57 protein-coding genes, 1 tRNA gene and 1 pseudogene (2 of these 59 running past the window's edge) are annotated in these 56,555 nt (G+C 65.3%); 52 read left to right on the top strand and 7 right to left on the bottom strand.

Going from position 1 to position 56,555, the window contains the following annotated elements; all coding sequences use genetic code 11:
- Together lysA and K307_RS21280 are read right to left on the bottom strand one after the other, a co-directional pair.
- Nucleotides 1-1,141 carry the 5' portion of a diaminopimelate decarboxylase gene (gene lysA / locus K307_RS21275; protein ID WP_042882558.1) on the bottom strand. Its footprint begins 119 nt before the window's first position, so only the first 1,141 of its 1,260 coding nucleotides appear in the window; its start codon is at nt 1,139-1,141; its stop codon lies beyond the left edge, outside the window.
- Nucleotides 1,142-1,143: 2 nt separating this feature from the next.
- The gene (locus K307_RS21280) at nt 1,144-1,371 is read right to left on the bottom strand and encodes a hypothetical protein (protein WP_042882560.1); all 228 of its coding nucleotides are present in this window, start codon (nt 1,369-1,371) and stop codon (nt 1,144-1,146) included.
- Nucleotides 1,372-1,530: 159 nt separating this feature from the next.
- Here K307_RS21280 and cyaY point away from each other — a divergent pair, with 159 nt between their 5' ends.
- Nucleotides 1,531-1,866: an iron donor protein CyaY gene (gene cyaY, locus K307_RS21285; protein ID WP_042882562.1), complete on the top strand. Its 336-nt coding sequence runs from the start codon at nt 1,531-1,533 to the stop codon at nt 1,864-1,866.
- Between the two features lie 62 nt (nt 1,867-1,928).
- Here the strand turns inward: cyaY and K307_RS21290 are convergent, their stop codons facing one another.
- Nucleotides 1,929-4,304 (bottom strand): penicillin-binding protein 1A, encoded by a 2,376-nt coding sequence (locus K307_RS21290; RefSeq protein ID WP_080745150.1) that lies wholly within the window; start codon nt 4,302-4,304, stop codon nt 1,929-1,931.
- 379 nt (nt 4,305-4,683) lie between these two features.
- On the opposite strand from K307_RS21290, the gene pilM reads away from it, so the two are divergent.
- From pilM to K307_RS21345, 11 genes are all read left to right on the top strand, one after another.
- On the top strand, nt 4,684-5,754 hold the full coding sequence (gene pilM / locus K307_RS21295) for a type IV pilus assembly protein PilM (RefSeq protein ID WP_196251605.1): 1,071 nt from the start codon (nt 4,684-4,686) through the stop codon (nt 5,752-5,754).
- A gap of 18 nt (nt 5,755-5,772) precedes the next feature.
- The gene (locus tag K307_RS21300; protein ID WP_042882567.1) at nt 5,773-6,447 is read left to right on the top strand and encodes a PilN domain-containing protein; all 675 of its coding nucleotides are present in this window, start codon (nt 5,773-5,775) and stop codon (nt 6,445-6,447) included.
- Nucleotides 6,448-6,449: 2 nt separating this feature from the next.
- Nucleotides 6,450-7,121: a type 4a pilus biogenesis protein PilO gene (locus K307_RS21305; RefSeq protein WP_042882569.1), complete on the top strand. Its 672-nt coding sequence runs from the start codon at nt 6,450-6,452 to the stop codon at nt 7,119-7,121.
- Complete coding sequence (locus tag K307_RS21310) at nt 7,118-7,669, top strand: pilus assembly protein PilP (protein ID WP_042882571.1); 552 nt, start codon at nt 7,118-7,120, stop codon at nt 7,667-7,669. Before K307_RS21305 ends, K307_RS21310 begins: the two co-directional genes overlap by 4 nt.
- Nucleotides 7,666-9,792, top strand: a complete 2,127-nt coding sequence (gene pilQ, locus K307_RS21315; protein ID WP_042882573.1) for a type IV pilus secretin PilQ — start codon at nt 7,666-7,668, stop codon at nt 9,790-9,792. Before K307_RS21310 ends, pilQ begins: the two co-directional genes overlap by 4 nt.
- A gap of 369 nt (nt 9,793-10,161) precedes the next feature.
- On the top strand, nt 10,162-10,722 hold the full coding sequence (locus tag K307_RS21320) for a shikimate kinase (protein WP_042882575.1): 561 nt from the start codon (nt 10,162-10,164) through the stop codon (nt 10,720-10,722).
- A complete protein-coding gene (aroB, locus tag K307_RS21325; RefSeq protein WP_042882577.1) occupies nt 10,719-11,825 on the top strand; it encodes a 3-dehydroquinate synthase in 1,107 nt (368 codons plus the stop codon). The genes K307_RS21320 and aroB overlap by 4 nt, the downstream gene beginning before the upstream one ends.
- 48 nt (nt 11,826-11,873) lie before the next feature.
- On the top strand, nt 11,874-13,010 hold the full coding sequence (locus K307_RS21330; protein ID WP_042882579.1) for a deoxyguanosinetriphosphate triphosphohydrolase: 1,137 nt from the start codon (nt 11,874-11,876) through the stop codon (nt 13,008-13,010).
- Between the two features lie 77 nt (nt 13,011-13,087).
- Nucleotides 13,088-13,813 carry a transposase gene (locus K307_RS21335; RefSeq protein ID WP_042882581.1) on the top strand — a complete coding sequence of 242 codons (726 nt, stop codon included), beginning with the start codon at nt 13,088-13,090 and terminating at the stop codon, nt 13,811-13,813.
- A 274-nt stretch (nt 13,814-14,087) separates the two neighbouring features.
- The gene (locus tag K307_RS21340; RefSeq protein WP_042882583.1) at nt 14,088-18,893 is read left to right on the top strand and encodes a glutamate synthase subunit alpha; all 4,806 of its coding nucleotides are present in this window, start codon (nt 14,088-14,090) and stop codon (nt 18,891-18,893) included.
- A gap of 115 nt (nt 18,894-19,008) precedes the next feature.
- A complete protein-coding gene (locus K307_RS21345; RefSeq protein ID WP_042882585.1) occupies nt 19,009-20,472 on the top strand; it encodes a glutamate synthase subunit beta in 1,464 nt (487 codons plus the stop codon).
- Between the two features lie 77 nt (nt 20,473-20,549).
- On the opposite strand, the gene K307_RS21350 is transcribed toward K307_RS21345, so the two are convergent.
- Nucleotides 20,550-21,089, bottom strand: coding sequence for a GNAT family N-acetyltransferase (locus K307_RS21350; protein WP_042882587.1), 540 nt, complete (start codon nt 21,087-21,089; stop codon nt 20,550-20,552).
- 234 nt (nt 21,090-21,323) lie between these two features.
- Between K307_RS21350 and K307_RS21355 the strand changes: the two genes are divergently transcribed.
- From K307_RS21355 to K307_RS21485, 27 genes are all read left to right on the top strand, one after another.
- Nucleotides 21,324-22,412 (top strand): Bug family tripartite tricarboxylate transporter substrate binding protein, encoded by a 1,089-nt coding sequence (locus K307_RS21355; RefSeq protein WP_042882590.1) that lies wholly within the window; start codon nt 21,324-21,326, stop codon nt 22,410-22,412.
- Between the two features lie 162 nt (nt 22,413-22,574).
- Nucleotides 22,575-23,393: an ABC transporter ATP-binding protein gene (locus K307_RS21360; protein ID WP_042882592.1), complete on the top strand. Its 819-nt coding sequence runs from the start codon at nt 22,575-22,577 to the stop codon at nt 23,391-23,393.
- Nucleotides 23,390-24,169: a lipid asymmetry maintenance ABC transporter permease subunit MlaE gene (gene mlaE, locus K307_RS21365; RefSeq protein WP_042882594.1), complete on the top strand. Its 780-nt coding sequence runs from the start codon at nt 23,390-23,392 to the stop codon at nt 24,167-24,169. The genes K307_RS21360 and mlaE overlap by 4 nt, the downstream gene beginning before the upstream one ends.
- A 64-nt stretch (nt 24,170-24,233) precedes the next feature.
- Nucleotides 24,234-24,755, top strand: coding sequence for an outer membrane lipid asymmetry maintenance protein MlaD (gene mlaD, locus K307_RS21370; protein WP_042882595.1), 522 nt, complete (start codon nt 24,234-24,236; stop codon nt 24,753-24,755).
- Nucleotides 24,752-25,777, top strand: a complete 1,026-nt coding sequence (locus tag K307_RS21375) for a VacJ family lipoprotein (protein ID WP_230625982.1) — start codon at nt 24,752-24,754, stop codon at nt 25,775-25,777. Before mlaD ends, K307_RS21375 begins: the two co-directional genes overlap by 4 nt.
- Nucleotides 25,778-25,993: 216 nt before the next feature.
- Nucleotides 25,994-26,620, top strand: coding sequence for an MlaC/ttg2D family ABC transporter substrate-binding protein (locus tag K307_RS21380; RefSeq protein ID WP_042882597.1), 627 nt, complete (start codon nt 25,994-25,996; stop codon nt 26,618-26,620).
- A gap of 156 nt (nt 26,621-26,776) precedes the next feature.
- Complete coding sequence (locus tag K307_RS21385) at nt 26,777-27,121, top strand: STAS domain-containing protein (RefSeq protein WP_051975086.1); 345 nt, start codon at nt 26,777-26,779, stop codon at nt 27,119-27,121.
- A 272-nt stretch (nt 27,122-27,393) separates the two neighbouring features.
- Nucleotides 27,394-28,344 carry an ABC transporter ATP-binding protein gene (locus K307_RS21390; RefSeq protein WP_022536818.1) on the top strand — a complete coding sequence of 317 codons (951 nt, stop codon included), beginning with the start codon at nt 27,394-27,396 and terminating at the stop codon, nt 28,342-28,344.
- Entirely contained in the window at nt 28,341-29,162 is an 822-nt protein-coding gene (locus tag K307_RS21395) for an ABC transporter permease (protein ID WP_042882600.1), read from the top strand. Before K307_RS21390 ends, K307_RS21395 begins: the two co-directional genes overlap by 4 nt.
- A 39-nt stretch (nt 29,163-29,201) precedes the next feature.
- On the top strand, nt 29,202-29,450 hold the full coding sequence (locus K307_RS21400) for a BolA family protein (protein ID WP_042882602.1): 249 nt from the start codon (nt 29,202-29,204) through the stop codon (nt 29,448-29,450).
- A gap of 85 nt (nt 29,451-29,535) precedes the next feature.
- Entirely contained in the window at nt 29,536-30,786 is a 1,251-nt protein-coding gene (murA, locus tag K307_RS21405) for a UDP-N-acetylglucosamine 1-carboxyvinyltransferase (protein ID WP_042882773.1), read from the top strand.
- A 20-nt stretch (nt 30,787-30,806) separates the two neighbouring features.
- Nucleotides 30,807-31,481, top strand: a complete 675-nt coding sequence (gene hisG / locus K307_RS21410) for an ATP phosphoribosyltransferase (RefSeq protein WP_022536815.1) — start codon at nt 30,807-30,809, stop codon at nt 31,479-31,481.
- 29 nt (nt 31,482-31,510) lie between these two features.
- The gene (gene hisD / locus K307_RS21415; RefSeq protein WP_042882604.1) at nt 31,511-32,851 is read left to right on the top strand and encodes a histidinol dehydrogenase; all 1,341 of its coding nucleotides are present in this window, start codon (nt 31,511-31,513) and stop codon (nt 32,849-32,851) included.
- 47 nt (nt 32,852-32,898) lie between these two features.
- A complete protein-coding gene (hisC, locus tag K307_RS21420; protein WP_042882607.1) occupies nt 32,899-33,999 on the top strand; it encodes a histidinol-phosphate transaminase in 1,101 nt (366 codons plus the stop codon).
- A gap of 4 nt (nt 34,000-34,003) precedes the next feature.
- Complete coding sequence (gene hisB / locus K307_RS21425) at nt 34,004-34,591, top strand: imidazoleglycerol-phosphate dehydratase HisB (RefSeq protein ID WP_042882609.1); 588 nt, start codon at nt 34,004-34,006, stop codon at nt 34,589-34,591.
- Nucleotides 34,592-34,712: 121 nt separating this feature from the next.
- A complete protein-coding gene (locus K307_RS21430) occupies nt 34,713-35,336 on the top strand; it encodes a YchE family NAAT transporter (RefSeq protein ID WP_042882611.1) in 624 nt (207 codons plus the stop codon).
- A complete protein-coding gene (gene hisH, locus K307_RS21435) occupies nt 35,333-35,986 on the top strand; it encodes an imidazole glycerol phosphate synthase subunit HisH (protein WP_042882613.1) in 654 nt (217 codons plus the stop codon). The genes K307_RS21430 and hisH overlap by 4 nt, the downstream gene beginning before the upstream one ends.
- A gap of 186 nt (nt 35,987-36,172) precedes the next feature.
- The gene (hisA, locus tag K307_RS21440; protein ID WP_042882614.1) at nt 36,173-36,919 is read left to right on the top strand and encodes a 1-(5-phosphoribosyl)-5-[(5-phosphoribosylamino)methylideneamino]imidazole-4-carboxamide isomerase; all 747 of its coding nucleotides are present in this window, start codon (nt 36,173-36,175) and stop codon (nt 36,917-36,919) included.
- Nucleotides 36,920-37,000: 81 nt separating this feature from the next.
- Nucleotides 37,001-37,771, top strand: coding sequence for an imidazole glycerol phosphate synthase subunit HisF (gene hisF / locus K307_RS21445; protein ID WP_013958201.1), 771 nt, complete (start codon nt 37,001-37,003; stop codon nt 37,769-37,771).
- Between the two features lie 2 nt (nt 37,772-37,773).
- The gene (gene hisI / locus K307_RS21450) at nt 37,774-38,178 is read left to right on the top strand and encodes a phosphoribosyl-AMP cyclohydrolase (RefSeq protein ID WP_022536808.1); all 405 of its coding nucleotides are present in this window, start codon (nt 37,774-37,776) and stop codon (nt 38,176-38,178) included.
- Nucleotides 38,175-38,552 (top strand): phosphoribosyl-ATP diphosphatase, encoded by a 378-nt coding sequence (locus K307_RS21455; RefSeq protein WP_042882615.1) that lies wholly within the window; start codon nt 38,175-38,177, stop codon nt 38,550-38,552. The genes hisI and K307_RS21455 overlap by 4 nt, the downstream gene beginning before the upstream one ends.
- 97 nt (nt 38,553-38,649) lie before the next feature.
- On the top strand, nt 38,650-39,042 hold the full coding sequence (locus K307_RS21460; protein ID WP_042882616.1) for a DUF4870 family protein: 393 nt from the start codon (nt 38,650-38,652) through the stop codon (nt 39,040-39,042).
- 64 nt (nt 39,043-39,106) lie between these two features.
- Entirely contained in the window at nt 39,107-39,463 is a 357-nt protein-coding gene (locus K307_RS21465) for a histidine triad nucleotide-binding protein (RefSeq protein WP_042882618.1), read from the top strand.
- 146 nt (nt 39,464-39,609) lie between these two features.
- The gene (gene tatA / locus K307_RS21470; protein WP_042882620.1) at nt 39,610-39,852 is read left to right on the top strand and encodes a Sec-independent protein translocase subunit TatA; all 243 of its coding nucleotides are present in this window, start codon (nt 39,610-39,612) and stop codon (nt 39,850-39,852) included.
- A 93-nt stretch (nt 39,853-39,945) separates the two neighbouring features.
- Nucleotides 39,946-40,464 (top strand): Sec-independent protein translocase protein TatB, encoded by a 519-nt coding sequence (tatB, locus tag K307_RS21475; RefSeq protein ID WP_042882622.1) that lies wholly within the window; start codon nt 39,946-39,948, stop codon nt 40,462-40,464.
- Between the two features lie 127 nt (nt 40,465-40,591).
- Nucleotides 40,592-41,380: a twin-arginine translocase subunit TatC gene (tatC, locus tag K307_RS21480; RefSeq protein WP_042882624.1), complete on the top strand. Its 789-nt coding sequence runs from the start codon at nt 40,592-40,594 to the stop codon at nt 41,378-41,380.
- 243 nt (nt 41,381-41,623) lie between these two features.
- On the top strand, nt 41,624-42,733 hold the full coding sequence (locus K307_RS21485) for a porin (protein WP_042882626.1): 1,110 nt from the start codon (nt 41,624-41,626) through the stop codon (nt 42,731-42,733).
- 506 nt (nt 42,734-43,239) lie between these two features.
- On the opposite strand, the gene K307_RS21490 is transcribed toward K307_RS21485, so the two are convergent.
- The gene (locus K307_RS21490) at nt 43,240-44,433 is read right to left on the bottom strand and encodes a Do family serine endopeptidase (RefSeq protein ID WP_042882628.1); all 1,194 of its coding nucleotides are present in this window, start codon (nt 44,431-44,433) and stop codon (nt 43,240-43,242) included.
- Between the two features lie 20 nt (nt 44,434-44,453).
- Here K307_RS21490 and K307_RS21495 point away from each other — a divergent pair, with 20 nt between their 5' ends.
- Nucleotides 44,454-45,200 carry a Nif3-like dinuclear metal center hexameric protein gene (locus K307_RS21495; RefSeq protein ID WP_042882629.1) on the top strand — a complete coding sequence of 249 codons (747 nt, stop codon included), beginning with the start codon at nt 44,454-44,456 and terminating at the stop codon, nt 45,198-45,200.
- Nucleotides 45,201-45,278: 78 nt separating this feature from the next.
- On the opposite strand, the gene mscL is transcribed toward K307_RS21495, so the two are convergent.
- On the bottom strand, nt 45,279-45,704 hold the full coding sequence (gene mscL, locus K307_RS21500) for a large conductance mechanosensitive channel protein MscL (protein WP_042882630.1): 426 nt from the start codon (nt 45,702-45,704) through the stop codon (nt 45,279-45,281).
- A 212-nt stretch (nt 45,705-45,916) separates the two neighbouring features.
- On the opposite strand from mscL, the gene petA reads away from it, so the two are divergent.
- The 8 genes and pseudogenes from petA (at nt 45,917) to K307_RS21540 (ending at nt 52,111) form a co-directional block, all read left to right on the top strand.
- Nucleotides 45,917-46,534, top strand: coding sequence for a ubiquinol-cytochrome c reductase iron-sulfur subunit (gene petA, locus K307_RS21505; protein ID WP_042882632.1), 618 nt, complete (start codon nt 45,917-45,919; stop codon nt 46,532-46,534).
- A gap of 2 nt (nt 46,535-46,536) precedes the next feature.
- Nucleotides 46,537-47,940, top strand: coding sequence for a cytochrome b (locus tag K307_RS21510; protein ID WP_042882634.1), 1,404 nt, complete (start codon nt 46,537-46,539; stop codon nt 47,938-47,940).
- 36 nt (nt 47,941-47,976) lie between these two features.
- The gene (locus K307_RS21515; protein ID WP_042882635.1) at nt 47,977-48,720 is read left to right on the top strand and encodes a cytochrome c1; all 744 of its coding nucleotides are present in this window, start codon (nt 47,977-47,979) and stop codon (nt 48,718-48,720) included.
- Nucleotides 48,721-48,925: 205 nt separating this feature from the next.
- On the top strand, nt 48,926-49,537 hold the full coding sequence (locus tag K307_RS21520; RefSeq protein ID WP_008643086.1) for a glutathione S-transferase N-terminal domain-containing protein: 612 nt from the start codon (nt 48,926-48,928) through the stop codon (nt 49,535-49,537).
- Nucleotides 49,538-49,594: 57 nt separating this feature from the next.
- Nucleotides 49,595-50,083: a ClpXP protease specificity-enhancing factor gene (locus K307_RS21525; RefSeq protein ID WP_042882636.1), complete on the top strand. Its 489-nt coding sequence runs from the start codon at nt 49,595-49,597 to the stop codon at nt 50,081-50,083.
- Nucleotides 50,084-50,137: 54 nt separating this feature from the next.
- Nucleotides 50,138-50,213, top strand: a tRNA-Thr gene (locus tag K307_RS21530).
- A 207-nt stretch (nt 50,214-50,420) separates the two neighbouring features.
- The gene (locus tag K307_RS21535) at nt 50,421-51,353 is read left to right on the top strand and encodes a sensor histidine kinase (RefSeq protein ID WP_155301241.1); all 933 of its coding nucleotides are present in this window, start codon (nt 50,421-50,423) and stop codon (nt 51,351-51,353) included.
- Nucleotides 51,350-52,111 (top strand): annotated as a pseudogene (locus K307_RS21540) (LytR/AlgR family response regulator transcription factor). Before K307_RS21535 ends, K307_RS21540 begins: the two are co-directional and overlap by 4 nt.
- 15 nt (nt 52,112-52,126) lie before the next feature.
- Here the strand turns inward: K307_RS21540 and K307_RS21545 are convergent.
- Nucleotides 52,127-52,459: a 2TM domain-containing protein gene (locus K307_RS21545; protein WP_042882639.1), complete on the bottom strand. Its 333-nt coding sequence runs from the start codon at nt 52,457-52,459 to the stop codon at nt 52,127-52,129.
- 335 nt (nt 52,460-52,794) lie between these two features.
- Between K307_RS21545 and K307_RS21550 the strand changes: the two genes are divergently transcribed.
- From K307_RS21550 to K307_RS21565, 4 genes are all read left to right on the top strand, one after another.
- Nucleotides 52,795-53,511 (top strand): FadR/GntR family transcriptional regulator, encoded by a 717-nt coding sequence (locus K307_RS21550; protein ID WP_230625984.1) that lies wholly within the window; start codon nt 52,795-52,797, stop codon nt 53,509-53,511.
- A 104-nt stretch (nt 53,512-53,615) separates the two neighbouring features.
- The gene (locus K307_RS21555; protein WP_042882642.1) at nt 53,616-55,037 is read left to right on the top strand and encodes an amidase family protein; all 1,422 of its coding nucleotides are present in this window, start codon (nt 53,616-53,618) and stop codon (nt 55,035-55,037) included.
- A gap of 15 nt (nt 55,038-55,052) precedes the next feature.
- On the top strand, nt 55,053-56,057 hold the full coding sequence (locus K307_RS21560; RefSeq protein ID WP_042882643.1) for a Bug family tripartite tricarboxylate transporter substrate binding protein: 1,005 nt from the start codon (nt 55,053-55,055) through the stop codon (nt 56,055-56,057).
- Between the two features lie 377 nt (nt 56,058-56,434).
- Nucleotides 56,435-56,555 carry the 5' portion of an endo alpha-1,4 polygalactosaminidase gene (locus tag K307_RS21565; protein ID WP_042882645.1) on the top strand. It continues 764 nt past the right edge of the window, so only the first 121 of its 885 coding nucleotides appear in the window; the start codon lies at nt 56,435-56,437; its stop codon lies beyond the right edge, outside the window.

Consider the following 56,555-nt stretch of genomic DNA (forward strand, 5'->3'; position numbering starts at 1 on the left):
TCGAGCTCATGGTAAAGCCGTAGGCGCCGGCCGACATCACCGCCAGCAGGTCGCCCGGCTCCAGCGCCAGCGCGCGGTCGCGGCCGAGCCAGTCGCCTGACTCGCACACCGGGCCGACGATGTCGTAGGTCACCGGCTGCGCGTCGCGCAGCGCCACCGGCTCGATGCGGTGATAGGCCTCGTACATGGCCGGACGCGCCAGGTCGTTCATGGCGGCATCGACGATGCAGAAATTCTTGGCCGCGCCGGGCTTCAGGAATTCCACCTGCGTCAGCAGCACGCCAGCGTTGCCCACCAGCGAGCGGCCCGGCTCGAACAGCACCTCGCGGTGGCCATGGCCGCGCGCGGCCACGCGCTCCAGCAGCGTGGTGGCAAAGCCGGTGATGTCCGGCGGGGTTTCATCGGTATAGGTGATGCCCAGGCCGCCACCCACGTCGATGTGCTCCAGGCGGATGCCTTCGCGCTCAAGCGCCTCGACCACGTCCAGCACCTTGTCCAGCGCTTCCAGGTAGGGCTCGACCTCAGTGATCTGAGAGCCGATATGGCAGTCGATGCCGGTCACTTCCAGGTGCGGCAGCGCGGCCGCGGCGCGGTAGGTCGGCAGCACGTCCTCGAAGGCGATGCCGAACTTGTTGCCCTTCAGGCCGGTGGAGATATACGGATGGGTCTTGGCGTCGACGTCCGGGTTGACGCGCAGCGATACGCGCGCGCGCTTGCCCACGCGGCCGGCCACTTCGTTCAGGCGGTCCAGCTCGGGGATTGACTCCACATTAAAGCAGCGCACGTCGTGCGACAGTGCCAGTTCCATCTCCGCCGCGCTCTTGCCCACGCCGGAGAACACCACCTTGCGCGCGTCGCCGCCGGCGGCCAGCACGCGCTTGAGTTCGCCGCCCGAGACAATGTCGAAGCCCGCGCCCAGCTTGGCGAACACCTGCAGCACGGCCAGGTTGGAGTTCGCCTTCATGGCGTACTGCACCTGCGCGTTGCGGCCCTTGCAAGCGGCGGCGTAGGCCTGGTAGGCGGCGGTCAGCGCGGCACGCGAATACACGTAGGTGGGCGTACCGAATTCAGCGGCGATACGCGCCAGCGGCACCTGCTCGACGGCAAGCGCGCCGTCCTGGCGATGGAAAAAAGCGGTCATGGTTATCGGGTGGTGGGGGCGGCGGGGGACGATGCGGGCTGCGCGGCAGGCGTGGCCGGTGCAGCCGGCATGGCGTCGGCACGGCCCAGGCCAGGATCGGGCGCGGTCGGCGGGGTCGGTTCGGGCGGCACCTTGGGGTAGGTCAGCGGCCCGCGGATGCCGCATCCGCCCAGCAGGGGCATCGCAAGGGTGGCGGCAAACGCCGATACAATCGCAACACGACGCAGCATCGGGTCGTCCTTTAGGCTGTTGGCAAGGCGTTGGAGCCCGACGCGTAGCGGCCGAGGCATCCGAAGAATTCTCTACAAGTACTTCTCAACAAAAAACGCCGTTCGCGCCACGTACGCCCGGTCCGGGCAGCGGCGGCAACGGCGGTCTCGGAGTTTAGCATGCCCCCCTTGAGCGAAAGCGAGTTCCTGGCCCTGGCGACGCAGGCACTGGACCGCATCGAAGCCGCGGTCGAGGCCGCTGCCGATGCGGCCGATGCCGATATCGAAATCAGCCGCACCGGCAACGTGATGGAGCTGGAGTTCGAGAACGGCACCAAGATCATCATCAACAGCCAGGCGCCGATGCAGGAGCTGTGGGTGGCGGCGCGCGCCGGCGGCTTCCACTTCCGCCGCGACGGCGAGCGCTGGGTCGATACGCGCAATGGTGGCGAGCTCTATGCGGCGCTGTCGGGCTACCTGAGCGAGCAGGCAGGTACGCCCCTCAAGCTGGGCTGAACCGCAGCGCGGGCAAAAAAAAGCCGGCCACGTGGCCGGCTTTCTGCTGTCTGGCGCAGTCATCACGCCCCGCCAAACATCTCCAGTATCTTCCGCTTCTCCTGCTCCGTATCGGCCTGCGGGGTGGTCGACTCCTCCGGCTTGCCCGGCCACGGATCGCCCAGGCCCACCGAAGCCACCCCGGCGCCGCCGGCGTTCTCCTCGAAGGTCCAGTCGCCGCCCACCATCAGCACGCCTTCCGGCGCCGGCCGCTCGGGCGATTCCGGCACGCCCTTGAGCGCCTTGCTCATGTAGCCGACCCAGATCGGCAGCGCCAGGCCGCCACCGGTCTCGCGCACGCCCAGGCTCTTGGGCTGGTCGTAGCCCATCCAGGCAATCGCCACCAGGTTGGGCGTATAGCCGGCGAACCAGGCATCGACCGCGTCGTTGGTGGTACCGGTCTTGCCGGCCAGGTCGTTGCGGCCCAGCCGCTGCTTGGCATTGTTGGCGGTACCGTAGCGCACCACGTCGCGCAGCATGGTGTCGGCGATAAACGCGGTGCGTGCGTCCAGCACGCGCACCGCGTCGCTGCCGGCGCGCTGCGGATGGGTTTCGGAGATCACGTTGCCGCGCGCGTCCACGACCTTCTGGATCAGGTAGGGGTTGACGCGGTAGCCGCCGTTGGCGAACACCGAGTACGCGCCCGCCATCTGCAGCGGCGTCACGGCGCCCGAGCCCAGCGCCATTGGCAGGTAGGCGGGATGCTTGTCGGCCTCGAAGCCGAAGCGCGTGATGTAGTCCTGCGCGTACTGCGTGCCGATCGCGCGCAGGATCCGCACCGAGACCAGGTTCTTGGACTTGGCCAGCGCGCGGCGCATGGTCATCGGGCCTTCGAAGCGGCCGTCATAGTTCTTCGGCTCCCACACCTGGCCGCCGGTATCGGGGCCGATCGTCAGCGGTGCGTCGTTGATCACCGTGGCCGGCGAGAACCCCTTTTCCAGCGCGGCCGAGTAGATGAACGGCTTGAAGCTGGAACCCGGCTGGCGCCAGGCCTGCGTCACGTGGTTGAACTTGTTGCGGTTGAAGTCGAAGCCGCCCACCATCGAACGGATTTCGCCGTCCTGCGGGTTGATCGACACGAACGCGGCGGACACTTCCGGCAGCTGCGTGACCGACCAGTTGCCTTTCTCGTCCTGGGTCACGCGGATGATCGCGCCCGGGCGCATCTTCATCTTCGGCTGCGCGTTGGCCGACAGCGACGGCGAGATAAAGCGCAGGGCCGCGCCTTCGATGGTCGCCACTTCGCCGGACAGCAGCGTCGCCTTCACTTGCTTGGCCGACACGCTGGTGACCACGGCCGAGCGCAGGTCGCCGCTGCCGGGATGCTCGACCAGCGCGTCATCGATGGCCTGCTCACGCTCGGCCGGGTCGGACGGCAGGTCGATAAAGGCCTCGGGGCCGCGGTAGCCGTGCTTGCGCTCGTAGTTCATGATGCCGCTGCGCACGGACTCGTAGGCGGCGTCCTGGTCGGGCTTGGTCAGCGTGGTGTAGACCGTCAGGCCGCGCGTGTAGGTCTCTTCACGGTACTGCGCGTACATCAGCTGGCGCACGATTTCCGCGACGTACTCGGCGTGGGTGGAGAACTCGTTGCCCTCGGTGCGCACCTTCAGCTCTGAGCGCACGGCCTCGTCGTACTGCTCGGGCGTGATGTAGCGCAGGTCGCGCATGCGCTGCAGGATGTACTCCTGGCGCACCTTGGCGCGGCGCGGGTTGACCACCGGGTTGTACGCCGACGGCGCCTTGGGCAGGCCGGCCAGCATGGCGGCCTCGGCCGGCGTCACGTCGCGCACCGACTTGCCGAAGTACACGCGCGCGGCGCTGTCGAAGCCGTAGGCGCGCTGCCCCAGGTAGATCTGGTTCATGTACAGCTCGAGGATCTGGTCCTTGTTCAGGTTGGCCTCGATCTTGTACGCCAGCAGCATCTCGTAGATCTTGCGGGTGTAGGTCTTCTCGCTGGACAGGAAGAAGTTGCGCGCCACCTGCATGGTGATGGTGGAGGCACCCTGCGACAGCCCGCCGCGCAGGTTGGCCAGCCCGGCGCGCATCACGCCGACGAAGTCGACGCCGCCGTGTTCATAGAAGCGGTCGTCCTCGATCGCCAGGACCGCCTTTTTCATCACGTCCGGGATCTCGGCGATGGGCACGAAGTTGCGCCGCTCCTCGCCGAATTCCCCGATCAGCACGTTGTCCGCGGTGTAGATGCGCAGCGGGATCTTGGGCCGGTAGTCGGTGATGGTGTCCAGCGACGGCAGGTTGGGCGCGGCCACCAGCAGCGCATAGCCAAGTAGCAGCGCGATGACGACGGCACCGGCGGCCACCAGTCCGACCGCCCAGAACATGAGCCGCGCCCAGATCGAACGGTGGGCAGGGTGGGACGGCTTGTGTTGTGCGGTGGCCATAAGGGAAATACCTAGTCAGGGGTGCCCGCGATTATATCTTCCGGGATCGGGCCATCCGGGCACCCAGTGCCCCGGGCGCCGCTATCGCGCTGTTACAAGATGTAATATGGCGGATGCCGGCTAGCAAGCCGAAGTTGCCTGCAACAGGCGGCTGCGGAAGGGAACCCGACGACCGTGGGGTTTTGGCAACGGAATGGCACGAGGCTTCTGAAAAAGAAGTCGCGGTCAGTTCGGCACATTGCCACCGGTGCCAGATTTTGTGAGAATCGGCCAACATAAAAGAGCAAAGGTTTCATTCAAGAAACACGGCTCGCCCGATTAGAGCGTTCACGCCAGGGGCGAGTTCAAATGTCAGGGGGTCACCTTGCGACGGGGCATTTTGTCGGGGCTTCTGCGTCGGACTACGGTCGGCGTAGATATCGGGTCGTCCAGTGTCAAGGTAGTCGAGCTGTCCGTAGGGGGCAGCAGGCAGGACTATCGGCTGGAAAAATGCGCCAGCGAACTGCTGGACCGCAACGCCGTTGCCGATGGCAACGTCATCAATATCGAGGCAGTCGGGATCGCGCTTAAGCGCGCGCTTGGCAAGGCCGGCATCCGTTCGAAAGACGTGGTGCTGGGCGTGCCATCCATGCTGACCGAATCGCAGACGGTCAGCCTGCCGGACAACCTCTCCGAAGACGAGCTGTATTCCCAGGTCGAATCCGAGGCGCACCGGCTCTATCCGCCGTCGCAGGCGGTCAACTTCGACTTTGCCGTGATCGGGCCCAGCGAAACCGAGGGTGGCATCGGCGTGCGCGTCACCGCGGCCAACAGCGATCGCGTGCAGGAACGCGTGACCGCGGCGGAGATGGCCGGGCTCAAGCCCCAGGTAATGGACGTCGAGGAATACGCAGTGCAGCGCTCGATCGTGCAGATGCTGGGCGTGCCGCAGGAAATGTCCGAGGCCGACGCCCGCGCACTGCCGGTGGTGGCGGTGGTCCACCTCGGCGGCAGCCGCTCCAAGGCGATCTTCTACCAGGGCTGGAAAGAGCTGTACGAACAGCCGCTGAACAGCTACGGCGACCAGCTCACGCAGAGCGCCGCGCGCATGTTCACGCTGGACGCGCTCAAGGCCGAGATCAAGAAACGCAAGAACACGCTGCCTGAAGCCTGGCGCGCGCAACTGCTCAAGCCGTCGCTGGACGCGCTGGCGATGGAAGTGCAGGCCGCGATCGGCAACTTCATCTCCAGCTCCAGCCTGGGGCGGGTCGACGAGATCCTGCTGTCGGGCGGCCATGCCTCGCTGCTCGGCGTGCAGGCGGCGATCCAGCAGCAGACCAAGATCACCACCACGCTGGCGAACCCTTTCGCCAACATGGCGACCAACGCCAAGGTCAACGAGCGCTACCTGCAGCGTGACCTGCCGGCGTATATCGTCAGTGCAGGCCTCGCATTGCGCGGCCTGCAATAACGCACCGGAGGCATTCGAATGTCTACGAACACGCTGCCTTCGGTCAACCTGCTGCCCTACCACGAAGCCCGCAAGGCGGCTCGCCGCAAGAAGGTCTATTCGATGCTGGGCGCCGTCGCGGCCGGCGGCGCGGCGGTGGTGCTGCTGGGCGGGCTCTATATCGACGGGCGCATCGATTCCGTGGTTGCGCTGAACCAGGTGCTGAGCGCCGAGAACGCCAAGCTGGACGGGCAGATCCGCGAGGTCAACAGCCTCAAGAAGGATATCGACGCGCTCCTGCAACGGCAGAAGGCGGTGGAAAGCCTGCAGACCGAGCGCAACCGCCCGGTGCAGCTGCTCGAGGAACTGGTGCGGCAGGTGCCGGAAGGCGTCTACCTGACCAGCCTCAAGCAGACCGGTGAGTCCTTCACCATCGCGGGCGTGGCGCAGTCCAACGAGCGCATTTCCGAACTGCTGCGCAACCTGAGCGGCGTGGCCTGGCTGGACAAGGCCGAGCTGGTCGAGTCCAAGGCGGTCACCATGACCAACAACCTGCGCGAGCAGCGCCGCCTGTTCGACTTCTCGATGCGCTTCGCCTACCGCGCGCCGGAGACGCCGCAGGGAGCGGACGGCAAGAAGGCCGCGCCGGCAGGCTCCGCACCAGCTGTACCGACACCCGCATCCGCAGCAGCCCCCGCAGCCGGAAAGGCCTGACCATGGCGCTCAATACCGAAATCAACCTGGCTGACCTCACCAGCCAGTTCCGCGGGCTCAACCTGAACGAGCCGGAAACCTGGCCGGCCGCGCCGCGCGTGCTGTTCGCGGTGATGGCCGCGGCGCTGGTGCTGCTGCTGGGCTGGCAGTTCTACTGGAGCGCCAAGTTCGACGAACTCGACCGCCAGCGCCAGGAGCAGGAAAGCCTCAAGCAGGCCTACCAGTCCAAGGTGACGCAGGTGGCCAACCTCGACGCGCTGCGCGAGCAGAAGAAGCAGGTGGAGCAGCGCGTGGCGCTGCTCGAGCGCCAGCTCCCCAACAAGACCGAAATGGACGCGCTGCTGGCTGACGTCAACCACGCCGGCGTTGCGCGCGGCCTGCAGTTCGAGCTGTTCAAGCCGCAGGCGGCGGTGATCAAGCCTTACTTTGCCGAGATCCCGGTGAACCTGCGCGTGACCGGCCGCTACCACGAGGTGGCGCAGTTCAATGCCGACGTGGCCGCGCTGTCGCGCATCGTGTCGATGCAGAACCTGCAACTGGCCAATACCAAGGACGGCGGGCTGTCGATGGAGGCGGTGGCGATGGCCTACCGCGCGCTCGATCCGGAAGAGCAGGCCGCGCAGCGCAAAGCCGCCGCGGCTGCCGCCGCCGCCAAGCAGGGAGGTGCCAAATGAGCCGCACCGTCCGTACCCGTAGCCTGGCATGGGCCGCAGCGCCGCGCACGGTCGCGGTGGCAGCGCTCGCGGTCGGCCTGCTGGGCGCCTGCGGCGCCAGCGACGAGAACGCGCTGCGCCAGTGGATGGACGCCACCCGCAACGCCCGCGCCAAGCCGCCCGAGCCGCTGCCGGAGGCCCGGCCCTACGTGCCGCGCGAGTACGCCGTGGCCAATGCGCCCGAGCCGTTCGCGCAGGCCAAGATCGGCGAGCTGAACAAGACGCTGCCGGATTCGCCCGAGGCCGGGCGGCGCCGCGAGCCGCTGGAAGACTACCCGCTCGAGAACTTCAAGATGCTCGGGATGATGAAGAAGAACGGGGAAACCTTCGGCATCGTCAGGGTTGATAACAAGATCCACCACATCAAGGTGGGTCAGTATCTCGGCCAGAGCTATGGCCGGGTGGTCCGCATCACCGATCAGGAGATCGTGTTGCGTGAATTGGTCCGGGAGGGGGTATCAGAGTGGAAAGAGAAAATGACCAGCCTGAAGCTGGAGGTGGCGGCATGACCCTCGCGCGCTGGTACCGTGCGCTCGCGGGCGCCTTAATCACGACGCTGGTGCTGGCCGCTCCGGCCGCGCTGGCACAAAGCAACCGGGTCAAGTCGGTGGACGCCAGCGTGGTCGGCGAGCAGACCGTCTTGACGATCGAGCTCGAACGGCCGCCGGCGCAGAAGCCGGTGGACTTCACCACGCAGAACCCGGCACGGCTGGCGATCGATTTCTTCGATACCGGCTTTGCCAACCGGCGCGCGCAGTATGACTACGGCGGCAAGCTGGTCAAGACCGCCAACGTAGTGCAGATCGGCGACCGCACCCGCGTGATCGTCGACCTCACGCGCACCGCCACCTATCGCACCGAGGTGCGCGGCAATTACTTCGTGGTGGCGCTGGATAACGTGGCGCCCGCGGTCAAGAGCGCTGCGCCCACGTTCGCGCCGGCAGCGACGGTGACGCCGGTGGCCGCGGCGGCGCGGCCGTCGGTGCGCAATATCGACTTCCGCCGCGGTGCCGACGGTGCCGGGCGCGTGGTGGTGGACCTGTCATCGCGCGACTCGGGCATCAATATCGCGCAACAGGGCAAGCACGTGGTGGTCGACTTCCTCGGCACCACGCTGCCCGACAACCTGCGCCGTCGCTACGACGTCAGCGACTTCGGCACGCCGGTGCAGAGCCTGCGCGCCAACGACGCCAACGGCAACGCGCGCCTGACCATCGAGCCGAGCGGCAACTGGGAGTACAGCTCGTACCAGACCGACACGCAGTTCGTGGTCGAAGTGCGCCCGGTCAAGGAAGACCCGACCAAGCTGATCAGCGGCCCGGGCTACCGCGGCGAGCGCCTGTCGCTGAACTTCCAGAACATCGACATCCGCTCGCTGCTGCAGGTGTTTGCCGATTTCACCAACCTGAACATCATCACCAGCGAAAGCGTGCAGGGCAACCTGACGCTGCGCCTGAAGGACGTGCCGTGGGACCAGGCGCTGCAGATCGTGATGGATGCCAAGGGGCTGGCGTCGCGCCGCAACGGCAATGTGCTGTGGGTGGCGCCCAAGGCCGAGCTGCAGACCAAGGAGAAGCTCGAGCTGGAGTCGCAGCAGCAGATCAATGACCTCGAGCCGATCCGCAGCCAGGTGTTCCAGCTCAACTACCAGCGCGCCGAGGACGTGCGCCGGATGCTGCTGGGCATGAGCGCCGGCGCTGGCGCCGGCGGCGGTGCCGTGCCCGCGGTCGGTACGGCGGGCGCGGCGGGTGCAAGCGCGCGCATGCTGTCCAAGCGCGGTTCGCTGACGGCCGATGCGCGTACCAACCAGCTGTTCGTGTCGGATATCGCCAGCAAGCTGGAAGAGGTGCAGAGCTTTATCGGCAAGATCGATATCCCGGTGCGGCAGGTGATCATCGAGGCGCGCATCGTCGAGGCCACCGACTCTTTCAGCCGCAACCTGGGTGTGAAGCTGGGCTTTGCCGGGCAATACAACAACGCCCGCGTCGGCAACACGTACAACAACGTGCTGCCCGGTGCGACCTCCGACAATGGCCCGTTCCTGAGCCTGCCGGCCGGTGCCATCAACGGCACCAACCCGGCCAATATCGCGGTCAGCCTGTTCAACAGCGCCGCCACCAAGTTCCTGGCACTGGAGTTGTCGGCGCTGGAAGCGGATGGCAAGGGCAAGATCATCTCCAGCCCGCGCGTGGTCACGGCAAACAACATCAAGGCGCTGATCGAGCAGGGTACCGAGCTGCCGTACCAGGCGGCGACCTCCAGCGGTGCCACCTCGGTGCAGTTCCGCAAGGCCAACCTGAAGCTGGAAGTGACGCCGCAGATCACGCCCGAAGGCAATGTGCTGCTGGACGTGGACGTGAACAAGGACAGCGTGGGCATCCAGACCACCTCGGGCTTTGCCATCGACACCAAGCACGTGCAGACCCAGGTGCTGGTGGAGAACGGCGGCACGGTGGTGATCGGCGGCATCTACACCCAGACCGAGTCCAACGACACCGACAAGGTGCCGCTGCTGGGCGATATCCCGGTGCTGGGCTACCTGTTCAAGAACAACGCCAAGGTGCGCAACCGCACCGAGCTGCTGGTGTTCCTGACGCCGCGCATCCTGAACGACAGCGTGTCGCTGAGGTAGGCGGAAGCCGGCGCCGGCCCGCGCATCGGGCCGGATACAGTAGACTGACAGGCCGCATCGACCGATGCGGCCATTTTTTTGCGCACCGCGGCCGTCCGGGCGAGGAGACGGTCCAGGGAGGACGGGGCGGATACCGGCATGTGGCCCATGCTGCACCGCCACTTGCCGGGCGCGCCACAACATAAGAAGATGATGCAGTTCCCAACCGGGGAGGACGGCCCGCATGCCGCGCTCCCGAACGACAGTCCAGTGACAGCCTCAGCGACAGGGCCGGCGGCACAGCGCCCCGCTCCGGATCGACCCGACCGCGATCGATCGGAATCCGATCGACCGGAATCCGATCGACCAAACCTCTTTTTCGTCGGCCTGATGGGCGCCGGCAAGACCACCGTGGGCCGCACGGTGGCGCGGCGCCTGCACTATCCGTTCTTCGATTCCGATCACGAACTCGAGGCACACTGCGGCGTGCGCATCCCGGTGATCTTCGAACACGAGGGCGAAGCGGGCTTCCGCGATCGCGAGGCCGCCATGATCCGCGAGCTGGCCGCGCGCCAGGGCATCGTGCTGGCTACCGGCGGCGGTGCCGTGCTGCGCGCCGAGAACCGCGAGGTGCTCAAGGCCCGCGGCACGGTCGTCTACCTGCGCGCGAGCCCGCACGACCTGTGGCTGCGCACCCGCCACGACCGCAACCGCCCGCTGCTGCAGACCGAGGATCCCAAGGGCAAGCTCGAGGCGCTGTACGCCGAGCGCGACCCGCTTTACCGCGAAGTGGCGGACTTCATCATCGAAACCGGCAAGCCCTCGGTGGCGCAGCTTGCTAATATGGTGTTGATGCAACTTGAAATGGCCGGTTTCCCGATCGATCCCCCGCAGCCGGCCGCCGAGCAGTCCGGCCAGTCCGGGCAGCCGGCGCAGGACCCCAATCCATGATTACGCTTGAAGTTGACCTGGGAGCGCGCAGCTACCCCATCCATATCGGCACTGGCCTGCTCGACAACGCCGAGCTGCTGCGCCCGCACGTGCGCGGGCAACACGCCGTCATCGTCACCAATGAAACCGTGGGGCCGCTGTACGCGGCGCGCGTGCAAGCCGGCCTGAAGGCGCTCGGCAAGACCGTGCGCACCGTAACGCTGCCCGACGGCGAAGCCTTCAAGCACTGGGAAACGCTGAATCTGATCTTCGACGCGCTGCTGCAGGCCGGCGCCGACCGCAAGACCACGCTGGTCGCGCTGGGCGGCGGCGTGGTGGGCGACATGACCGGGTTTGCCGCCGCCTGCTACATGCGCGGCGTGCCTTTTATCCAGATGCCGACCACGCTGTTGGCACAGGTGGATTCGTCGGTGGGCGGCAAGACTGGCATCAACCACCCGCTCGGCAAGAACATGATCGGGGCGTTCCACCAGCCCAACGCGGTGATCGCCGACATCGACACGCTGCGCACCCTGCCCCCGCGCGAGCTGGCCGCCGGCATGGCCGAGGTCATCAAGCACGGCGCCATCGCCGATGCGGAGTACTTCGGCTGGATCGAGCGCAATATCAAGGCGCTGAACGACTGCGACCCCGAGCTGATGGCGGTGGCCGTGCAGCGCTCGTGCGAGATCAAGGCCGGCGTGGTGGCGCAGGACGAGCGCGAGGGCGGGCTGCGTGCCATCCTCAATTTCGGCCACACCTTCGGCCACGCGATCGAGGCGGGCATGGGCTACGGCGCATGGCTGCACGGCGAGGCGGTGGGCTGCGGCATGGTGATGGCCGCCGACCTGTCGCATCGGCTCGGGTTTATCGATATCGAGACGCTGGCGCGCATCCGCACGCTGACCCAGGCCGCCATGCTGCCCGTGGTGGCGCCGGAACTGGGCACCGATCGCTATATCGAACTGATGAAGGTCGACAAGAAGGCCGAGGCCGGCAGCGTCAAGTTCATCCTGCTGAAGAAGCTCGGCGAGGCGTTCATCACCACCGTGCCCGATGCCGACCTGCGTGCCACGCTGCAGCACGCCGTTCTTAAACCTCCCACCGAGGCCACGGTCGCGTGATCGATCGGTTATGCCTCGCAACCCTGACCCAGCTCACCGGATTGCCGCATGACCGACTTTGAAAGCCATCTCGCCCCGTACGCCGCCCGCTCCGCGCAGACGCGCGGCCGGGTGCATGCCGAACCCGCGTCGCTGTCGCGCAGTGAATTCCAGCGCGACCGCGACCGGGTGATCCACAGCACGGCGTTCCGGCGGCTCGAGTACAAGACCCAGGTCTTCGTCAACCACGAGGGAGACCTGTTCCGCACCCGCCTGACCCATAGCCTGGAGGTGGCGCAGATCGCCCGTTCGATCGCGCGCAACCTGCGGCTCAACGAAGACCTGGTCGAGGCCATCTCGTTGGCGCACGACCTGGGACACACCCCCTTCGGCCACGCCGGGCAGGATGCGCTCAACACCTGCATGAAAAACTACGGCGGCTTCGAGCACAACCTGCAGAGCCTGCTGGTGGTGGACGAGCTGGAAGAGCGCTACGGCGGCTTCAACGGGCTGAACCTGACCTTCGAGACGCGCGAGGGCATCCTCAAGCATTGCTCGCGCGTCAATGCCGCGGCGCTGGGCGAGCTGGGCCGGCGCTTCCTGGAAGGCACACAGCCGTCGCTCGAGGCACAGCTGGCCAACCTGGCCGACGAGATCGCCTACAACAACCACGATATTGACGACGGCCTGCGTTCCGGCCTGCTGACGCTGGAACAGCTCGACGAAGTGCCGATGTGGGAGCGCCACCGTGCCGAGGTGGCCGATGCCTTCCCCGGCATCAACGGCCGCCGCGCCATCAACGAGACGGTCCGGCGCATGATCAACACGCTGATCGTCGACCTGATCGAGACCACCAGCAGCAATATTGCCGCAGCCAACCCGCGCAATATTGACGCGGTGCGAGCCGCCGGCCCGCTGGTCGGCTTCAGCCCGCAGATCCACGAGGAAGCCGCGGCGCTCAAGCGCTTCCTGTTCCGGCACCTGTACCGGCATTACCTGGTGATGCGCATGTCGGCCAAGGCGCAGCGCATCGTCGGCGACCTGTTCCAGGCCTTCATGTCCGATCCGCGCCTGCTGCCGCCGCAGTACCAGGCCGGTCACGGCGCCGACCAGCCGCGGCTGATCGCGCATTACATCGCCGGCATGACCGACCGCTACGCGATCCGCGAGCATCGCCGCATCTTTGCCGTGAGCGAGGGCGACTGACCGGCGCCAGGCGCGCCTGCGCATAATTGGGGACGGATCAGGCTATCATGCGGGCTTCGATGCTCGCATGACCTGTCATGGCCCGCCTTCCCCGTTTCTCTCCCGCCGGTTTCCCCGCCCTGGTGTTGCAACGTGGCAACAATCGCCAGGACGTCTTCCTGGGTCCCGACGACTACCTGCACTACCTAGACTGCCTGCGCATGGCGGCGCGCGAGCATGACCTCGCGGTCCACGCCTACACGCTGCGGCCCAACCACGTGCACCTGGTGGCCACGCCAAAGGGGCCGGATTCACTGAGCCTGACCATGCAGGCGGTCGGCCGTCGCTACGCGCGCTATTTCAACCGCGTGGCCAACCGCACCGGAACGCTGTGGGAAGGGCGCTTCCGCTCGGCGGTGTTCGACGCGGCCCAGTGGATGCTCCCGGCTATGCTTTACGTCGAAGCCAACGCGCTGCGCGCCGGCGAGGTGAGCACGCCGGAGGCCGACCGCTGGAGCAGCTACCGCCACCACGCCGGCATCGAGGCCAGCCCGTTTGTAAGCGACCACTCTGCTTACTGGGACCTGGGCAACACGCCGTTCGAGCGCCAGTCCAACTACCGTTCGCTGACCGCGGAAGGCCTGTCGACCAAAACGCTGGCCACGCTGCGCAGCCACGCACACAGCGGCTGGCCCCTCGGCGACGAAACGTTCCTGGCGCAACTCGAACGCCATGCGACCCGGCGCGTCCAGCCGCTTCCGAAAGGACGCCCCAAGAAGGTGCAGGCACCCCCAGGGGACGTGGCCGAGCCGACGCAAAAGTGATGTGTCCCCATTTAAATCGATCACCGAAACGGTGCGTTAGTTAATGTGTTCTGACCCTATTTAAAAATTTTGCGAGCCGAATAGGATTCCCATATAGTTGCTCCACCCACAGTCATTGTGCGGCGCGTCACGCTCGTGTACGCCGCTGCGGCCCGCAGACAGCTTCGTCCCCGATTCCCACCCGCCGACTCCGGCCGGCTGGTTATTTAGAAAGCGCGCGGTCCCCGTTCCGGTACGCCCAGTCGTTCGCGCAGCCTTCACCGGAATTCAGCCCGTGGACCAAACGAAAAACCTCTCGGCCCAAGCGCAGACCAGCGAGCAAACCAGCGAGTCTTCCTCCGCCATCGCCTTGCGCCCGCAGGCCCAGGGCCTGTATGACCCGAGCAACGAGCACGACGCCTGCGGCGTCGGCATGGTCGCGCATATCAAGGGCAAGAAGTCCCACGAGATCATCTCCCAGGGCCTGAAGATCCTGGAAAACCTGGACCACCGGGGTGCCGTCGGCGCGGACGCGCTGATGGGCGACGGTGCCGGTATCCTGATCCAGATCCCCGACCAGTTCTACCGCGAGGAAATGGCCGCGCAGGGCGTGAGCCTGCCGCCCGCCGGCGAATACGGCGTGGGCATGATCTTCCTGCCCAAGGAACACGCCTCGCGCCTGGCCTGCGAACAGGAACTGGAGCGCACCGTCCGCCTGGAAGGCCAGGTCGTGCTGGGTTGGCGCGACGTGCCGGTCGACTGCAACATGCCGATGTCGCCGACGGTGCGCAAGACCGAGCCGGTGATCCGCCAGATCTTCATCGGTCGCGGCCGCGACATCATGACCACGGATGCGCTGGAACGTAAGCTCTACGTCATCCGCAAGACCGCCAGCCATGCCATCCAGGCGCTCAAGCTCAAGCACGGCAAGGAATATTTCGTGCCGTCGATGTCGGCCCGTACCGTGGTGTACAAGGGCCTGCTGCTGGCCAACCAGGTCGGCGAGTACTACCTGGACCTGCAGGACCCGCGCGCCGTCTCGGCCCTGGCCCTGGTGCACCAGCGCTTCTCGACCAACACCTTCCCGGCCTGGGAACTGGCCCACCCGTACCGCTTGGTCGCCCACAACGGCGAAATCAACACGGTCAAGGGCAACGTCAACTGGATCAACGCACGTACCGGCGCGATCTCGTCGCCGGTGCTGGGCGACGACCTGCCCAAGCTGTGGCCGCTGATCTACCCGGGCCAGTCCGACACGGCATCGTTCGACAACTGCCTCGAACTGCTGACGATGGCCGGCTACCCGCTCGTCCACGCGATGATGATGATGATCCCGGAAGCCTGGGAACAGCACACGCTGATGGACGACAACCGTCGCGCCTTCTACGAGTACCACGCCGCCATGATGGAGCCGTGGGACGGCCCGGCCGCGATCTGCTTCACCGATGGCCGCCAGATCGGCGCCACGCTGGACCGCAACGGCCTGCGCCCGGCACGTTTCTACGTGACCGAGGACGACGTCGTGGTGCTGGCGTCGGAAGCCGGCGTGCTGCCGTTCCCCGAGTCGCGCATCGTTGAGAAGTGGCGCCTGCAGCCGGGCAAGATGTTCCTGATCGACATGGAACAGGGCCGCATCATCGAGGACAAGGAACTCAAGGACAACCTGGCGAACGCCAAGCCGTACAAGAGCTGGATCGACGCCGTCCGCATCAAGCTGGACGAGATCGACGCCAAGCCGGAAGACGTCGCCGCCGAGAAGAAGCCCGTGGCCAAGCTGCTGGACCGCCAGCAGGCCTACGGCTACACCCAGGAAGACGTCAAGTTCCTGATGGCGCCAATGGCACTGGCCGGCGAAGAAGCCACCGGCTCGATGGGCAACGACTCGCCGCTGGCGATCCTGTCGTCCAAGAACAAGACGCTGTACCACTACTTCAAGCAGCTGTTCGCCCAGGTCACCAACCCGCCGATCGACCCGATCCGCGAGAACATGGTGATGTCGCTGGTGTCGTTCATCGGCCCGAAGCCGAACCTGCTCGAGCTGAACAACATCAACCCGCCGATGCGCCTCGAAGTGTCCCAGCCGGTGCTGGACTTCAAGGACATCGCCAAGATCCGCAATATCGAGCACTACACCGGCGGCAAGTTCCGTTCGTACGAACTGAACATCTGCTACCCGACCGCGTGGGGCAAGGAAGGCATCGAAGCGCGCCTGGCCTCGCTGTGCGCCGAAGCCGTGGATGCGGTGCGTTCTGGCTACAACATCCTGATCGTGTCGGACCGCCGCGTGGATACCGACCATGTCGCGATCCCCGCGCTGCTGGCCACGTCCGCCATCCACCACCACCTGGTGGAGAAGGGCCTGCGCACGTCCACCGGCCTGGTGGTCGAGACCGGCACCGCGCGTGAAGTGCATCACTTCGCGCTGCTGGCCGGCTACGGCGCCGAAGCCGTGCACCCATACCTGGCGATGGAAACCCTGGCTGACATGGCCAGCGGCCTGTCGGGCGACCTGTCGCCCGAGAAGGCGGTGAAGAACTTCGTCAAGGCGATCGGCAAGGGCCTGTTCAAGGTGATGTCCAAGATGGGCATCTCCACCTACATGTCGTACACCGGCGCGCAGATCTTCGAAGCCATCGGCCTGTCGCGCGAGCTGGTGCAGAAGTACTTCCACGGCACGCCGTCGAACGTCGAGGGCATCGGCATCTTCGAGGTCGCCGAGGAAGCGCTGCGCCTGCACAAGGACGCCTTCGGCAACAGCCCGGTGCTGGAGAATATGCTCGACGCCGGCGGCGAGTACGCCTTCCGTATCCGCGGTGAAGAGCATATGTGGACCCCGGACTCGATCGCCAAGCTGCAGCACTCGGTGCGCGCTGACGACGGCAAGGGCGCCTACCAGACGTACAAGGAATACGCCAACATCATCAACGACCAGAGCAAGCGCCACATGACGCTGCGCGGCCTGTTCGAGTTCAAGGTCGATCCGGCCAGGGCGATTCCGCTGGAAGAAGTCGAGCCCGCCAAGGAGATCGTGCGGCGCTTCGCCACCGGCGCGATGTCGCTCGGCTCGATCTCGACCGAAGCCCACACCACGCTGGCGCTGGCGATGAACCGCATCGGCGGCAAGTCCAACACCGGCGAAGGCGGCGAGGACGAGAAGCGCTACCGCAACGAGCTGCGCGGCATCCCCATCAAGCAGGGCGATACCCTCAAGGGCCTGCTGGGCGACGGCGTAATCGAGAAGGACCTGGAGCTGCGTGAAGGCGATTCGCTGCGCTCCAAGATCAAGCAGGTGGCGTCGGGCCGTTTCGGCGTGACCGCCGAGTACCTGGCGTCGGCCGACCAGATCCAGATCAAGATGGCGCAGGGCGCCAAGCCCGGCGAGGGCGGCCAGCTGCCCGGCCACAAGGTCTCGGACTACATCGGCAAGCTGCGTTACTCGGTGCCGGGCGTGGGCCTGATCTCGCCGCCCCCGCACCATGACATCTACTCGATCGAGGATCTGGCACAGCTGATCCACGACCTGAAGAACGTCAACCCGTCGTCGGATATCTCGGTCAAGCTGGTGTCTGAAGTCGGCGTCGGCACCGTGGCAGCGGGCGTGTCCAAGGCCAAGGCCGACCACGTCGTGATCGCCGGCCATGACGGCGGCACCGGCGCCTCGCCGTGGTCGTCGATCAAGCACGCCGGCACGCCGTGGGAGCTGGGCCTGGCCGAAACGCAACAGACGCTGCTGCTCAATGGCCTGCGCAACCGCATCCGCGTGCAGGCCGACGGCCAGATGAAGACCGGCCGCGACGTCGTCATCGGCGCGCTGCTGGGCGCCGACGAGTTCGGCTTCGCCACCGCGCCGCTGGTTGCGGAAGGCTGCATCATGATGCGCAAGTGCCACCTGAACACCTGCCCGGTGGGGGTGGCCACGCAGGATCCGCAGCTGCGCAAGAAGTTCCAGGGCAAGCCGGAACACGTGGTCAACTTCTTCTTCTTTGTGGCAGAAGAAGCCCGCGAGATCATGGCGCAGCTGGGCATCCGCAAGTTCGACGAGCTGATCGGCCGCGCCGACCTGCTCGACACCAAGCCGGGCGTCGAGCACTGGAAGGCGCGCGGCCTGGACTTCAGCCGCATCTTCCACCAGGTGTCGCTGGGCGCGGACGTGCCGCTGTACCACACCGACGTGCAGGACCACGGACTGTCGCCGGAAGCCGGCAAGGCGCTGGACCACGTGCTGATCGCCAAGGCCCGTCCGGCGATCGAGAAGGGCGAGCGCGTCTCGTTCATCCAGCCGGTCAAGAACGTCAACCGTACGGTGGGCGCGATGCTGTCCGGCGTGGTCGCCAAGCAGTACGGCCACGAAGGGCTGCCCGACGACACCATCCACATCCAGCTGCAAGGCACCGCCGGCCAGTCGTTCGGCGCGTTCCTGGCGCACGGCATCACGCTGGACCTGGTGGGCGACGGCAACGACTACGTCGGCAAGGGCCTGTCGGGCGGCCGCGTGATCGTGCGCGCCCCGCACGAGTTCCGCGGCGACCCGACCCGCAACATCATCGTCGGCAACACTGTGCTGTACGGCGCCATCGCCGGTGAAGCGTTCTTCAACGGCGTGGCCGGCGAGCGCTTCGCGGTGCGCAATTCGGGTGCGGTAGCAGTGGTGGAAGGCACCGGCGACCACGGTTGCGAATACATGACCGGCGGCACGGTGGTGGTGCTGGGCGGCACCGGACGCAACTTCGCGGCCGGCATGTCGGGCGGCGTGGCCTACGTCTACGACGAGGACGGCCTGTTCGACAAGCGCTGCAACACCTCGATGGTGGCGCTGGAAGCGGTGCTGGCCTCGGCCGACCAGCAGAAGGGCCAGCCCGAGGCTTCGTGGCACAAGGTCGACGGCAAGCGCCAGCTGGATGAAGTCATCCTGCGCAACCTGATCGAGCAGCACTTCCGCTACACCGGTTCCGAGCGCGCCAAGGCGCTGCTGGCCGACTGGACCACGGCACGCCGCAAGTTCGTCAAGGTCTTCCCGACCGAGTACAAGCGCGCGCTGGGCGAGATGTACGCCAAGGAACAGGCCGCCCGCGACAGCGACCGCGAAGCCATCGCGGCCTGAGCGCAGCACCGACGCAGCGACGGTCCGCGGCAGCCGCCGCGGACCGACAAGATACTGACCCCACAGCGAGGCCGGCGACGCCGCCGGTCCCGCGCAGCATGACCAAGGACGCAACATGGGTAAGGCGACTGGCTTTCTCGAATTTCCGCGCCAGAATGAGGGCTACGAACCGGTAGTCAAGCGCGTGAAGCACTATAAGGAATTCGTGTTTGCGCTGTCCGACAGCGAAGCGAAGCTCCAGGGTGCGCGCTGCATGGACTGCGGCATCCCGTTCTGCAATAACGGCTGCCCGGTCAACAACATCATCCCCGACTTCAACGACCTGGTGTACCGCCAGGACTGGAAGTCGGCGATCGAGGTGCTGCACCAGACCAACAACTTCCCCGAGTTCACCGGCCGCATCTGCCCGGCACCGTGCGAGGCCGCCTGCACGCTGGGCATCAATGAGCTGCCGGTCGGCATCAAGTCGATCGAGCACGCCATCATCGACAAGGCCTGGGAAGAGGGCTGGGTCGCGCCGCAGGCGCCCAAGCACCGGACCGGCAAGACCGTGGCCGTGGTCGGCTCCGGCCCCGCCGGCCTGGCCGCCGCGCAGCAGCTGGCACGCGCCGGCCATGACGTGACCGTGTTCGAGAAGAACGACCGCATCGGCGGCCTGCTGCGCTATGGCATCCCCGACTTCAAGATGGAGAAGACGCTGATCGACCGCCGCATGGAGCAGATGCAGGCCGAAGGCGTGACCTTCCGCGCCGGCGTGATGGTGACCGACGGCGAACTGCCGGCCGGCATCAAGAACTACGCGCGGGAAACCATCTCGGCCCAGTCCCTGATGGACCAGTTCGACGCCGTGGTGCTGGCGGGCGGCTCGGAAGTGCCGCGCGATCTGCCGGTGCCGGGCCGCGACCTCGCCGGCATCCACTTCGCGCTGGAATTCCTGATCCCGCAGAACAAGGAAGTGGCCGGCGACGGTGAAAACGAGATCCGTGCCGAAGGCAAGAACGTGATCGTGATTGGCGGCGGCGATACCGGCTCCGACTGCGTCGGTACGTCCAACCGCCACGGCGCCACCTCGGTGACCCAGTTCGAACTGCTGCCGCAGCCGCCGGAAGAAGAGAACAAGCCGCTGGTGTGGCCGTACTGGCCGATCAAGCTGCGCACCTCGTCCTCGCACGACGAAGGCTGCGAGCGCGACTGGTCGGTCGCCACCAAGGAATTCATCGGCGAGAACGGCAAGGTCACCGCGCTGAAGGCCTGCCGCGTCGAATGGAAGGACGGCCGCATGCAGGAAGTGGAAGGCAGCGAGTTCATTCTGCCGGCCGACCTGGTGCTGCTGGCGATGGGCTTCACCAACCCGGTGGGCTCGATGCTGGAAGCGTTCGGCGTGGACACCGACGCGCGCAAGAACGCCAAGGCCGCGACCGAGGGCGAGCGCGCCTACCACACCAACGTGCCCAAGGTGTTCGCCGCCGGCGACGTGCGCCGTGGCCAGTCGCTGGTAGTGTGGGCGATCCGCGAAGGCCGCCAGGCCGCGCGTTCGGTCGACGCCTTCCTGATGGGCCACAGCGACCTGCCGCGCTGATCCACGGGCTTCGGCCGCAAAGGAAAGCCCGCCTGGTGCAAGCCGGCGGGCTTTTTCCTTTGGCGCTGGCTCGGCGCTCAGTCCGCCAGCGCGCGTTCCATCAGCACCGCGTTCGCGCCATAGCCGGCCAGCTTGGCGGCATGCCGCGACGCCGTCCCGGCGGCCACCGGCGCGTACCCAAGCCTGCGCCACCATGACGCGGCCGACTGCACCGCGATCAGCCGCGAACGCCTGAGCTCGGCCGAGCGCGCTGCCGCCAGCGCCGCCGCATACAGTCTTGGCGCCAGGCCAGCGCCGCGCCCGGCGGGCGCCACGGCCATGTCATGGACGAACCACGTCAGCGACTCCGGCGCGGACGCACCGCGCCAGCCGTCGTCCAGCACGCCATCCAGCGGCGGCAGGCTGGCTTCGAGCCAGGGGTGGGTGAACAGGTAGGCGGCGAGGGCGCCCGGGTCGCGTGGGTCCGGCGCGACCCAGCAGGTGGCAGGGGACAGCGCGAGCCGGCTGGCCAATGCCCGCTCGCTTTCGAGCAGCACCTCTGTGTAACAGCTGGCCTGCACCGCCAGCACGGCCGGCAGGTCCGCGGCCACCATCGGCCGCAGCGTGAAAATCGTCATCGCGCGATTATAGCCGGCGACCCCTGCCGGGCCCGTCCACGATGGCGCCTGATGGCAGGTTTGGCAAGCCTGTACAAGGCCTTCAGGGTTCTCCCGGCTATGGTTTACGTGTCTGTAGGGGCCCGGGCAATGTCCCTACAATTTTTAAGAAACCATTAACGGAAACCGCCTCGCAAATCCTTTTTCCCCAGAACCCGCTCGCGGTCTTCTCAGGAGATCGTCCGGAGGAAATTGATGTCCGAAGTGCGCAATTTGTCGCAGCTTTGGCGAGGTAAAGCGAAGTTCACGACGGAGCGCGGCGCTTGGGCGCGGCTCTGCCGCTGGCTGCAACCTTTCCTGTGCTTGTACGCGCTGGGGTGTGCCACGCTCGCGCTCGCGGTACCTGCCATGCCCGCGCTTGCGGGGCCGCAGCTGGCGCGTGCCATCTCGTTCCCGGATCGCCCGATGCGCCTGATCGTGCCGTTCCCGGCGGGCGGCGTGGCCGACGCCGTCGCGCGCATGCTGGCCGAGCGCCTGTCAGCGCGCCTGGGCGTGCCGATGGAGGTTGACAATCGCCCTGGCGCGGCCGGCACCACCGCCGGCGATGTCGTCGCCAAGGCCAGTTCCGATGGCCATACGCTGCTGTTCCACCAGGCCAATATGCTGATCCAGCCCGGGCTGGAGCCGGTGCCCTATGACGTCGTGCGCGACTTCACGCCGGTGGCGCGCGTTGCCACCACGCCGCTGTTCCTGGTGATCGACGCGCGGCTGCCGATGCGCACGCCGGAGCAATGGATGACGGCGGTGAGGTCCAACCCCGGTTCGTACAGCTACGGCTACGGCCAGCCCGGCAGCCCCTCGCACCTCTATGCCGAATACGCGGTACGCGGGATCCCCAACAGCGTGCCGCTGGTGACCGCCAAGGGCGAGGCCGCGGTGGTGCAGGAGATGCTGGCCGGCCGCATCAGTGCCTGCTTCTGTTCCTTCGCCGCGGTGCAGAGCCAGGTCAGGAGCGGGGCGCTGCGGCTGATCGGCGTGACCGGCGTGGCGCGCTCGACGCTGGCGCCGCTGGTGCCGACACTGCAGGAGTCGGGCATGGAAGGCTATGCCGCGGTGGCGTGGTTCGGCGTGATGGCGCCGGCCAAGACCCCGCGTGCGATCGTGGCGCGGCTGGCGGGCGAACTCGACGGCGTCATGGCCGAGCGCGAGGTGCGTTCACGCCTGATGGCGGCGGGGCTGACGCCCTTGCGCGATTCGCCGGAAGCGTTCGCCACCGCGATCCGCTCGGAGTCGATCCAGTGGCAGGTCATCCTCAAGGACGTCGCGCATACGCAGGAACCCTGAGTCAAGAGCACTGGGCCGCACGCCAGAGAGCCGCCAATCCCGGTCGTTGAGCAGGGCCCGGAGATCGATTGTTCCAATCTGGTCAACGTAGCGTGTGACACACGGTACAGCGCGCCTAGGTAGTAGACCTTATAATGCGCGACTGTCCCGACCGGTGCTAACGTGACCGATTCTGCTCAAAACCTCGTCGAACTAAACGCGGTGGATTTCGCTTATGCGGACCACGGCAAGCCGATCCTGTCCGGCCTGACCATGCAATTCCCGCGTGGCAAGGTGATCGCGGTAATGGGCGGCTCTGGTTGCGGCAAGACGACGGTGCTGCGCCTGATCGGCGGCCAGGTGCGTCCGCAGGCGGGCGCGGTGCGCTTTGCCGGCACCGATATCCACACGCTGGATACCCGCGGCCTGTACGCGGTGCGACGCCAGATGGGCATGCTGTTCCAGTTCGGCGCGCTGTTTACCGACTTGTCGGTGTTCGATAATGTGGCCTTCCCGCTGCGCGAGCACACCGACCTGCCCGACTCGATGATCCGCGACCTGGTGCTGATGAAGCTCAATGCGGTCGGCCTGCGCGGCGCGCGCGAGCTGATGCCATCGCAGATCTCGGGGGGCATGGCGCGGCGCGTGGCGCTGGCGCGCGCGATCGCGCTGGATCCGGCGCTGCTGATGTATGACGAGCCCTTCGCCGGCCTGGACCCGATCTCGCTCGGCCTGACCGCGCGGCTGATCCGCAGCCTCAACGACGCACTCGGCGCGACCACGATCATCGTCTCGCACGACGTGCACGAGACCTTCCAGATCGCCGACTACGTCTATTTCATTGCCGACGGGCGCATCGCCGCGCAGGGCGAGCCCGACGCGCTGCGCGCCTCCACCGACCCGTTCGTGCACCAGTTCGTCCATGCCGAGGCCGATGGCCCGGTGCCGTTCCACTACCCGGGGCCCTCGCTGGCCGAGGACTTTGCCGGAGGTGCGCGGTGATCGGTTTCTTCACCACCATTGGCGCAGCGGTGCGCCGCAATGTGGCGGGCGTGGGCCATGCCACGCGCATGTTCATGACGCTGCTGGGCCTGTCGCCGGCGCTGCTGCGTCGTTTCCGGCTGGTGACCGACCAGGTCTTCTTTGTCGGCAACCTGTCGCTGGTGATCATTGCCGTGTCGGGCCTCTTTGTCGGCTTCGTGCTGGGCCTGCAGGGCTACTACACGCTCAACCGCTACGGTTCCGAGCAGGCGCTCGGGCTGCTGGTGGCGCTGTCGCTGGTGCGCGAGCTGGGGCCGGTGGTGACCGCGCTGCTGTTCGCCGGCCGCGCCGGCACCTCGCTGACCGCCGAGATCGGCCTGATGAAGGCCGGCGAGCAGCTGACGGCGATGGAAATGATGGCGGTGAACCCGCTGCAGCGGGTGATCGCGCCGCGCTTCTGGGCAGGTGTGATCGCCATGCCGGTACTGGCGGCGATCTTCAGCGCGGTGGGGATCCTGGGCGGCTACGTGGTCGGCGTGCAGCTGATCGGCGTGGACGCGGGCGCGTTCTGGTCGCAGATGCAGGGCGGCGTCGACGTGCGCGCCGACGTGCTCAACGGCGTGATCAAGAGCTTTATCTTTGGCATCGCCGTGACGTTTATTGCCCTGTACCAGGGTTTCGAGGCCAAGCCCACGCCGGAAGGCGTCTCGCGCGCGACCACCCGCACCGTGGTGATCGCATCGCTGGCCGTGCTGGGGCTGGATTTCCTGCTGACCGCGCTGATGTTCAGCAACTGACGCGGGCCGCAGTGACAACAAGACAGCGACAAGACATAAAACGGGGTTGAAGAAAGAGATTCCAATGAAAAAGAACACACTCGATTTCTGGGTGGGCCTGTTCGTGGTGGCGGGGTTCGTGGCCCTGCTGTTCCTGGCCCTCAAAGCGGGGAACATGAGCGGCTTCTCCTTCCAGGACACCTACAGCGTGCAGGCGCGCTTCGACAATATCGGCGGGCTCAAGCCGCGCGCGCCGGTCAAGAGCGCTGGCGTGGTGGTCGGCCGCGTGGCGGCGATCCGCTTCGACGACAAGACCTACCAGGCCACCGTCGAGATGAGCCTGGAGAAGCGCTACCAGTTCCCCAAGGACACCTCGGCCAAGATCCTGACCTCGGGCCTGCTGGGTGAGCAGTACATCGGGCTCGAAGCCGGCGGCGACACCGCCATGCTGACGGACGGCGCGCGCATCACCATGACGCAGTCGGCGGTGGTGCTGGAAAACCTGATCGGCCAGTTCCTGTACAACAAGGCGGCGGATGCCGGCGGCAGCAGCGGCGGTTCGGCTGCCGGCGCCAGCGCGCCGGCGCCTGGCGGGGAGCTCAAGTGAGCGCTGCGCCATCCGCCTATCCGGGCAGCGCCGCGCGCCGCCCGGCGGCCAGGCTGCTGGCCGCGGTCGCTGCCGCCGCCGTGCTGGCCGGTTGCGCCACGGGCCCGACTGCCAACCCCAAGGATCCGCTGGAACCTTTCAACCGCGAGGTCGCGAAGATCAATGAGGACTTCGACAAGGGCATCCTGCGCCCGGTCGCCCAGGTCTACGCCGACTACATGCCCACGCCGGTGCAGCGCGCGGTGGAGAACTTCTTCTCCAACATCAGCGATGTCTATTCGGCGGCGAACAACCTGCTGCAGGGCAAGCCCACGCGCGCGGCGGAAGACTCCATGCGCGTGGCGATGAACAGCGTGCTGGGCATCGGCGGCCTGATCGATATCGCCACCCCGGCCGGCCTGCCCAAGTACAAGGAAGACTTCGGCCAGACCCTGGGCGTGTGGGGCGTGCCGCAGGGGCCGTACCTGGTGCTGCCGCTGTTCGGGCCGAGCACGGTGCGCGACACCGGCGGCATGCTGGTGGATCGCCAGTTCGACCCGTCGGCCTACCTGTACCCGGTGTCGCTGCGCAACTCGCTGACCGGCGTGCGCATCGTCGCGGGCCGGGCCCAGCTGCTGGGCGCAAGCAACCTGCTCGAGCAGGCGGCGCTGGACAAGTACTCGTTCCTGCGCGATTCCTACCTGCAGCGGCGCGAGTACCTGGTCTACGATGGCAACCCGCCAGAGGGCAAGGATACCGAGAGCGAACCGTCTGCGCCGGAGGCCCCGGCCGAAGGCGAGCCGCCCGCAGCGCCTGCGAAGCCTGCCGAGCCTGCCTCCGCGCCGGCTGCGGCACCGGCTGCGGCACCGGCACCGGCGCCCGCTGGCGCATCGGCCCCCGCCGCCGTGCCAGCCTCTGCGCCGGCCGCGGCCCCGCAACAGCAAGGCCCGTCCGGCGATATCCAGCCGGAAAGCCAGAGCCTGCCGGTGCCAGCGGCGGAGCCGATGCAGCGGATCGTGCCCGGCGTCATCCGCATACGCTGAAACCTTCGTGGCGCGGGCATGCAACAAGCCTGCGCCCAGGCTGTGAATGCCCTGTGAGGGCTGAAACAATTTGTTTGGAAGTGGCGGGAGATGCCCAACGACCCGCCACCAGCAGGCCGGGCTTGTGTTCCAATCACCGCAAGGCCACGCGCCGCCAGCGGCGCTGGCTAATTCGCCCCCTCGGCGAGAAACGTTTCAGATGAAGAAGGAAAATCCATGATTAAGCGACTGTTGGTCCCCTTCCTTACCGTATTTGCCTTCGCAGGCGCGGCACACGCTCAGGTGTCCCCGGACGCGACCACCCCGGACGGGCTGATCAAGGCCCTGGTCACCGACGTGATGTCAACCGTCAAGGCCGACAAGGACATGCAGGCCGGCAATATCGCCAAGATCACCGCGCTGGTCGAGCAGAAGATCATGCCCAACGCGAACTTCCAGAAAACCACGCAGATCGCGATGGGCCGCAACTGGTCCAAGGCCACGCCCGAGCAGCAGAAGCAGATCACCGAGGAGTTCAAGACCCTGCTGATCCGCACCTACGCCGGCGCCATCGCCCAGATCCGCGACCAGACCGTGCAGTACCGCCCGTACCGCGGCACGCCTGAAGATACCGACGCCACCATCCGCACCCAGGTGATCAACAAGGGCGAGCCGATCCAGATGGACTACCGCCTGGAGAAGACCGCGCAAGGCTGGAGGCTCTATGACATCAACGTGCTGGGCGCGTGGCTGACCGAGGCCTACAAGGGCAGCTTCAACACCATCGTCGGCCAGCAGGGCGTCGAGGGCGTGATCAAGACGCTGCAGGACCGCAACCGCCAGCTGGCCAACGCCAAGAGCTGACGCGGCTGTCCCGGCGCACCGCTGCGATGCAGCATGGTGCGCCGATCTGCTCTACAATAGCCGTTCGCGGCACCGACTCCCGCCAAAGTGCGGGAGCCGTCGTTTCTGCCGCGGCATTTGCTGTACCTCCATCCCTTCAGGCCAATACACGCATACATGCTTTCGCTGGGCACCTCGCTGACCAACCAGAACGCCGCCACCGTGCTGCGTGACGGGCTGGCACGCGTCGCGCAGGGGGATGTGCAAGTGGACTGCACCGGCCTCACGCAGGTGGACTCCGCCGCTGTCGCCGTACTGCTGGCCTGGCATCGCGCCGCCGCGGCACGCAACCTGGCGCTGTCGCTGCGCGGCGTGCCGGGCGACCTGTCGCAGCTGGCAAGCCTGTACGGCGTGGACAGCCTGTTGGGCCTGGCGCCCGAGGCTGCGCGCGACGTTGCGCCGGAAGCCGAACTGGCCTTCGCCCAGGCAGGTTCCCAACTGGAACACCACCACCGACATTGATCCGGCATCGCCGGCTCGCCGTCATGGCGGCCGCCAGCGATGCCCCGGCGGCTGCCTGGCGCGGTCGCCGCGCCACAGAGCGAGGCAGGACGGCTCGGGGGCGGATCAAGCGGGACTCACCCCGCATCCCCTATAATTCCGGGTTGTTCGCCCATCCCCCCGCCCACCCCCGGTTCGTGCCTGCCGGGCCAGGGTAGCCAGGGCACGCAGTTGCTCCCCATTTCCAGGCGGTCGCCCCCCAAAAAAGGCGCTCCCGCCACAAACAATCGGCCATGAAAGCCATTGAAATCCACGACGTTCGCAAGCGCTACCGCAACCTGCAGGCGCTCAAGGGCGTCAGCTTCACCGTCGAACGCGGCGAATTCTTCGGGCTGCTCGGGCCCAACGGCGCCGGCAAGACCACGCTGATCTCGATCCTCGCCGGCCTGAACCGCGCCGACTCCGGCCGCGTCAGTGTGCTGGGCCACGATGTGGTGTCCGACTACCGGATGGCGCGGCGTATGCTGGGCGTGGTGCCGCAGGAGCTGGTGTTCGACCCGTTCTTCACGGTGCGCGAGACGCTGCGGCTGCAGTCCGGCTACTTCGGCCTCACGCGCAATGACGACTGGATCGACGAGATCATGGCCAACCTGGACCTGACCGGGAAGGCCGATGCCAATATGCGCCAGCTGTCCGGCGGCATGAAGCGGCGCGTGCTGGTGGCGCAGGCGCTGGTGCACCGCCCGCCGGTGATCGTGCTGGATGAACCGACCGCCGGCGTCGACGTGGAACTGCGCCAGACGCTGTGGAAGTTCATCTCGCGCCTGAACCGGGAAGGCCACACCATCATCCTGACCACGCATTACCTGGAAGAGGCCGAGGCGCTGTGCGACCGCATCGCCATGCTCAAGTTCGGCGAGGTGGTGGCGCTGGATCGCACCAGCAACCTGCTGACGCAGTTTGCCGGGCTGCAGCTGGTGCTCACCTTCGCGCACGGCGGCCTGCCGCCGGCGCTGGAGCCGCTGCGCATGCCGGCCATCCCGGGCGAGCGCGCGGTGCGGCTGCGGCTGTCGGGCTACCAGGCGGTGGAGCCGATCCTGGCCGCCTGCCGCGAAGCAGGCTGTGATATCGAAGACATGGAAATCAACAAGGCCGACCTCGAAGACGTATTCGTCCAGATCATGCGCCGCGAGGGGCATATGCCCGGCGCGCTGCCCGACCCCGCCATGGAGGCCGCGGCATGAAGCAACCCGGCGAAATCGAAATCCTGGACGACACCCGCCTCGCGCCGATGGCGGTGGGCGGCCTGGTGGGCTTCCGCACCCTGCTGTACAAGGAAGTGCTGCGCTTCTGGAAGGTCAGCTTCCAGACCGTGGCCGCGCCCGTGCTGACCGCGGTGCTGTACCTGCTGATCTTCGGCCATGTGCTGGAAGACCGCGTCAAGGTCTACGACCAGATCAGCTACACCGCCTTCCTGGTGCCCGGCCTGGTGATGATGAGCGTGCTGCAGAATGCGTTCGCCAACAGCTCGTCGTCGCTGATCCAGTCCAAGATCACCGGCAACCTGGTGTTCGTGCTGCTGCCGCCGCTGTCGCACTGGGAGATGTTCGGCGCCTACGTGGTGGCCTCGGTGATCCGCGGGCTGACCGTGGGGCTGGGCGTGCTGCTGGTGACGGCGTGGTTCGCCAACCTGCATTTCGCCAATGTCGGCTGGATCCTCGTGTTTGCGCTGCTGGGCGCGGGCATTCTCGGCACGCTGGGCCTGATCGCCGGCATCTGGGCCGAGAAGTTCGACCAGCTCGCCGCGTTCCAGAACTTCCTGATCATGCCGGCGACCTTCCTGTCCGGCGTGTTCTATTCGATCCATTCGCTGCCCGCCTTCTGGCAGGCGGTGTCCCATGCCAATCCGTTCTTCTACATGATCGACGGCTTCCGCTATGGCTTCTTCGGCGTCTCGGACGTGTCGCCGCTGTTCAGCCTGGCGGTGGTCGGATCGGCCTTCGTGGTGCTTGCCGCGCTGGCGCTGCGGCTGCTGAAGTCCGGATACAAGCTGCGCCACTGAGCGCCGGCCGGCCCTACTGAATACGCTGAAGAGAACCCCATGCTGCCAACACCGGAACAAGTCAGGGATTACATTGCCCAAGGATTGCCCTGCGAACATCTGCAAGTCGAGGGCGACGGCCAGCACTTCTTTGCCACCATCGTCAGCGCCGAGTTTGAAGGCAAGCGGCTGATCCAGCGCCACCAGCGCGTGTATGCGGCGCTGGGCGACCGCATGCGCGCCGAAATCCATGCGCTGTCGATGAAGACGCTGACGCCCGCGGAATGGCAGTCAGGCGAGGGCAAGTAAGCCCCGTCGGCAACTTCGCGCCGCGCCGCATGCGCGGCCCCAGAACAATGACGCCGGGCGTGTGCCCGGCCAGAACCGACAGAACATGGACAAATTCCAGATCCACGGCAACGGCCCGCTGAAGGGCGAAATACGCGTTTCGGGCGCCAAGAACGCCGCGTTGCCGATCCTGTGTGCCGGCCTGCTGACGGCCGATACCATTTCGCTCGACAACGTGCCCAACCTGCAGGACGTGCGCACCACGCTCAAGCTGCTGCGCCAGATGGGCATGCAGGCCGAGCTCGACGGTGCCCGCGTGAGCCTGAACGGCGCCGGCGTCAATTCCTACGAAGCGCCATACGAGATGGTGAAGACCATGCGCGCCTCGATCCTGGTGCTCGGCCCGCTCGTGGCGCGCTTCGGCGAAGCCCGCGTGTCGCTGCCCGGGGGCTGCGGCATCGGCGCGCGCCCGGTCGACCAGCACATCAAGGGACTGCAGGCGATGGGCGCCGAGATCAGCATCGAACACGGCTTTATCCATGCCCGCGCCAAACGGCTGAAGGGCGCGCGCGTGGTCACCGACATGATCACCGTGACCGGCACCGAGAACCTGCTGATGGCCGCCACGCTGGCCGAAGGCGAGACCGTGCTGGAAAACGCCGCGCGCGAGCCCGAGGTGACCGACCTGGCCCACCTGCTGGTCAAGATGGGTGCCAGGATCGAAGGCATCGGCACGGACCGCCTGGTGGTGCACGGCGTTGACCGCCTGCACGGCGCCAGCCACAGCGTGATCGCCGACCGCATCGAAGCCGGCACCTTCCTGTGCGCCGCGGCCGCGACGCTGGGCGACCTGGTGCTGCGCGGCGTGCAGACCGACATCCTCGACACGGTGCTCGACAAGCTGCGCGAAGCCGGCGCCCGCATCGAAACCGGCGCCGACTGGATCCGCCTGGCCATGCCGCACCGTGCCAAGGCCGTCAGCTTCCGCACCTCGGAATATCCGGCCTTCCCGACCGACATGCAGGCCCAGTTCATGGCGCTCAATGCCGTGGCCGAAGGCACCGCGCGCGTGACCGAGACCATCTTCGAAAACCGCTTCATGCACGTCCAGGAACTGAACCGCCTGGGCGCCGACATCGCGGTCGAAGGCAATACCGCGGTGGTCAACGGCGTGGCGCGCCTGTCGGGTGCCAACGTGATGGCGACCGACCTGCGCGCCTCGGCCAGCCTGGTGATCGCCGGCCTGGTGGCCGACGGGGAGACCGTGATCGACCGCATCTACCACCTGGACCGCGGCTACGACCGCATGGAAGACAAGCTGTCTGCAGTGGGCGCCAAGATCCGCCGCATTGCTTGAGCACTGAGGACTGACGCCCGATGAGCCCCACTTTCAACGCTTCGCCCAACCAGCTCACGCTGGCATTGTCCAAGGGCCGCATCTTCACCGAGACGCTGCCGCTGCTTGAGGCCGCCGGCATCCGCGTCACCGAAGACCCGGAAACCTCGCGCAAGCTGATCCTGCCGACCTCCGATCCGGCCGTGCGCGTGGTGATCGTGCGCGCCTCGGACGTGCCCACCTACGTGCAGTACGGCGCCGCCGATTTCGGCGTGGCCGGCAAGGACGTGCTGATGGAAAACGGCATGGCCGGCCTGTACGCGCCGATCGACCTGAACATCGCCCGCTGCCGCATGTCGGTGGCGGTGCCGGCCGGGTTTGACTACGCCAACGCGGTGCGCCAGGGCGCGCGCCTGGCCGTGGCCACCAAGTACGTGCAGACCGCGCGCGAGCATTTTGCGAAAAAGGGCGTTCACGTCGACCTGATCAAGCTGTACGGTTCCATGGAACTGGGCCCGCTGGTGGGTCTGTCCGATGCCATCGTCGACCTGGTCAGCACCGGCAGCACGCTGCGCGCCAACAACCTGGTCGAGGTGGAGGAGATCGTGCAGATCTCGTCGCGGCTGGTGGTGAACCAGGCCGCACTCAAACTGAAGCGCGAGCGGCTGGCGCCGATCCTCGACGCATTCGAACGCGCTTCGGCGGCGCTGGCCTGAGGCCGGGCCGCCTGAGAGGAAATGAAGTCATGAACGCAACCGAAATGGAAAACCTGCCGATCCGCCGGCTTGATTCCAGCGAGCCCGGCTTTGCCGAGGCGCTACGCCAGGTGCTGGCCTTCGAGGCCGGCGAGGACGAGGCCATCGACCGCGCCGCGGCGCAGATCCTGGCCGACGTGAAGGCGCGCGGCGATGCCGCGGTGCTGGAATACACCAAGCGTTTCGACCGCGTGGAAGCGGCGTCGATGGGCGCGCTGGAAGTGTCGCAGCAGCAGTTGGAAGCCGCGCTCGAGGACCTCGAGCCCAAGCGCCGCGCCGCGCTGGAGGCCGCCGCCGCGCGCGTGCGTGCCTACCACGAGAAGCAGAAGATCGAGTGCGGCAGCCACAGCTGGGAATACACCGAGGCCGACGGCACCATGCTGGGCCAGAAGGTGACGCCGCTGGACCGCGTCGGCATCTATGTGCCGGGCGGCAAGGCCGCTTATCCGTCGTCGGTGCTGATGAATGCGATCCCGGCGCGCGTCGCGGGCGTGAAGGAAATCATCATGGTCGTGCCCACGCCGGGCGGCGTGCGCAACGAGCTGGTGCTGGCCGCGGCGCAGATCGCCGGCGTGGACCGCGTGTTCACCATCGGCGGTGCGCAAGCTGTTGGCGCGCTGGCCTACGGCACTGCGACGCTACCGCAGGTCGACAAGATCGTCGGCCCGGGCAATGCCTACGTGGCCGCGGCCAAGCGGCGCGTGTTCGGCACCGTCGGCATCGACATGATCGCCGGCCCGTCCGAGATCCTGGTGATCTGTGACGGCACCACCGACCCCGACTGGGTGGCGATGGACCTGTTCTCGCAGGCCGAGCACGACGAGCTGGCGCAGTCGATCCTGCTGTGCCCGGACTCGGAATATATCGCCCGCGTCGAAGCCAGCATCCAGCGCCAGCTCGGCACCATGCCGCGCCGCGACGTGATCGCCGCGTCGATCTCCGGCCGCGGCGCGCTGATCAAGGTGCGCGACATGGAAGAAGCCTGCGAGATCGCCAATGCGATCGCGCCCGAGCACCTGGAGATCTCCGCCGAGAACCCGCGCCAGTGGAGCGAGAAGATCCGCCACGCCGGCGCCATCTTCCTCGGCCGCTACACCAGCGAATCGCTGGGCGACTACTGCGCCGGTCCCAACCACGTGCTGCCGACCTCGCGCACCGCGCGCTTCTCGTCGCCGCTGGGGGTCTATGACTTCCAGAAGCGTTCGAGCCTGATTGAGGTGAGCGAGGGCGGGGCGCAGATGCTCGGCCAGATCGCCGCCGAACTCGCGTACGGCGAAGGCCTGCAGGCCCACGCCCGCAGCGCGGAGTATCGTTTCAACAAACGTAGTTGATCTACTGACCCACGCTGCCTGATAAAGCAGCCAACCCTGGAGTTCCCATGTCTGCCGTAGAGCCCTCCCTGATCGAACGCATCATCCGTGACGACGTACGCGCCATGGGCGCCTACCACGTGCCGGATTCGCACGGTCTGGTCAAGCTCGACGCGATGGAGAACCCGTACCGGCTGCCGCCCGAGCTGCGCCGCGAACTGGCCGAGCGCCTGGGCGAGGTCGCGCTGAACCGCTACCCGGTGCCCAGCAGCGAAGCCCTGCGCGCGAAGCTGAAGACCGTGATGCAGGTGCCCGCCGGCATGGACGTGCTGCTCGGCAACGGCTCGGACGAGATCATCAGCATGCTGGCGCTGGCCGCGGCCAAGCCGGGCGCGAAGGTGATGGCGCCGGTGCCGGGCTTCGTGATGTACGCGATGTCGGCGCAGTTTGCCGGCCTGCAGTTCGTCGGCGTGCCGCTGCACGCGGGCTTCACGCTCGATCGCGCCGCCATGCTTGCGGCGATGGCCGAGCACCAGCCCGCCATCATCTACCTGGCCTACCCGAACAACCCCACCGGCAACCTGTTCGATGCCGCCGACATGGAGGCCATCGTCCGCGCCGCGCAGGGCGAGGTCTGCAACAGCCTCGTGGTGGTCGACGAGGCCTACCAGCCGTTCGCGCAGCACAGCTGGATGCCGCGCCTGGCGGACTTCGGCAACCTGCTGGTGATGCGCACGGTATCCAAGCTGGGCCTGGCGGGCATCCGCCTGGGCTACCTGGCCGGTGCGCCGGAATGGCTCTCGCAGATCGACAAGGTGCGCCCCCCGTACAACGTAAACGTGCTGACCGAAGCCACCGCGCTGTTCGCGCTTGAGCATGTGTCGGTGCTGGACGAACAGGCCGCGCAATTGCGCGCCGAACGCGGCCGCGTGGCCGACGGCATGGCTGTGCATGCGGGGGTCACGGTGTTCCCCAGCGCCGCCAACTTCCTGCTGGCGCGTGTGCCGGATGCTGCACAGACGTTCGACCGCCTGCTGGCGCGCAAGGTGTTGATCAAGAACGTGAGTAAAATGCACCCGTTGCTGGCCAATTGTCTGCGCGTCACGGTCAGCACACCCGAAGAAAACGCGCAGTTCCTTGAGGCATTCGCAGCGTCGCTGCAGGATTAACACCATGCGTGTTGCAGAGGTCACCCGCAATACTTCGGAAACGCAAATCCGCGTTTCCCTGAATCTCGACGGCACCGGCCGCCAGAAACTGGCGTCCGGCGTGCCGTTCCTCGACCACATGCTGGATCAGATCGCCCGCCACGGCATGGTCGACCTGGAAGTCGAAGCCACCGGCGACACGCATATCGACGACCACCATACGGTGGAAGACGTAGGCATCACGCTCGGCCAGGCCGTGGCCAGGGCCATCGGCGACAAGAAGGGCATCACCCGCTACGGCCACAGCTATGTGCCGCTGGACGAATGCCTGTCGCGCGTGGTGATCGACTTCTCCGGCCGCCCCGGCCTGGAATTCCACGTACCGTTCACGCGTGCGCGCGTGGGCAGCTTCGACGTCGACCTGACCATCGAGTTCTTCCGTGGCTTCGTCAACCATGCGGGCGTGACCCTGCATATCGACAACCTGCGCGGCATCAATGCCCACCATCAGTGCGAAACTGTGTTCAAGGCCTTTGGCCGGGCACTGCGCATGGCGGTGGAGTTGGACCCGCGCGCGGCGAACACGATCCCGTCGACCAAGGGTACGCTCTGAGGCGCCTGTCAACGCATCGACCACTCCATATAACCGTAGGCGTGCCGGCTGGTTGCGGCGCCCGCTGACCTTTTCCAGGCCCCAGGCTGAATCCGCCAGCGCCGCTGGCGACCCGCAACCGATGGATACGCTCAAGTCGTTTATTTCGCTGCTGGCGCTGATCAACCCGATCGGGGCGATCCCGTTCTTCATCAGCCTGACCAGCCAGCAGACTGAAGCGGAAAAGCTGCGTACCATCAAGATCGCGTCGGTCTCGGTGGCGATCGTGGTGGCGGTGTCGGCGCTGCTGGGGCAGCAGATCATCGAGTTCTTCAATATCTCGGTGGCGTCGCTGCAGGTGGGTGGCGGGCTGATCATGATCATGATGGCCATGAACATGCTGAACGCGCAGACCGGCCGCACCAAGGCCACGCCGGAAGAAGAGGACGAGGCCGAGGTAAAGTCCAGCATCGCGGTGGTGCCGCTGGCGCTGCCGCTGCTGACCGGGCCGGGCTCGATCAGTACGGTGATCGTCTATGCCGGCAAGACGCAGCACTGGTACCAGTTGCTGATCCTGGTCGGCCTGGGCGTGGTGATTGGGGCAGTGGTGTACATGGTGTTTCGCGCGGCCGACCCGATTGCCCGGGTGATCGGGCGCACCGGCATCAATATCGGCACGCGCTTGATGGGGCTGATCCTGTCGGCGCTGGCCGTGGAATTCATTGTGGACGGGCTGAAGACATTGTTGCCTGTTTTGAAATCATGACTACCATAGCAATTGTGGATTACGGCATGGGCAACCTGCGCTCGGTGGCGCAGGCGCTGCGTGCCGCGGCGCCGGAAGCGGACGTGCGGGTGGTGGATGCACCCGAAGGCATCCGGAGCGCGGACCGCGTGGTGCTGCCGGGCCAGGGCGCGATGCCGGACTGCATGTCGGCGCTGGACGCGTCCGGGCTGCAGCAGGCGGTGATCGAGGCCGCCGGCAGCAAGCCGATGCTGGGTGTGTGTGTTGGCGAACAGATGCTGTTCGAGTTCAGCACCGAAAGTCGTGCCGGTGCGCAGCGCACGCCGGCGCTGGGCCTGATGCCCGGCCAGGTGGTGCGCTTTGCGCTGGACGGCATGACGCAGCCCGACGGCTCGCGCTACAAGGTGCCGCAGATGGGTTGGAACCGGGTGCGCCAGGCGAAGCCGCACCCGCTGTGGGACGGTATCCCGGACGACAGCTGGTTCTATTTCGTCCACAGCTACTATGTGCAGGCGCAGGACCCGGCCCATATCGCCGGCGAAACGGAGTATGGAGTCGTATTTACCAGCGCGGTAGCGCGCGATAATATTTTTGCGACGCAGTTCCACCCCGAGAAGAGCGCGGCCCTGGGCCTGCAGCTGTACCGGAACTTCGTCCACTGGAATCCCTGAGGCGCCGGCCCGGCCTCGCGGCACGATCCAGGCACGACCGGACACCCGAATCGCTTTTTTACCGATCTATCGACCGCTAACTCGACCCGTTCATTCGACCAAGTTCCCGATCGATTATCGACCCAGACCTGACCGGCAGTGCCGGTCTCGCTCAACTTCCCTTACTCAACCACGCTCGTCACGCATATGTTGCTCATTCCGGCCATCGACCTGAAGGACGGTCAGTGTGTACGCCTCAAACAAGGCGACATGGACCAGGCCACCGTCTTTTCCGAAGATCCCGCCGCCATGGCACGTCACTGGGTGGAGCAGGGCGCGCGGCGCCTGCACCTGGTGGACCTGAACGGCGCATTTGTCGGCAAGCCCCGCAACGAGGCCGCCATCAAGGCCATCATCGCCGAGGTGGGCGACGAGATCCCGGTGCAGCTGGGCGGCGGCATCCGCGACCTGAACACCATCGAACGCTGGCTGGATGACGGCCTGTCGTACGTCATCATCGGCACGGCCGCGGTCAAGAACCCCGGTTTCCTGAAGGACGCCTGCTCGGCCTTCGGCGGCCATATCATCGTTGGCCTGGACGCCAAGGATGGTAAGGTGGCCACCGACGGCTGGAGCAAGCTGACCGGCCATGAAGTGGCGGACCTGGCGCGCAAGTACGAGGACTATGGCGTCGAGGCCATCATCTACACCGATATCGGCCGCGACGGCATGCTCCAGGGGATCAATATCGACGCCACCGTCAAGCTGGCGCAGTCGATGTCGATTCCGGTGATCGCCAGCGGCGGACTGTCCAACCTGGCAGATATCGACAATCTGTGCGCGGTTGAGCGCGAAGGCGTGGAAGGTGTCATCTGCGGCCGCGCGATCTACTCCGGGGACCTCAACTTTGCCGATGCGCAGGCGCGGGCCGACAAGCTGCGCGACGGGCAATAAGCCAACGCGCCATGGGCGCAGCCGCCGCCATCGCCGCCGTTTCGTCGAAAACAGCGGCGATGGCGGTGGACAAGGAATCTCATGCTAGCCAAACGTATCATCCCCTGCCTGGACGTGACCAACGGGCGGGTGGTCAAGGGCGTCAACTTCGTCGAGCTGCGCGATGCGGGCGATCCCGTGGAAATCGCGCGCCGCTACGACGAGCAGGGCGCAGATGAGATCACATTCCTGGACATCACCGCGACCAGCGACGGACGCGACCTGATGCTGCACATCATCGAGGATGTGGCCTCGCAGGTCTTTATCCCGCTGACGGTGGGTGGCGGCGTGCGCACGGTCGAAGACGTGCGGCGCCTGCTCAATGCCGGCGCGGACAAGATTAGCGTGAACTCGTCGGCCATCGCCAATCCGCAGCTGGTGTCGGACGCGACCGCAAAGTACGGCTCGCAGTGCATCGTGGTGGCAATCGACGCCAAGCGCAGTTCCGCCCCGGGCGAAGCGCCGCGCTGGGAAGTCTTCACCCACGGCGGGCGCAAGGCCACCGGGCTGGACGCGGTCGAATGGGCGCGCGAAATGGCCGCGCGCGGCGCCGGCGAGATCCTGCTGACCAGCATGGACCGCGACGGCACCAAGAGCGGCTTCGACCTCGAACTGACCCGCGCCGTCAGCGACGCCGTGCCGGTGCCGGTGATCGCCTCGGGCGGCGTCGGCGGCCTGCAGGACCTGGCCGACGGCATCACCCAGGGCCGCGCCGACGCGGTGCTGGCCGCCAGCATCTTCCACTACGGGCAACACACCGTGGGCGAAGCCAAGGCATTCATGGCCCGCGAGGGCATTCCCGTGCGGATCTGATCATGGCAAAGAAGTGGCTCAACAAGGTCAAGTGGGACGATAACGGGCTGGTGCCGGTGATCGTGCAGGAAGTCGGCTCGAACGACGTGCTGATGTTCGCGTTCATGAACCGCGACGCCCTGCAGCGCACCGTGGAGCTGGGCGAGGCCGTGTTCTGGTCGCGCTCGCGCAAGCGCCTGTGGCACAAGGGCGAAGAGTCCGGCCACGTGCAGAAGGTGCATGAGATCCGGCTGGACTGCGACGAGGACGTGGTGCTGCTCAAGGTCACGCAGGTCGACAGCATCGCCTGCCATACCGGGCGCCATTCCTGCTTCTTCCAGAAGTTCGACGGCGACGCCGAATCGGGCGACTGGCACACGGTCGAGCCGGTGCTGAAGGACCCTGCGCAGATCTACACCAAGCCATGAGCGACACCCAACTCAGCAGCAACGATGTGCTGGCGCGCCTGGCCGAAGTGCTGGAATCGCGCAAGCCCGCCAACGGCGGCGATCCCGACAAGTCCTATGTCGCGCGCCTGTTCAGCAAGGGCGACGACGCCATCCTGAAGAAGATCGGCGAAGAAGCCACCGAGACCGTGATGGCCGCCAAGGACGCGCGCGCCGCCGGCCAGAGCGGCGCCGACGCCGCCAAGGTGGTCTATGAAGTGGCCGACCTGTGGTTCCACAGCATGGTATTGCTGGCAAACTTCGGCCTGACGCCGACCGACGTGGTCAACGAACTGGCGCGGCGCGAAGGCTTGTCCGGCCTGGAAGAGAAGGCGCGGCGCAAGGACCAGGGCTGACCGGCAAGGATCTGCGAGCATCTGATCTATATAGCGCCGGCCAGGTTTCCGCCTGCCTTTCCACAGGAAAACGGCAGGCTCGACAACAAGGGCAAACATGGCCAACGACTACACCGGGCAAGTCACGACGACTCCCAGCGGCGAACAGCTGAGCAGCCTGCGCAAACTGCTGCATATCCTGTATGCGCTGTATGCCATCTTCTGGCTGACCGGCGGCATCACCGCGCTGATCGCGATCGTGATCGACTACGTCAAGCGCGACGATGCGCGCGGCTCGCTGTATGCATCGCACTTCGCCTGGCAGATCCGCTCGTTCTGGTGGTCGGTGGTATGGGGCGTGCTGGGCGGCGTGTTGTTCGCCACGGTCGTGCTGATACCCCTTGCCTTTGCCGTCTGGGCCGTGTTGTCGCTGTGGATGCTGTATCGTATCGTCAAAGGCTGGCTGTACCTGAACGACAGCAAGCCGATGTACCCGGATCAGCAGTTCTGATGCCGGCGAGGCCGGGCCCCCGAACATGGCAGCGGGGCGCCTTGGCCGTCGCAATGAAAACTTCATGAACGCTCAGGATAATTGCATCTTCTGCAAGATCGTGGCCGGCCAGCTACCGTCGCGCAAAGTCTACGAAGACGACGACATGGTGGCCTTCCACGATATCCATCCCAAGGCCCCGGTACACTTGCTGGTCGTTCCCAAGTCGCATGTCGACTCGCTGGCCGATTGCGGCGCCGGCGAAGGGCAGGTGCTTGCTAGAATGCTACTTAAGGTGCCTGAACTCGCGCGCGCGGCTGGCTGCGCCAACGGTTTTCGGACGGTGATCAACACCGGCCCGGACGGCGGCCAGGTGATCTACCACCTGCACCTCCATGTGCTGGGTGGGCCGCGCCACGAGTGGAAGGGAACGCTGCCCTGATCGGGCGGCTTGGCATGGGAGCGCCTGCGGCGGCAACGCCCGGGCGGAAGCTGCGCCGGCAACCGTCGCCCGGCGCGGCCATAACGGGACGGAACAACGGGTCCGGGCATCAATGATTGCGCCCGAGGCTTCATCAGGAGCAAAAAATGGGTTCGTTTAGCATTTGGCACTGGCTGATCGTGCTGGTGATCGTCATGCTCGTGTTCGGCACCAAGAAACTGCGCAATATCGGCCAGGACCTGGGCGGCGCGGTCAAGGGCTTCAAGGACGGCATGAAGGACGGTGAAGACAAGGCGGCACAGGCTGGCCAGCCGGCCCAGGCCAAGGAACTGCGCGATTCCACCACCATTGATGTCGACGCCAAGGAAAAGTCCCGCCAGCAGCAGTAAGCCGGCAGTGTGCCATCCCCTTCCCGCAATCGTGGCTGCCTGCGCATGCGCGCATCCGCTGTTCTTCGCATGTTGTCCGCATGACGTGTCCGCATGATTGATCTCGGCATTTCCAAGCTGGCACTGATCGGCGCCGTGGCACTGATCGTGATCGGTCCCGAGCGCCTGCCCAAGGTTGCCCGTACAGTGGGCGCGCTCGTCGGGCGCGCGCAGCGCTATATCAACGACGTCAAGGCGGAAGTCAGCCGCGAGGTCGAGCTGGAAGAGCTGCGCAAGATGCGCACTGAATTCGAGGATGCGGCGCGCGACGTCGAGCGCACCATCCACAAGGAAGTCAGCGAGCAGACCCAGGCCCTGAACGAGGCGCTGGGCGGTGCCGAGTCCGGCATCGGTGCCAGCGGCGCAGGCTCCGGCAGTGGCGACGGCTTCGTGCCCAGCTGGGACGCGGCGCACAAGGCGCACAACGGGCGCAAGAGCTGGCGCGTGAAGCAGGGGGCGCGTCCGCTGTGGTTCAAGCGCCAGCACAATGTCCGGGTCTGGGTGCAGTCGGGTGCCGCGCGCGTAAAGCGCCACCGCCCGGCCACCCGCCCGTCCCGTTCCTTCTTCGAGTAAGCATGGCCCGCGGCGACACCTTGCCGGCCTGCGTTCCGGCTGCCGCCGTCGTGCTCGCGCAAGCGCGCCGCGCCGTGCTTCAGATCGACTCCACCTTGCCAGCCAGTGCGGCTGAGCGGTTCACGCCATGAGCGACACCCCGTCCCCCGATCCCCAAGACGAATCGCAGCAGGAAACTTTCATTTCCCATCTGATCGAGCTGCGCCAGCGCCTGGTCAAGGCGGTGGCCGGGATCATCCTGGTCTTCGTCAGCCTGGTCTACTGGGCCCCGGTGATCTTTAACCTGTTTGCAGCGCCGCTGATGGAGTCGCTGCCCAAGGGCGGCAGGATGATTGTCACGGACGTCACCGGCTCGTTCTTCGTGCCGATGAAGGTCACGCTGCTGGTGGCCTTCCTGATCGCGCTGCCCTGGGTGCTGTACCAGGTCTGGCAGTTTGTCGCGCCCGGCCTGTACCAGCATGAGAAGCGCCTGATCCTGCCGCTGGTGTCGAGCAGCTACTTCCTGTTCCTGTGCGGCGTGGCGTTTGCGTATTTCCTGGTGTTCCCGACGGTGTTCCACTTCATGGCGCACTACAACGCGCCGCTCGGGGCGGACATGTCGACCGACATCGACAAGTATCTGAGCTTCGCCATGACGACCTTCCTGGCCTTCGGCATCACCTTCGAGGTGCCGGTGGTGGTGATCGTGTTGGTGCGTTTCGGAGTGGTGGAGCTGGAAAAGCTCAAGCAGATCCGCCCCTATGTGATCGTCGGGGCCTTCATCATTGCCGCCGTCGTGACTCCGCCCGATGTGCTGTCGCAGCTACTGCTGGCAGTGCCGCTGGTGGCGCTCTATGAACTGGGGCTGATCATGGCCCGCTTCATCGGCAAACCGTCTGCCGAGTCTGCCGCTTCAGGGGAAACGCAGACCGACTAATCCCGCTGAGGTAGATATTCCGATGCCGCCAATCCCCGTTTTTGCACCAAAACGGGGATTTTTTTCGGCAATCCTGTTGTTCGATCACAACATAAACCGCCGCAAAGCATGGTTTACGCCGAAAAAGCCTTCTGAGGGCCGGGGGGGCTGGCACATAATACGCAGCAGACGTGAATGTAAATACGTCGCCCAAGCACTTGGGCAACCAAGATTTCCCAATCAGTTGACAAGGAAAGTGTCGATATGAAGATGAAACTGTTTGCTGCTGCCGTCGCCGCTCTGGCCGCTGGCGGCGCTTATGCCCAGTCGAGCGTAACCCTGTACGGCGTGGCTGATGTCGGCCTCGAGTACAACAACCATGCCAACGCCGCTGGCGATGACGTGTACCGCATGTCGTCGGGCAACCAGTCCGGTTCGCGCTGGGGCCTGCGTGGCGTGGAAGACCTGGGCGGCGGCCTGAAGGGCGTGTTCGTGCTGGAAAGCGGCTTTAACCTGGACAACGGTACTTCGGCCCAAGACGGTCGTCTGTTCGGTCGTCAAGCCTACGTCGGTCTGCAGAGCCAATACGGTTCGCTGCTGCTGGGCCGTCAACAGACCTCGTTCTATGACTTCGGCCTGATCTATGACCCGATGGCCATTTCGTCGCGCTACGGTATCCTGGGTCAGGATGCAGCGTTTGCTTCGCGTGCCGACAACACCGTCAAGTACATCGGTACCTTCGGTGGCCTGACCGCTTCGGCGTTCTACAGCTTCAACAACAACGGCAACGAAACCGCTGGCGCCTTCCGCCGCGGCCAAGAGTACGGCGCGCTGGTGAGCTACGCAGCTGGCCCGTTCTCGATTGGTGCTGCCTATGACGAAATCCATGGCACCACGACCGGTCCCGCTGTCGCTCCCGTCGACGCGAGCGGCCAGAAGGTTCGTCGTGCTACCGTCGGCGCTAACTACGCCTTCGGTCCGGCCAAGGTCTACGCCGGCTATCGCTGGGCCAAGGCCTTCGACGGCGCCGCGCTGCCTGGCGGCATTGCGACTGAAAATGGTGTGACGACCATTGCTACGGCTTCGAACCTGTACTGGCTGGGTCTGGGCTACCAGCTGACCCCGGCGTTCTCGCTGTCGGGCGCTGCGTACTACCAAGACTTCCGCAACACCAGCGCGGATCCGTGGCAGTTCGTGGTCACGGCCGACTACGCGCTGTCGAAGCGTACCGACGTGTACACCTCGGTGTCGTACGCTCTGAACGACAAGGGCTCGCAGCTGGGCGTGAACGGCTTCAACTCGTCGACCACGACGAACGTCAAGCCGGGCTCGAACCAGATCGGTGCTGTGGTTGGTCTGCGCCACAAGTTCTAATCTGACGCGGGCGTAAGCTCGCTTAGGATTGGCTTGAAGCAAAAGGGCCGGCATCCGCAAGGATGCCGGCCCTTTGTCTTGTGTGGCGCCAGATGCTGTGACAGGCTGTTGCGCTGTGTTACGGTGCTGTCGTGCTGCACATCGATGGTCGGCCGGAGAAGTGGGGGCGGCCTGGATGCCTGCTGCTGCGCCGGGGCGTGGATCGGGTGCTCTGTTGCCGACGCCTGCCTGCACGATCACGGGCGGTGTCGCTGCATCTGCCCACGACGACGCGGTAGTGAGTGCCGCCGTGGTTAGCAGTGCGGCTCTCCTCGATCCGCATGTCATCGAGGGCCGGCGGTGATCTTTTCGCTCGGCGCCTTTGTCCTCCCGGAACGCCTGAACCGTTCTCCCGCTCGCGCGGCCTTCGCTGCTCTACCGCGATGCGACGGTCAATCGGACCGTAGGTACAAAAAACCCCGCCTTCCAGGGGCGGGGTTTTTCGTCAAGGGCACATCGGCCGGGACTCACTCTTCCTCTTCAAACGGCAGCGCCCGGCGCGGCGGCGGAGGCCGTTTGCCGATCGTCACCGTCAGGTCGGTTGGCTTGCCGCGGCGGATCACGGTCATCTTGATGTCCACACCCGGCTTAAGCTGGGCAATCGCGTTGAGCAGAGCGGTCGTGTCGGTGATCGCCTGGCCGTCCACCTTGGCCAGCACATCGCCCGGCTTCACGCCCGCCTTGTCGGCCGGGCCGCCCTGGACCACCGCGGCGATCAGTGCACCTTCCTTCGCGTCGAGCCCGAACGATTCGGCAATCTCCGGCGTCATGTCCTGCGGTTCAACGCCGATCCAGCCGCGCGTCACGCTGCCGGTGGAGATGATCGACTCCATCACCTGCTTGGCGGTCGACACGGGAATCGCAAAGCCGATACCCAGCGAGCCGCCCGAGCGCGAGTAGATTGCCGTGTTGATGCCCAGCAGGTTGCCCTGCGCATCCACCAGGGCGCCGCCCGAGTTGCCCGGGTTGATGGCAGCGTCGGTCTGGATGAAGTTCTCGAAGGTGTTGATGCCCAGGTGGCTGCGGCCCAGCGCCGACACAATGCCCATGGTCACGGTCTGGCCGACACCGAACGGGTTGCCGATCGCCAGCACCACGTCCCCGACCTTCACATTCTCGAGCCGCCCCAGCGTGATCGCGGGCAGATCCTTGAGCGTCACCTTCAGCACGGCCAGGTCGGTTTCCGGATCCGAGCCCACCACCTTGGCGTCGGCCTTCCGACCGTCGGTCAGCGCCACCTCGATCTCGTCGGCCCCATCCACCACGTGGTGGTTGGTTAGAATATAACCCTCGGAACTGACAATGACGCCCGAGCCCAGGCTGGAGACCGGCTCCTGCCGTTCCGGCAGCCGGTCGCCGAAGAAGAAGCGGAACCACGGATCCTCGGCCTGCGGGTTGGGCGAGCGCTTTGAACCGTTCTTGCTGGTAAAGATATTGACGACCGCCGGCATCGCTTCCCGCGCGGCTTCGCTATAGGACCCCTCGGCAGACGGGCCCGACACGTTGGGCACCACTTCCTTGAGCGCCACGATCGGCGAACCGGACTGTACCGCCACGCGCCCCCGCTGCAGCCAGTCAGGCTTCAGTGTGGCCACGACGAACCAGACCGCCAGCACGACGGTGACAGCCTGGGCAAAGAACAGCCAAAAGCGCCGCAACATATTGGAGTTTTGAGCAGAAAATGAAAACAAAAGAGCTTGAATTGTACTTGAACGACCTGTTGGAAGTTCCCCGTTACAAGGACTATTGTCCCAACGGGCTGCAAGTGCAAGGTTGCCCGGAAGTCACTCACGTAGTGACGGGGGTGACGGCAAGCCTGGCATTGGTCGATGCCGCGATCGAGGCCGGCGCCGATGCCATCCTCGTCCATCACGGCTACTTCTGGAAAAACGAGGATGCGCGCGTGGTGGGACAGAAGCATGCGCGCCTGAAGCGGCTGCTGGGTGCGGACGTCAACCTCTTTGCCTTCCACCTCCCGCTGGACAACCATCCCGAATTCGGCAATAACGCCCAGCTCGGCCTGCAACTTGGCTTCACGCCGACCGGCCGCTTCAGCGAGGACCAGCTCGGCTGGACCGGCACACTGCCCGCGCCGATGCCGCTCGCCGCGCTGGCCGCACATGTGGGCGGGGTGCTCGAGCGCGAGCCGCTGGTCATCGGCGAGCCGGAGCAGATGATCCGCACCATTGGCTGGTGCACGGGAGGGGCACAAGGCTATTTCGACGCAGCGGTCGCCGCGGGCGTCGATGCCTACCTCAGTGGCGAGGTTTCGGAGCAGACCACGCACCTGGCGCGCGAGAGCGGCGTGGCCTATCTCGCTGCAGGCCACCACGCCACCGAGCGCTATGGCATCCGCTCGCTCGGGGAGCATGTGGCGCAGCGCTTCGGCCTGCGCCATACATTCATCGATATTCCGAATCCTGTCTGACGCAAAACAAAACGGCCCCATCGGGGCCGTTATATCTTCCCGGGTCAGCGCGCAATGCAGCGCACGGCCGGGTTCCGCTCAACGCGCCTTGAGGCTGTCGCGGATCTCACGCAGCAGCACCACTTCTTCGGGCGGCGCTGCGGGCGGCGGAGGCGGTTCCTTCTCGCGCATCCGGTTGAACGCGCGCACCATCATGAAGATGATAAAGGCAAGAATGAGAAAGTTGACCACGATGGTCAGGAAATTGCCGTAGGCAAACACGGGCACCCCGGCCTTCTTCAGCGCATCCAGCGTCATGGGCGTTCCGGGTGGGGGATCGGCCAGTGTGACGAACATATTGGAGAAGTCCAGCTTGCCGATAATGCGGCCCACCACCGGCATGATCAGGTCGTTGACCACTGAATCCACGATCTTTCCGAAGGCAGCGCCGATGATCACGCCGACCGCCAGGTCGATCACGTTGCCGCGCACGGCGAAGGTTCTGAATTCCGAGATCATGCCCATTGGGGTTCTCCTTCTTGTTGCCAGCGATGAACGGTTTCAAGCGAAAGCCTGCCGCATCACTGCCCGGAAAGCAAGCACACAAGCGGATTTCCGGCAAGCACGTCCGATAATCGTACGGGCCAGTGGCAATTTCTGCCTATCTAGCGCGCAGGTGTCTAAGGTACACTTTATGGTTGACGCAAAATCTAAATTGACTTCCCCTGGGGTTTGGAATGAGTGACCAGCAAGACGTGAAGAGCGTGGATAAAGGTCGCCGCAATTGGTTGATCGCGACATCCGTCGCTGGCGGCGTCGGAGGCGTAGCGGTAGCGGTTCCTTTCGTCAGTACGTTTGCACCTTCGGAGAAGGCCAAGGCCGCGGGTGCGCCAGTCGAGGCAGATATCGGCGCGCTCAAGCCCGGCGAGATGATGACTGTCGAGTGGCGCGGCAAACCGGTCTGGATCATGCGGCGTACTGAAGAACAGCTTGCGTCGCTGAAGAAGACGGACGGCGAAGTGGCCGATCCCACTTCCGATATTCCATTCACCATGCCGACGCCCGAGTACTGCAAGAACGAAACCCGTTCGCGCCCGGAGCACAAGGACGTCCTGGTCGTGGTGGGTATCTGTTCCCACCTTGGGTGCTCGCCTTCCGGCCCCTTCGGCCCCGGCGCCAATCCTCAGCTCGGCACTGATCCCGGTTTCCTCTGCCCCTGCCATGGTTCGACCTTCGACCTCGCCGGGCGTGTCTTCAAGAACAAGCCGGCTCCGCAGAATCTCGATGTTCCCCCCTACCAGTTCCTGACCGATACCAAGATTGTGATCGGCAAGGACGAGAAAGGAGAAGCCTGATCATGGCGGCCGAAAAACAAGTCAAGACCACCGGCCTGCTCGGCTGGATCGACGCCCGCTTCCCCGCAACCCAGCTCTGGGAAGACCACCTCTCCAAGTACTACGCGCCGAAGAACTTCAACTTCTGGTACTTCTTCGGTTCGCTGGCACTGCTGGTGCTGGTGATCCAGATCGTCACCGGCATTTTCCTGGTGATGAACTACAAGCCCGACGGCACGCTCAACGCCGCCGGCATTCCCGTGGCCTTCGCCAGCGTGGAATACATCATGCGCGAAGTCCCCTGGGGCTGGCTGGTGCGCTACATGCACTCGACCGGCGCCTCGGCCTTCTTCGTCGTGGTCTACCTGCATATGTTCCGGGGCCTGCTGTACGGTTCGTACCGCAAGCCGCGCGAGCTGGTCTGGATCTTCGGCTGCCTGATCTTCCTGAGCCTGATGGCCGAAGCCTTCATGGGCTACCTGCTGCCGTGGGGCCAGATGTCGTACTGGGGCGCCCAGGTGATCGTGAACCTGTTCTCGGCGATTCCCGTGATCGGCCAGGACCTGTCGCTGTTCATCCGCGGTGACTACGTGGTGAGCGACGCGACGCTGAACCGCTTCTTCTCGTTCCACGTCATCGCCGTGCCGCTGGTGCTGCTGGCGCTGGTCATCGCCCACATCATCGCGCTGCACGAAGTGGGCTCGAACAACCCGGACGGCGTCGAGATCAAGGCCAAGAAGGACGAGAACGGTATCCCGCTGGACGGCATCCCGTTCCACCCGTACTACTCGGTGCACGACACGCTGGGCGTTGCCGGCTTCCTGCTCATCTTCTCGGCCGTGATCTTCTTCTTCCCGGAAGTGGGCGGCTATTTCCTGGAGCACAACAACTTCTTCCCGGCCGATCCGCTGAAGACCCCGCCGCATATCGCGCCGGTCTGGTACTTCACGCCGTTCTACTCGATGCTGCGCGCGACCACGTCGAACTTCCTGCCGATCCTGTGGGTGTTCTTCGCGCTGCTGCTCGGCATGGTGTTCCTGCGCAGCAAGGATGCACGCGTGAAGATCGGCGCTATCGCCGTTGCGGTGGTCCTGGCCGTGGGCTTCTACTTCATCGACGCCAAGTTCTGGGGCGTGCTGGTGATGGGCGGCTCGGTCGTGATCCTGTTCTTCCTGCCGTGGCTGGACCACTCGCCGGTCAAGTCCATCCGCTATCGTCCCGCTTTCCACAAGACCATCCTGATCGTCTTCGTGGTGGTGTTCCTGGTTCTCGGCTACCTCGGCGTGCAACCGCCGTCGCCGGTGGGTGAGAAGGTGTCGCAGCTCGGTACGCTGCTGTACTTCGCCTTCTTCCTGACCATGCCGCTGTGGAGCCGTGTCGGCGAGTTCAAGCCGGTCCCGGAGCGTGTCACGTTCCACCCGCACTGAGCGAAGCGAACCCCGACAAGAGCACAAGGACACAAGATGAAAAAGCTGCTTTCCATCATCGCGCTGGCCGGCGCCTGCTTTGCCGCCGCGCCCGCCATGGCCAGCGAAGGGGGCTTCCCCCTGGAGCCGGCACCGGTGAACACCGCCGACCTGTCGTCGCTGCAGCGCGGCGCCAAGCTGTTCGTCAACTACTGCCTGAATTGCCACGGCGCGTCGATGATGCGCTACAACCGGCTCAAGGACATCGGCCTGACCGATGACCAGATCCGCGAGAACCTGCTGTTCAGCGCGGACAAGGTTGGCGAGACCATGACCATCTCCATGCAGCCGAAGGAAGCCAAGGCCTTCTTCGGCGCGCAGCCGCCCGACCTGTCGGTGATCGCCCGCGCCCGCGGCGACGACTGGCTCTACACCTACCTGCGCACGTTCTACCGTGACGACAGCCGCGCCACCGGCTGGAACAACCTGGTGTTCCCGAGCGTCGGCATGCCGCACGTGCTGTGGGAACTGCAGGGCCAGCGCGCCGCCAAGTTCACGGAAGTGGAAGAGCACGGCGAGAAGGTCCACAAGTTCGCCGGCTTCGAGCAACTGAGCCAGGGCAAGATGAGCAAGGTCGAGTATGACCAGGCCACCGCCGACCTGGTCGGCTTCCTGGACTGGATGGCCGAGCCCGCGCAGAACCACCGCAAGCGCCTGGGCGTCTGGGTGTTGCTGTTCCTGGGCGTGTTCACGGTCTTTGCCTGGCGCCTGAATGCTGCTTACTGGAAGGACGTGAAGTAAGCTGGCGCAGCAGTCGTTTAGGAAAAGGCCAGATGCGGACGTTGCGAAGGCAGCACCGCTCTGGCCTTTTCTCTTTAAAAATGTGCAGGGAACGCACCGAAAAAGTGCGCTGTTTTCAACTTATTTGCTTTTCGGTGCCCGGTTTTGGCAGAATGGCAGACCTTATCGTCCGACCCTGCTTCGGCTAAGCCCAAGGAATCCAACCATGATGGTGTTGTATTCGGGTACGACTTGCCCGTTTTCCCAACGTTGCCGCCTTGTCCTGTTTGAAAAGGGCATGGATTTTGAAATCCGCGACGTCGATCTGTTCAACAAGCCCGAAGATATTTCGGTGATGAACCCGTACGGCCAGGTCCCCATCCTGGTCGAGCGCGACCTCATCCTGTATGAGTCGAACATCATCAACGAATACATCGACGAGCGCTTCCCGCATCCGCAGCTGATGCCGGCGGACCCGGTGCAGCGCGCCCGCGCCCGCCTGTTCCTCTTCAATTTCGAAAAGGAACTGTTCACGCACGTCTACGTGCTGGAAAACGAAAAGGGGAAGGCCGCGGAGAAGAACCACGAGCGTGCCCGCGCCGCGATCCGCGACCGCCTGACGCAGCTCGCGCCGATCTTCGTCAAGAACAAGTACATGCTGGGCGAAGAGTTCTCGATGCTCGACGTCGCCATTGCGCCGCTGCTGTGGCGCCTGGACCACTACGGCATCGAGCTGTCGAAGAACGCCGCGCCGCTGCTGAAGTATGCTGAACGCATTTTCAGCCGTCCCGCGTACATCGAAGCGCTCACCCCGTCCGAGAAGGTGATGCGCCGCTAACCGGCACCGGCCCGAAGGCATCCGCCCGCGGGCCACCACGGCGCCACTGGAAGCACAATGCCTGAAACCTCCACCAAGCCCTATTTGATCCGCGCCATCTATGAATGGTGCACGGACAACGGCTTCACGCCGTACATCGCCGTCTTCGTCGACGCCAACACCAACGTGCCGCGCGAGTTCGTCAAGAACAACGAGATCGTGCTCAACGTAAGCTTCGACGCCACCAGCGGCCTGGACATGGGCAACGAGTGGATCACCTTCAGTGCGCGCTTTGGGGGTGTCTCGCGCAAGATCGAAGTCCCCGTGGAGAATGTGCTGGCGATTTATGCGCGTGAGAACGGGCAGGGGATGGCCTTCCCGGTCGAACGCAGCGTGCCGGAAACTCAGGCGGCTACCGAGCGTGAAAACAATCCGCCCCCGAAGCTGTCTTCCGTCGAAGCCGAGTCGCCTGCAACCACTGCTGACAGCGGGCCTGGCGACGATGACACGCCGCCTCCGGTGCCCCGCATCGGCGCCAAGAAGCCTGCGTTGAAGGTGGTGAAGTAAGCCCCATCCCAAAGCGGGCCGCAATGCAGTAGAATCGCGGTCTGCACCAGATATGCCGGCTTAGCTCATCAGGTAGAGCAGTTGATTTGTAATCATCAGGTGGCGGGTTCGAGTCCTGCAGCCGGCACCAGCTAGAACGAAAGGGCCACGCAATTCGCGTGGCCCTTTTGCTTTGGTGACGCAGAACAGCGGACTGTCGATGACGCCGGCAACTATCCCTGTTGGCGCCGGATTTCCCGCGATTCGCACCGCCGACCTGTCGGTTCGCGCCAACTCTGTGTCAGGCTCAGAAGCGCGATGGTAACCTCGCTGCATCTCCGCCCCCAGCCGCACGCCCGTGCACTCTCCCGACTCCCGCACCTGGCGATCAGCCCTCGAGCAGCGCGCCTACGAAGACGCCCGCCGCCGCGTGCGCGCGCTGCGTTTCTTCTATATGCACGCCATGGTTTATTTGGCGGTCAACGCGTTGCTGATCGGCTTTCATCTCATAGCCGCGCCACACCGGCCCTGGTCGGGCGTCCCGCTGATGGGGTGGGGAATCGGGCTGGCGGTGCACGGCGTCATGACGTGGGGCCGCGTCGGCTTGCTCGGAAGGCGCTGGGAGGAACGCAAGATCGCGGAGTACATGGCGCAGGAGCAGGTGCGCACGCTATCGACGGAGAAGCAGCTTGTCGAAGCTCGCATGCGCCTGCTGCAGGCCCAGATCGAGCCCCACTTCCTGTTCAATACGCTCGCCAACGTGGTCAGCTTGATCGAGCCTGCGCCGCAGAAAGCCACGCTGATGCTGGAGCATTTCATCGCCTACCTGCGCGCGTCGCTGGCGGCAAGCCGTGCCACGCAAGGCACCGTGGCGCAGGAAGCGAAGCTGTTGCGCGATTATCTGGCCTTGATCAGGATCCGCATGGGCGACCGGTTGCATTACACGGTTGATGTCGATCCCGCGCTGGGACCGATGCCACTGGCGCCGATGCTTCTGCAGCCCGTGGTCGAGAACGCGATCAAGCATGGGCTGGAGCCAAAGATCGAAGGGGGGCGCTTGCTGGTGCGGCTGGAGCAGCGCGGCCCGCGCATGCTGGCGACCATTGAGGACGATGGCATGGGATTCCGGCCAACGGCTGGTGCCGGCGTCGGCCTCGCCAACCTGCGCGAACGGCTGGCGGTCCTGTATGACGGTGACGCCAACGTGCGGATCGAGGAGCGTTCGCCGGGGACTGCAATACTGATCGACATTCCGTTGCCTCGCCCAATCCGAACCGGAGATGCCCCATGACGCCGACCGCATTGATTGCCGACGACGAAGAGCATTTGCGCGCCTATTTGCGCGGGAAGCTGCAGCGATTGTGGCCGGAGCTGCAAATCGTCGCCGAGGCTGCGAATGGCATCGAGGCGGCGGATGCGATCGCAAGGCTGTCGCCGAGTGTGGCGTTCCTGGACATCAAGATGCCTGGGCTGTCGGGGCTTGAGGTGGCGCAAGGGATTGAAACGGATACGCGGCTGGTGTTCGTCACGGCTTATGACGAATTCGCGCTCGATGCCTTTGAGCGCGCTGCAGTCGATTACCTCGTCAAGCCGGTCAGTGAGGAACGTCTTGGCCGCACTATCGATCGGCTGCGCAAGGCATTGCAGGAAGCGGCGCCGCTGCCCGAGCTGGCCCAGCTACTGACCCAGCTGACGCGCGCCCAGCCGCGCGCGGAAAACGGTGCCTTGCTGCGCTGGGTGCGCGCCAGCCGCGGCAATACCACCAGCCACGTGCCGATCCAGGACGTGATGTATTTCCAGAGCGATGACAAGTACGTGGTGGTGCATACCCGCGATGGCGAACACCTGATTCGTACACCGCTGGCGGAGCTGATAGCCGGTCTTGATCCCGAGGTTTTCTGGCAGGTGCACCGATCGACCATCGTCAATATGGAGTAAGTGGCCGGCACGCGCCGCGATGATTCCGGACGGCTGTTTGTCAGGATGCGCGACAGCGATACCGAGCTGCCGGTATCGCGCGCGTGCATGCACCGGTTCAGGCAGATGTAGCCAGACCGGCAGGGTTCACTGACGATCCATGAATTCCTGGATCTTGCGCGCTTCCCAGTCACGCCCGCGGCGCGACAGCCGTGCCCACACGAGCAATCCATGTATGCCCAGACCCAGGCCCCAGGCCAGGGTAGTGGTCATCGGCCACGGCCAGCCATGGGTTGCATAGTGCGACCAGGCGGGCGTGGGAAAGTAAAAGAACCGGAACCAGAGCCAGGCATTGACGACAACGTAGACCAGAAGGTGGATGTACCAGCCCCGCAATGCGCGGACCATGCGGCGCGCGCGCCAGTAGGCCATGGCGTTGGGGTCGTTGGGCGGGAACTGGTGCGTCGATTCGTGGCGCATGGGATACCTCGTCATGGAGATGGTTGGCTTGCGTAAGGTATATGCCACTGCCAAGCGTCGTTCCACGCCCACGGGCCGAATCGACGGATTTTGTTCGCCAACGTGCGGATGGATAGCGCGAATGTCGCCGGCTTCGGCCTCTACGTGACTGCCACCCTGTCGCGACCCGCTCCCCGCCGACCGCAGTCTTTCGCTCCTGCGACCGGGAATACCCGCATTGGAAAAGCCTGGATCTTGATCATAATCATGATAATTATGATCATGAATACAGGGCGATGCACACGAAGCCTACTCCTCAGATAGAGGGCAGCAAACGCATAAAGCGTTCTGACCAAGTGGTCAACGATATCAAGCGCTGGATCGTCCAGACGCACCAGAAGGTCGGGGACAAGCTGCCCCAGGAAGCTGCGCTGATCGAACAGATGGGGGTTGCACGTGGGACGGTGCGGGAGGCGCTTGCCTCGCTGCAGGTGCAGGGGCTGGTAAAGGTCAGCACTGGCCCGAACGGCGGCGCCACGCTCACGCAACCGCCTTACGAACGATGCCTGGAGGCGGTCTCCAACTTCCTGTACTTCCAGTCGGTCGACATTGTCACGCTGTATGCCCTGCGGCGCGCGGTTGAGCCCGAGTTGGCCGCCAACGCCGCCTTGCGCCTGACCGATGCTGACATTGCCGATCTCGAAGCATTGGTCGGACTGAGCCATCCTGATCACGGTGGCAGCGCGGATTGGAACGAGCGGCGCGAAGCGGACCTGCTGTTTCACGACCGCCTGGCCGATTCTTGCAGCAGTCCGATGCTGGCGTTGTTCTGCCGCTTGCTCAACGACATCATCCGCCGCGTCATCGTGGTGCGTAACGCGCAAGACGATTTCGATCGCTTTGATGAAGAGATCTTCCACAGCCACCACGCACTGATCGATGCGTTCCGGTCGCGCGACCCGGAGCGTGCGCGTGCCCTGATGCAAGAGCACATGGAGCATGCGGAGTCCCTGGCTCTCGAGGCCGAATCCCGCGTGGATCGGGGCAGCTTGCTGATGAGCCCGGGCGACTGACCCACCGACGCGGGAGCGTCCCCCTTACCTGCACACCCAACCGCCATCTTCGCATCCGATATGGCGGGGGGGATTCCTATTGCCTGAATCCTGGGAGTCTTGACGTGAAACCTGCTGAATCGCTTTGGCGCTGGAGCGCTGTCGACATTGCTACTGCCGTGAGGCGGCGCGAAATCTCCTGTCGCGAAGTCACAACCAGCGTACTCGCACGCATCGAAGCCCTTAACCCTCGACTTAATGCGCTGGCAGAGGTGCTTGCAGAGCAGGCGCTGGCTAGTGCGGATGCGGCAGACCGACAGATCGCAGGCGGCACGCAGCTTGGGCCGCTCCATGGAGTGCCTGTCACGATCAAGATCAATGTTGACCAGGCGGGGCATGCGACTACCAACGGTGTGGTTCCACTGAAGAACAACATCGCGCATGAAGATTCTCCCGTGGTGGCTCATTGGCGCAGTGCCGGTGCCATTATTGTCGGGCGTAGCAATACCGCCACCTATTCCTCACGCTGGTTTACCGATAACGGCCTGCATGGACGCACGCTGAACCCGTGGGATTCGGCTATCACCCCAGGCGGCTCCAGCGGTGGCGCCGCTGCCGCCGTGGCTTGCGGAATGGGTGCGCTGGCGCATGGCAATGACATTGGCGGCTCCATTCGCTACCCGGCCTATGCCTGCGGCGTACCTGGCTTGCGGCCAACGATAGGGCGGGTGCCCGCATACAACCCGTCGGCAACTGTCGAACGGAGTATCACGCCGCAACTCATGTCCGTGCAGGGGCCGATCGCGCGGAGCATTGCCGACCTGCGTCTCGGATACCAAGCCATGGCACGCCACGATGGACGAGACCCGGCCTGGATTCCGGTGCCGCTGGACCTGCCGCTGCCGCCGGGTCCGATCCGCGTGGCGCTGTTCAAGCATTGTCCGGGCATTCCCATCGATCCTGCGGTCCGCGCGGCGCTGGACAGTGCTGCGCAATGGCTGCAGCAAGCCGGCTATGCCGTTGAGGAAGCTGGCCTGCCCGATTTCATGGAAGCTGCAGCGCTCTGGCGCACGCTGACGGTCGACGACAGCCGCCGGAACATCATTGCGGGCGTGGAGCAGCACGGTGACGAAGCCATGCGGCAAAGCCAGCGCAACATGCTTGACGGGATGCCGGAAACCGATCGCGATGAATTTCTTGATGCCCTGGCGCGGCGCCAGGCGATCGCACGAAACTGGTCGCTCTTCATGCAAAGGTTTCCGCTGGTGCTGATGCCTGTCTCCTGGCAGCGTCCAAGCCAGCAAGACGCGGATATCGGCACGCCTGAGCAGACCCGTGCCCTGCTCGACGCACAAAGCCCGTTGCTTGCAACCGCCATGCTAGGCATGCCCGGAATATCCGTGCCGACCGGCATGGCTGGCGGCGTGCCCGTCGGCGTGCAACTGCTGGCATGGCGCTTCCGAGAGGATCTGTTGCTGCGCGCCGGCCAGGCTATTGAAGACGCGGCCAACTTCACCCCATTCACCGACCTGCAACCCGGCATCTAGACCCTGGAGCATCCCATGAACGAACGCAATCCTGTTTCCGCACCACGGCTTTCGCGTCGCGCCTTGCTGGCCGGCACTGCTGCCGCCCTGTGTACGGGTGGTCTGCTCTCCAGGGCCGCATGGGGGCAAACCGTGTCGCGCATCATCGTGCCATTTCCGGCGGGCGGTGCAGCTGATTACATGGGCCGCTTATTGTCCGAAAAGCTGAAGGACACCATGGGTCATACCGTCATCGTCGACAACCGCCCCGGTGCCGGCACGCGGGTGGCGGCGGAAGTCCTGAAGAATGCCCCGGCTGACGGCAATACCGTGCTGCTGGCACCCGTTGACCCGATGTTCATCGGGCCGCTGATCTACAGCAATCTGCGTTTCAATCCCGCCACCGATTTCACTGCGATCACCGACGTGGCGGGCGTCCAGTTCGGATTGGCGGTCAGCGCAAGCTCGTCCATCAAGACATTGGCCGACTTTGTTAAGGCTGCCAAGTCCCAGCCGGCTGAGCATTCGATTGGCATCAGCACGGTTGGCACGCTGCTGCATTTTCTTGCCGTGGAGTTCGTGGCCCAGTCTCGCACCGGCTGCACGCTGGTGCCGTATCGCGGTGGCGCGGCGATGGTGACGGAGCTGATGGGCAATCAGATCGCGGCTGGCATGGACGCCATCACGACGTTTACCGAGTTCCATCGTGCCGGAAAGCTCCGCGTTCTGGCCGTGGCCGGCGAAAAACGCGCCGACGCCTTGCCCGGCGTGCCCACCTTTGCGGAGTCAGGCTTTCCCAACCTTGTGACCTCGTCGCGCTATCTGCTCTATGTCCGCGCCAACATGCCACCTAATGCGGCAGCGCAGTGGTATCAGTCCGTGCGCAAGGTCCTGGCTATGCCAGACGTCCGCGAAAAACTTGGGCGAGCAGGCTATGACGTCCTGCCCGGCGCCACCTCTGACGAGGTTGCCAGATTTTCGAGCGCACTGGCGGCACGCTGGACGCCTGTCATCAAAGCCTCGGGCTTCAAGGGGGATTGAGCACCGGCCCTGCCCGGCAGGGCCGATGACTGCGGGCGCAGGGCTTCCCCACTTCGCACCCATAAGCAGCCAGAGGGGTCTGCCTGCTATTACAGTCTGCCGCGCGTGCAGACCCGGTTCCCCACACCTCAGCGCGAGCTATTGACGAAGCAGCCGACAAAACGGTCCGGCTACATCTGAACCATCCAGATGATGTAGCCCATTTGCCTGGGTTGCGCCGCGCGAACAGTGGCCCCGAGTCATCCAACGGGGCATGGCAAACCTTCACGGGAATCCGCTAAAGTGCTTGAACCGTATCGGCAGGCCAACGGGTATGGGCAGGGACAACGCAGGCCGCCGATTTTGCTCGGGATTCACAACAGGGAAGGGTAAAAAAAATGAAAAGCAAATATGCTGCGCTTGCCGGGGTCATACTGTCCGCCGTACTGGGCGGCTGCGGCGGGGACGGGGAACAGACTGAGATGGTGTCGCCATCGGCGTCAACGATGGCAGCCACGA

This window comes from Cupriavidus necator A5-1 (assembly GCF_000744095.1).
GTDB classification, from domain to species: Bacteria; Pseudomonadota; Gammaproteobacteria; order Burkholderiales; family Burkholderiaceae; genus Cupriavidus; species Cupriavidus necator_A.

Coding starts and splice junctions, on each gene's coding strand:
- K307_RS21520 (WP_008643086.1), top strand. CDS start 48,926: ATGATGGTGTTGTATTCGGGTACGACTTGCCCGTTTTCCCAACGTTGC.
- K307_RS21350 (WP_042882587.1), bottom strand. CDS start 21,089: ATGACGATTTTCACGCTGCGGCCGATGGTGGCCGCGGACCTGCCGGCC.
- hisD (WP_042882604.1), top strand. CDS start 31,511: ATGAACGCAACCGAAATGGAAAACCTGCCGATCCGCCGGCTTGATTCC.
- K307_RS21515 (WP_042882635.1), top strand. CDS start 47,977: ATGAAAAAGCTGCTTTCCATCATCGCGCTGGCCGGCGCCTGCTTTGCC.
- murA (WP_042882773.1), top strand. CDS start 29,536: ATGGACAAATTCCAGATCCACGGCAACGGCCCGCTGAAGGGCGAAATA.
- K307_RS21305 (WP_042882569.1), top strand. CDS start 6,450: ATGGCGCTCAATACCGAAATCAACCTGGCTGACCTCACCAGCCAGTTC.
- K307_RS21385 (WP_051975086.1), top strand. CDS start 26,777: ATGCTTTCGCTGGGCACCTCGCTGACCAACCAGAACGCCGCCACCGTG.
- K307_RS21395 (WP_042882600.1), top strand. CDS start 28,341: ATGAAGCAACCCGGCGAAATCGAAATCCTGGACGACACCCGCCTCGCG.
- K307_RS21525 (WP_042882636.1), top strand. CDS start 49,595: ATGCCTGAAACCTCCACCAAGCCCTATTTGATCCGCGCCATCTATGAA.
- tatA (WP_042882620.1), top strand. CDS start 39,610: ATGGGTTCGTTTAGCATTTGGCACTGGCTGATCGTGCTGGTGATCGTC.
- hisH (WP_042882613.1), top strand. CDS start 35,333: ATGACTACCATAGCAATTGTGGATTACGGCATGGGCAACCTGCGCTCG.
- hisB (WP_042882609.1), top strand. CDS start 34,004: ATGCGTGTTGCAGAGGTCACCCGCAATACTTCGGAAACGCAAATCCGC.
- K307_RS21380 (WP_042882597.1), top strand. CDS start 25,994: ATGATTAAGCGACTGTTGGTCCCCTTCCTTACCGTATTTGCCTTCGCA.
- mscL (WP_042882630.1), bottom strand. CDS start 45,704: ATGGGCATGATCTCGGAATTCAGAACCTTCGCCGTGCGCGGCAACGTG.
- K307_RS21310 (WP_042882571.1), top strand. CDS start 7,118: ATGAGCCGCACCGTCCGTACCCGTAGCCTGGCATGGGCCGCAGCGCCG.
- hisI (WP_022536808.1), top strand. CDS start 37,774: ATGGCAAAGAAGTGGCTCAACAAGGTCAAGTGGGACGATAACGGGCTG.
- K307_RS21510 (WP_042882634.1), top strand. CDS start 46,537: ATGGCGGCCGAAAAACAAGTCAAGACCACCGGCCTGCTCGGCTGGATC.
- K307_RS21455 (WP_042882615.1), top strand. CDS start 38,175: ATGAGCGACACCCAACTCAGCAGCAACGATGTGCTGGCGCGCCTGGCC.
- hisG (WP_022536815.1), top strand. CDS start 30,807: ATGAGCCCCACTTTCAACGCTTCGCCCAACCAGCTCACGCTGGCATTG.
- K307_RS21460 (WP_042882616.1), top strand. CDS start 38,650: ATGGCCAACGACTACACCGGGCAAGTCACGACGACTCCCAGCGGCGAA.
- K307_RS21400 (WP_042882602.1), top strand. CDS start 29,202: ATGCTGCCAACACCGGAACAAGTCAGGGATTACATTGCCCAAGGATTG.
- K307_RS21465 (WP_042882618.1), top strand. CDS start 39,107: ATGAACGCTCAGGATAATTGCATCTTCTGCAAGATCGTGGCCGGCCAG.
- pilQ (WP_042882573.1), top strand. CDS start 7,666: ATGACCCTCGCGCGCTGGTACCGTGCGCTCGCGGGCGCCTTAATCACG.
- K307_RS21545 (WP_042882639.1), bottom strand. CDS start 52,459: ATGCGCCACGAATCGACGCACCAGTTCCCGCCCAACGACCCCAACGCC.
- K307_RS21560 (WP_042882643.1), top strand. CDS start 55,053: ATGAACGAACGCAATCCTGTTTCCGCACCACGGCTTTCGCGTCGCGCC.
- K307_RS21390 (WP_022536818.1), top strand. CDS start 27,394: ATGAAAGCCATTGAAATCCACGACGTTCGCAAGCGCTACCGCAACCTG.
- K307_RS21345 (WP_042882585.1), top strand. CDS start 19,009: ATGGGTAAGGCGACTGGCTTTCTCGAATTTCCGCGCCAGAATGAGGGC.
- hisC (WP_042882607.1), top strand. CDS start 32,899: ATGTCTGCCGTAGAGCCCTCCCTGATCGAACGCATCATCCGTGACGAC.
- K307_RS21490 (WP_042882628.1), bottom strand. CDS start 44,433: ATGTTGCGGCGCTTTTGGCTGTTCTTTGCCCAGGCTGTCACCGTCGTG.
- K307_RS21300 (WP_042882567.1), top strand. CDS start 5,773: ATGTCTACGAACACGCTGCCTTCGGTCAACCTGCTGCCCTACCACGAA.
- mlaD (WP_042882595.1), top strand. CDS start 24,234: ATGAAAAAGAACACACTCGATTTCTGGGTGGGCCTGTTCGTGGTGGCG.
- K307_RS21320 (WP_042882575.1), top strand. CDS start 10,162: ATGGGCGCCGGCAAGACCACCGTGGGCCGCACGGTGGCGCGGCGCCTG.
- cyaY (WP_042882562.1), top strand. CDS start 1,531: ATGCCCCCCTTGAGCGAAAGCGAGTTCCTGGCCCTGGCGACGCAGGCA.
- K307_RS21355 (WP_042882590.1), top strand. CDS start 21,324: ATGTCCGAAGTGCGCAATTTGTCGCAGCTTTGGCGAGGTAAAGCGAAG.
- K307_RS21430 (WP_042882611.1), top strand. CDS start 34,713: ATGGATACGCTCAAGTCGTTTATTTCGCTGCTGGCGCTGATCAACCCG.
- K307_RS21495 (WP_042882629.1), top strand. CDS start 44,454: ATGAAAACAAAAGAGCTTGAATTGTACTTGAACGACCTGTTGGAAGTT.
- tatC (WP_042882624.1), top strand. CDS start 40,592: ATGAGCGACACCCCGTCCCCCGATCCCCAAGACGAATCGCAGCAGGAA.
- K307_RS21330 (WP_042882579.1), top strand. CDS start 11,874: ATGACCGACTTTGAAAGCCATCTCGCCCCGTACGCCGCCCGCTCCGCG.
- K307_RS21290 (WP_080745150.1), bottom strand. CDS start 4,304: ATGGCCACCGCACAACACAAGCCGTCCCACCCTGCCCACCGTTCGATC.
- hisF (WP_013958201.1), top strand. CDS start 37,001: ATGCTAGCCAAACGTATCATCCCCTGCCTGGACGTGACCAACGGGCGG.
- aroB (WP_042882577.1), top strand. CDS start 10,719: ATGATTACGCTTGAAGTTGACCTGGGAGCGCGCAGCTACCCCATCCAT.
- K307_RS21280 (WP_042882560.1), bottom strand. CDS start 1,371: ATGCTGCGTCGTGTTGCGATTGTATCGGCGTTTGCCGCCACCCTTGCG.
- K307_RS21335 (WP_042882581.1), top strand. CDS start 13,088: ATGGCCCGCCTTCCCCGTTTCTCTCCCGCCGGTTTCCCCGCCCTGGTG.
- tatB (WP_042882622.1), top strand. CDS start 39,946: ATGATTGATCTCGGCATTTCCAAGCTGGCACTGATCGGCGCCGTGGCA.
- K307_RS21485 (WP_042882626.1), top strand. CDS start 41,624: ATGAAGATGAAACTGTTTGCTGCTGCCGTCGCCGCTCTGGCCGCTGGC.
- petA (WP_042882632.1), top strand. CDS start 45,917: ATGAGTGACCAGCAAGACGTGAAGAGCGTGGATAAAGGTCGCCGCAAT.
- hisA (WP_042882614.1), top strand. CDS start 36,173: ATGTTGCTCATTCCGGCCATCGACCTGAAGGACGGTCAGTGTGTACGC.